This window comes from Rathayibacter sp. VKM Ac-2856 (assembly GCF_013205055.1).
In the GTDB taxonomy this organism is placed as follows: domain Bacteria; phylum Actinomycetota; class Actinomycetes; order Actinomycetales; family Microbacteriaceae; genus Rathayibacter.
In genome coordinates this window covers 392,341-448,773 of sequence record NZ_JABMLF010000001.1, presented here as the reverse complement: position 1 = coordinate 448,773, position 56,433 = coordinate 392,341, and the positions used below count along the sequence as shown (strand labels likewise).

Here is a 56,433-nt window from a genome sequence, read left to right as displayed (position 1 = left end):
CACCGGTGAGATCCTCCGCCGCATCGAGGCGAAGGGCTACTCGCTCGTCGACATCAAGCTCGTCGAGGCCGACCGCGAGCTGCTCGCCGCGCACTACGCCGAGCACGAGGGCAAGCCGTTCTACGAGCCCCTCGTCGAGTTCATGGAGAGCGGCCCGATCGTCGCCCTCCGCATCGCCGGCGACCGCGTCATCGAGGGCTTCCGCTCCCTCGCCGGCACGACCGACCCCACCACCGCCGCTCCCGGCACCATCCGCGGCGACCTCGGCCGCGACTGGGGCCTCAAGGTCCAGCAGAACCTCGTGCACGGGAGCGACGGTGTTGACTCCGCGGAGCGCGAGCTCGCGCTCTGGTTCGCGTAGCGAACCGCCGCGCGAGCTCGCGCTCCGCGGTGTTTCGCGGTGATCCGCGAAACCGCGGTCGGCTCTCGTAGGCGGTCGCGGTTCGTGGAGCGTCCTGCGCTCGGCGACGGGAAAGCGCTGACACGCGCTTTCCCGGATGCGCCTCCGAGGCGGTCGCCCGGCGGCTCCAGCCCTGACCTCCTCGACGAGGCCAGCCGCGCTGATCGAGGGCGCGTGCCGCGGCCCCTGTTGATCGAACAGCGCGTGCGGCGGCCCGTGCTGATCGAGCAGCGCGTGGCGCGGCCCCTGCTGATCGGGCGGCGCGTGCCGCGGCCCGTGCTGATCGAGCAGCGCCTGCCGGCACCCATGTCGATCGAGTAGCCCGCGCAGCGGGCGTATCGAGATCCGACGCTGACGGACGCGGGGCGTCGGCTCCGCGCCGGTGGGTCGGCGGGTCTCGATACGCCGCTGCGCGGCTACTCGACCACCATGCGGTGGTGCACCGCCTCTCCTTGCGCCACTTCACCCTTGCCGCAAGCAGCGGGCTTGCGCCGCCCTTGATTCAGCGCGCGCAGTGCGGTGCGCTCCCTGCATGCTGATCGAGTAGCCCGCGCAGCGGGCGTATCGAGATCCACCCCTCCGGGGGCGCCGTCGGCCATCGGCCCGAGAGCTAGAGGTACGACAGCACGTCCAGGCGCACCTGCGCCATGACGGCGATCGCCAGGTAGCAGACGAGCGTGATGAAGGGGACCCAGCCGTAGGCGGCGCCGGCGAAACGGCGGACGGCGCCGGGGACGGGGAGCACGCCCTCCCGCAGGTTCCGCAGCGTCACGAGCCAGAAGCCGGGGATGACGACGGCCCAGGTGAGCATGCACCAGGGGCAGAGCGTCCCGAGGGCGAAGACGCTCGTCGCAACGAGCCAGCCGACGAAGACCAGCGCGAAGACGAAGCCGAGGTTGAACAGCACCCAGAACCAGCGGTCGAAGCGCGCCCCCGCGAGCAGCCCCGCACCCACGACGATCGGCGCGATCCAGGCGGCGATGCCGATCAGCGGGTTGGGGAAGCCGAAGATCGCGCCCTGCGCCGAGTTCAGGTTGGCGCTGCACTGCACGAGGAGGCTGAAGTCGCAGCCGAGGCCCTCCGTGGGGTCCGTGAGCGCCGCGAACTTATCCAGCGTGAGGGCGAACGCCGCGGTCCAGCCGATCACACCGAGCACGATCAGCAGCACCGCGAAGAGCACCGGACGCTGCTGGACGGGGGAGCTCGGCACCTCGGGATCGCTGGACACCGGGGGATTATGGCACGCGCCGAATCGGCGCCTCTGAGAATGCGTGCGATAATCGGAGCCGTCGGCCCGGAAGATCCCGCGCCGACGCGAAGAAGGTTTACCGGGCGAGCACCGGGCCACAGGAGATCGACAGCGTTCCGCGAATGAGCGCGATGCATCCCCACGTGTCGGATAGTCAGTTCCGAGGAGAAGCTGCAACCGGAGTCCTGCGCCACGTGAGCGACGGGACCGGGGGAGCGGAAGGATTCGCGACGGGCCGAGGCCCGTCGCTCGAGAACAGCATCCGGGTCGACGGCGCGGCGCACGACCCGGCCGAGGAGTGCACCAGGAATGGTGGAAGACAACAGCACGAGCGGTTCCGAACCGGACCGCGACGAGCCCCGCAGCGGGGCCAGGAAGATCAGTCGCCTCTTCGGTGGCCGTCGTGCGACCCGACGGACCGGATCGAGCGCATCAGCGACAGGGGAAACGATCATCGACACGAACGAGACCGAGCAGAACGGGTCGGACACGACCGCCGCGGACACGACCGCGGAGGTCGCCGAGACGCAGGAGCCGGTCTCGACCGGCGCCGCGTTCGTCGACGCCGCCGCCGAGACGCCGGCCGACGGCGAGCAGGCCGCCGCGGTGGAGTCCGCGCCGCGCCGCCCGCCGCTGCCGAGCACGTCGCTCCTGTTCCAGGCGCCGATCCTGCCCGACTACGTCCAGCTCACCCCGCTGCCGCCCCGCGGTGCGCCGCTCGGCGTCCGCGAGGAGCGCGACGAGCCGGAGGAGGAGCAGGGCTCCGTCCGCCGCCGGTCGCGCCGCCGCAGCGGCGAGAGCGACCGCGGAGGCAACGACGACCCTGAGAACACCGTCGTCCGGGTCCGTCAGCCGCGCGAGCCCCGCGAGCCGCGGGAGCAGCGCGAGCCCGAGCTCATCACCGAGCCGCAGCGCATCAAGGGCTCGACGCGCCTCGAGGCCAAGAAGCAGCGCCGCCGCGACGGCCGCGACGCCGGCCGCCGGCGCACCGTCGTCACCGAGTCGGAGTTCCTCGCCCGCCGGGAGGCCGTCGACCGCGTCATGGTCGTCCGCTCGAAGGAGGACAGCATCCGCATCGGCGTGCTCGAGGACGGCGTCCTCGCGGAGCACTACGTCGCCCGCTCGCAGGAGGCGTCGCTGATCGGCAACGTCTACCTCGGCCGGGTGCAGAACGTCCTGCCCAGCATGGAGGCGGCGTTCGTCGACATCGGGCGCGGCCGCAACGCCGTGCTCTACTCCGGCGAGGTCGACTGGGACGCGGCGAACAACGCCGGCGGCCCCCGTCGGATCGAGCTCGCCCTCAAGCCCGGCGACCGGGTGCTCGTCCAGGTCACCAAGGACCCGGTCGGCCACAAGGGCGCCCGCCTGACCAGCCAGATCTCTCTTCCGGGCCGCTACCTCGTGTACGTGCCCAACGGCTCGATGAACGGCATCTCGCGCAAGCTCCCGGACACCGAGCGCGCGCGCCTGAAGAAGATCCTCAAGGAGGTCCTCCCGGAGAACGTGGGCGTCATCGTCCGCACCGCCGCGGAGGGCGCCACCGAGGAGCAGCTCACGGTCGACGTCGAGCGCCTCACCGCGCAGTGGACGGCGCTCAGCACGAAGGCCGCCACCGGCCAGGCGCCGGCGCTCCTGCACAGCGAGCCCGATCTGCTCATCAAGATCGTCCGCGACGTCTTCAACGAGGATTTCGAGAAGATGGTGATCGCCGGCGACGACGCCCGCGAGACCATCGAGCTCTACCTCAGCCAGGTCGCTCCCGACCTGCTGGAGCGCGTCGAGGTCCACACCGGCGAGCAGGACGCGTTCGACGAGTACCGCATCACGGAGCAGATCGAGAAGGCGCTCGAGCGCAAGGTCTGGCTGCCGAGCGGCGGCTCGCTCGTGATCGACCGCACCGAGGCCATGACGGTCGTCGACGTGAACACCGGCAAGTTCGTCGGCTCCGGCGGCAACCTCGAGGAAACGGTCACGAAGAACAACCTCGAGGCGGCCGAGGAGATCGTCCGCCAGCTGCGCCTGCGGGACATCGGCGGCATCATCGTCGTCGACTTCATCGACATGGTGCTCGAGTCCAACCGCGACCTCGTGCTGCGCCGCCTCGTCGAGTGCCTGAGCCGCGACCGGACGAAGCACCAGGTCGCCGAGGTCACCTCGCTCGGCCTCGTGCAGATGACGCGCAAGAAGCTCGGCCTCGGACTCCTCGAGACCTTCAGCGAGAACTGCGAGGTCTGCGCGGGCCGCGGCGTCATCGTCCAGCACGACCCCGTGGTCAAGCACCGCTCCACAGCCGCTCCCCAGCAGGAGCGTCGTCGCGGCGGCAAGCCTGCCAACGAGCAGCCCTCGAACGGCCGCGGCGGATCGAACGGCCAGAACGGCGGCGGCCAGAACGGCAACGGCACGAACGGCAACGGCACGAAGCCCGTCAGCACGCACGCCATCACGGACGACGCGAAGAACGCGCTCGCGCAGATCGCCGCGAGCACCATCCACCCCTCGGCCGTCCGCCACGCCGCGGAGGAGGCCGCCGCCCTCGTCGACGAGGCCACGACCGCAGTGGTCGAGCCGGAGTCGCCCGGGCAGCCGGCGGCATCGGTCGAGCAGCCCGCCGAGCAGTCGACGGAGCAGGTCGGCGAGCGCCAGGGCGAGTCGTCCGGTCGTCGCTCCGAGCGGGCTCCCCGGCGTCGCCGCGGTCGCGGAGACCGCGATGCGCGCCAGGAGACGTCCGAGTCCGGCGAGCAGCCGGAGTCCGCGTCGCCCGCGGCCGAGCCGGCTCGGGACAGCGCCGAGGAGCCCGCCGCGGCTCCCGCGGCGCAGACCCCCGTCGTCCCGATCATCGACATTCCGATCCCGCCCGCGCCGATCGTCGCCGAGCGCCGGGTCCGCAGCGAGGTCGCCGAGCACCTGCTCGACTCCGTGCTCGACGCCCTGCCCGCGCCGAAGCAGCCCGGTCAGGGACGCGCCAAGAGCCGTCGCGTCACGACGGCGGCGCTGACCGGTGTCGCGGTCGTGCCGGAGCAGACGCCCCGCCGCGCGCAGTAGGCGCGGCCGCGGAGCTCAGCGCTCCGAGGGATCAGTGGGGCCCGGTGCCCGGCGAGAGCCGGCGGCGGGCCCTCTCCGCGTCCCGGTCCCGGCCCTTGACCCGGAGGCCGCTGGCGCGGAGCCGCTCGACGAGCTCCCGGCTGCCCACCGGCAGCGCTCCCGCCGCGAGCAGCTCCTCGCGGCGCGCGGCGGGGACGTCGTAGTGGTCGAGGTCGAAGCCGCGCTCCGGCAGGCCCACGCGTCGCGCGAAGGCGTGCAGCTCCTCCAGCGACGTGTCGCTGACGAGGTGGGCCCAGAGGGTGTCGTGGGCGGGCCAGCGCGCCGCGTCGAGGAGGATCGCCATCCGTCGATCGTAGGCGGCGCGCCTGCCTGAACGGCCGCCCGTCCTCGACTATCGTGACGGGGTCGCCGGTCGGACGACGCCCCCTCCGGGGCGGCGCGCGTTTGACCGGGGAGCACGGATCCCGTACTCTTGACCGTTGGTGTGGCGCGATCCATGTGCTCACGCAGATTTCCGTTGCCGCTCGACCCCTCAGGGGGTGCGAGCCGCGGTGCCGGTCCCCTCGTCCCGTACGAGAGACGGGTACGACCGGGAAGACCGGGGTCCTCCCCGTCCTTACAAGCCCCGGACAGCGCTTCAGCGCCGTCCAGATGAGAAAACAGGTACGAGAAGTGGTTTACGCAGTTGTGCGCGCCGGTGGCCGGCAGGAGAAGGTCGAGGTCGGCACCATCGTGACGATGGACCGCATCAAGGCCGACGAGAACGGCACCGTGCAGCTGGCTGCCGTGCTCCTCGTCGACGGAGACTCGATCACCTCGGACGCCGCGGCGCTCGAGAAGGTGTCGGTCACGGCCGAGGTGCTCGAGGAGCTCCGCGGTCCGAAGATCATCATCCAGAAGTTCAAGAACAAGACCGGTTACAAGAAGCGCCAGGGGCACCGTCAGGACCTCACGCGCGTCAAGGTCACGGGCATCAAGTAACACCCACACTTCGCTGACCTGCGGCGGGAGCCATCGCTCCGCAGGACATCAGCACGGGGCTGCGGCCCCCCGGTCTCGAGGAGATGAGAAATGGCACACAAGAAGGGCGCAAGCTCCACCCGCAACGGTCGCGACTCGAACGCGCAGCGTCTCGGCGTGAAGCGCTTCGGCGGTCAGGTCGTCAGCGCGGGCGAGATCATCGTCCGCCAGCGCGGCACCCACTTCCACCCCGGCGTGAACGTCGGACGCGGCGGCGACGACACCCTGTTCGCCCTCTCGGCCGGTGCGGTCGAGTTCGGGCAGAAGGGCGGCCGCAAGGTCGTCAACATCGTGGTGGCCGCCGCTTAGGCAGCCTTCCTCGGCCGAGCAGGCACAGGACGCAAGGGGCGGGCTTCGGCTCGCCCCTTGTGCGTTGCGGCGGCACCTCGCCGCAGCGCTCGTCCCCCCGCCCGCCTCGGCACCCGGCGTCGGTCACTCCGACGCCTCCACCTCCCCATCGGACGGAACACACCATGGTCACCTTCGTCGACAACGTCACGCTGCACCTGCGCGCCGGACACGGCGGCAACGGCTGCGTCTCCGTCCGCCGCGAGAAGTTCAAGCCGCTGGCCGGCCCGGACGGCGGGAACGGCGGCCACGGCGGCGACATCGTCCTCGTCGCCGACGCGCAGACCACCACGCTGCTCGCCTACCACCGCCACCCGCACCGCTCCTCCGCCAACGGCGGGCCCGGGATGGGCGACCACCGCGCCGGCGGGAACGGCGACCTCCTCGAGCTGCCCGTGCCGGTCGGCACGGTCGTCAAGTCGCCCACGGGCGAGGAGCTGCTCGACATGGACGAGCCGGGGCTCCGCTTCGTCATCGCCCCCGGCGGTCAGGGCGGCCTCGGCAACGCGTCCCTCGCGACCACCAAGCGCAAGGCCCCCGGCTTCGCGCTGCTCGGCACGCCCGGCTGGGAGGGCGACGTCGTCCTCGAGCTGAAGACCGTCGCCGACGTCGCGCTCGTGGGCTTCCCCTCGGCCGGCAAGTCCAGCCTGGTCGCCGCGATCTCGGCGGCGAAGCCGAAGATCGCCGACTACCCCTTCACGACTCTCGCGCCGAACCTCGGCGTCGTGCAGGCGGGGGAGTCCCGCTACACCGTCGCCGACGTCCCCGGCCTGATCGAGGGCGCGAGTGAGGGCAAGGGCCTCGGGCTCGAGTTCCTCCGCCACGTCGAGCGCTGCACCGCGCTGGTCCACGTGCTCGACTGCGCCACGCTCGAGCCCGGCCGCGACCCGCTGACGGACCTCGACATCATCCTCGGCGAGCTCGCCGCCTACCCGGTCGGCGACGGCCAGCTGCCGCTGCTCGAGCGCCCGCAGCTGATCGCCCTCAACAAGGTCGACGTGCCCGAGGCGCAGGAGCTGGCCGACTTCGTCCGCGCCGACCTCGAGGCCCGCGGCTACCGCGTCTTCGAGATCTCGACCGTCAGCCACTCGGGCCTGCGCCAGCTGACCTTCGCCCTCGGCGAGATCGTCGAGCAGCACCGCCTGGCCCTCGCGGCCGAGCCCAAGCCCGAGCGCATCACCATCCGCCCGCGCGCCGTCGACGAGAAGGACTACGAGATCCGCGTCGAGGGCGGCTCGTACGGCAACGTCTACCGGGTGCTCGGCACGAAGCCGCAGCGCTGGGTCGCGCAGACCGACTTCACCAACGACGAGGCCGTCGGCTTCCTCGCCGACCGGCTCGCGAAGCTCGGCGTCGAGAACGGCCTGTTCTCGGCCGGAGCCGTCGCCGGCTCGACCGTCGTCATCGGCCCGGGCGACGGCGTCGTCTTCGACTGGGAGCCGACGCTCACCTCCACGGCGGAGCTCATCACCGCCCCGCGCGGCACCGACATCCGCCTCGAGGAGAACAACCGCAAGACGCGCAGCGAGCGGCGCGACAACTACCTCGAGCGGATGGACGCCAAGGCGGCCGCCCGCGCCGAGCTCGACCGCGAGCGGCAGGGCGGCGTCTGGCGCGTCTCGGACGAGGACGACCTGGTGGGCGATGCCGAGGAGAGCTGACTCCTCGGCTCGGCGGCGCGGGCGAATACACTGGCCGGATGCCGCAGACGACCCTCGACAGCTCCATCACCGCCAGTAGCGCCCCCGTCGAGGTCCCCGCCGACGACGCCGTGCTGACCGAGCGCTTCGCCGCGTCCCGCACCGCGTCGCGGTCGCTGCGGAGTGCGACGACCGATCTGAAGAACCGCGCCCTCCTCGCGATCGCCGACGCGGTGCGCGGCGGCACGGGGCGGATCGTCCCGGCGAACGAGCGCGATCTGGCGAACGGCCGCGAGAACGGCATGAGCACCGGTCTGCAGGACAGGCTGCGCCTCGACGAGGCGCGGCTGGGCTCGCTCGCCGACGCCGTCGTCGCGGTGGCCGGCCTGGTCGACCCGGTCGGGCAGACCGTGCGCGGCTCGAATCTGCCGAACGGCGCCTCGCTCACGCAGGTGCGCGTGCCGTTCGGTGTCGTCGGCGCGATCTACGAGGCGCGCCCCAACGTCACGATCGACATCGCCGCCCTCGCGCTGAAGAGCGGCAACGCCGTGATCCTCCGCGGCGGCAGCGCGGCCGAGAACACCAACCGCGTCCTGGTCGAGCTGCTCCAGGAGGCCGTCGCCTCCGTCGGCCTGCCCGCCGAGCTGATCCAGACCGTCGACGACTTCGGCCGGGCCGGTGCGAAGGCCCTGATGCGGGCCCGCGGCTACGTCGACGTGCTGGTGCCCCGCGGCAGCGCCGGGCTCATCGAGTCGGTCGTCACCGAGTCGACCGTGCCGGTGATCGAGACGGGCGCCGGAGTGGTGCACGTCTTCCTCGACGCCAGCGCCGACGAGCAGTGGGCCGTCGACATCGTGCACAACGCGAAGACCCAGCGGCCGAGCACCTGCAACGCCCTCGAGACGCTGCTCGTGCACTGCGACGCCGCCGAGCGCCTCCTCCCGCCGGTCGTCGGCCGCCTCGCCGCCGCCGGGGTGACCGTGCACGGCGACGAGCGCGTCCGCGCGATCGTCGCGGACGCCGTGCCCGCCACCGAGGAGGACTGGTCGGCCGAGTACTACTCCCTCGACATCGCCGTCGCGGTCGTCGATGACCTCGACGCGGCGATGGACCACATCGCCCGCTACTCGACCCACCACACCGAGTCGATCGTCACGAACGACCTGCGCAGCGCCGAGCGGTTCCTCGCCGAGGTCGACTCCGCCGTGGTGATGGTGAACGCCTCGACCCGCTTCACCGACGGCGGCGAGTTCGGCTTCGGCGCCGAGGTGGGCATCTCGACGCAGAAGCTGCACGCCCGCGGCCCGATGGGCCTGCCCGAGCTCACGAGCACGAAGTGGCTGCTGCGCGGGGCGGGCCAGATCCGCGCCTAGGCGCGCACGCCCCGCGCGGCGGCGTCCGGGTAGACTCGACGATGCCCTGAGCGGGCATCCCCTATTCCAAGGAGCACCGCATGTCCCTCGTGACGACCGTCCTCGCTGAAGCAGCGCACACCGAGCTGCCCATGCCGACCATCGTCTACGGGCTGATCGCCGTCGTCGCCTTCACCGCCCTCGGCTTCGTCACGTGGAGCTACCGCGACGTCGCCAACCGGCACTCGCACAAGACCGGCGCCGGCTCGCACGACTCCCACGGACACGGCCACTAGGGCGGCGGTCCCGCGATCGTGACCTCCGCGTCCAGCGGAGACCCGCGGCGTCCGCGCATCGGCGTGATGGGCGGCACCTTCGACCCGATCCACCACGGGCACCTCGTCGCCGCGTCCGAGGTGGCGCAGTCGTTCGACCTCGACGAGGTCGTGTTCGTCCCCACCGGTCGGCCCTGGCACAAGAAGACGGTCACGCCGCCGGAGCACCGCTATCTGATGACGGTCATCGCGACCGCGTCGAACCCGCGCTTCACCGTCAGCCGCGTCGACATCGACCGCGTCGGCACGACGTACACGATCGACACCCTGCGCGACATCCACGCCGCACACCCCGACGCCGAGCTGTTCTTCATCACCGGCGCCGACGCCGTCGAGCAGATCCTGAGCTGGAAGGACTACGACGAGCTGTGGGAGCTGGCGCACTTCGTCGCCGTCAGCCGACCCGGTCACGCGCTCTCCGTTTCGGGATTGCCCGCCCAGGACGTATCCTTGTTGGAAATTCCGGCGCTAGCGATTTCCTCGACGGACTGTCGGAGCCGCGTGAACCGGGGTGATCCGGTCTGGTATCTGGTTCCCGACGGTGTCGTCCAGTACATCTCGAAGCACCACCTGTATCGGAGCACGCCATGACAGTTCAGCACGAGGGCGCGCCGCTCACCCGGCGCGAGATCCGCGAGCGCGAGCGAGCCGCCGCCGGCGCCGCACCCGCCGCCGCGCCGACCACCTCCCGCCGCGCCGCGACCGCGTCCGTCACTGCCGCGGGCGACATGCCCGTCCTGACCGCGACGCAGGCTCTCCGCGTCCCGGTCGTCGAGCCGACGCCCGCCACCGAGCCCGAGCTCAGCACCTCCGCCATCGAGGTCGTCCTCCCCGAGGGCGTCGATCGCAGCTCGCTCACCCGCCGCGAGCTCCGAGCCCTGCTCGCGCAGCAGCAGGCGGAGCAGGTCGCCGCGACCCCCGAGGCCGCGCCGGCCGACGCCGAGCAGGCGGAGCCCGCCGAGGCCGACTCCGCTCCCGAGCAGGGGGAGGAGCCCGCGCCGTCCGGCACCGGTCCGATCGACGCCGTGGTCGAGGAGTCCGAGGAGCCCGAGGAGACCGAGGAGCGCGAGTCGTCCGAGGAGCCCGAGCAGCCCAAGCTCAACACCGCGCTCTTCGCCACGGTCGGTACGCTCGACATCGCGGACGAGAAGGCGACCGAGATCACCGGCAGCTTCCACCCGCCGATCGAGCACCTCGCCATCACCGAGGAGCTCGACAGCAAGTCCAAGGAGGAGGTCGACGCCTCCTTCGACTCCCTCATCGCGAGCGGAGTCGCCGCGACGGGCGCGGTCACCACGACGAACGCCCTGATCCTCCCGACCGCGGGCGACGTCCCGTCCGGCCGCACGGACACCGGCGAGGTGCTCGTCACGGGCTCCTTCGACCTCCCGCGCAGCCTCGGCTCCACCGGTCAGCACCCGAACCTCTACGACTCGCCCGACGTCGACCGCTACGTCGACCGCATCGACCGCGAGCAGCCCGCCTCCGACTCGGAGCCCGTCCGGGCGTCGAGCGCCGTCTCCACCCACGCCGCGGGCACCGCGATGATCGCCCCGCAGAAGCGCCGCGCCGTCAGCGTGCCCGTCGTGCTGGCCATCACCGCCGCCGTGCTGCTGGTCGCCTCGATCGCGCTGTTCATCGGCGGCTTCGTCCTCAACATCTTCTGATCCACCACCGACACTGAAGGCTTCATGACTGCGACCGATTCCGCCCGCGCCCTGCTCGACCTCGCGGCCACCGCCGCCGACTCCAAGGGCGGGGAGGACCTCGTCGCGCTCGACGTCTCCGGTCCGCTCCCGCTCGTCGACATCTTCTTCCTCGTGACCGGGCGCTCCGAGCGCAACGTCGTCGCGATCGCCAACGAGGTGGAGGACCGCCTCAACGAGTCTGGCGCCAAGCTGCTCCGCCGCGAGGGCCGCGCCGAGGGCCGCTGGATCCTGCTCGATTTCGGCGACCTCGTCGTGCACGTTTTCCACGAGGAGGACCGCATGTACTACTCGCTGGAGCGCCTCTGGAAGGACTGCCCCGTCGTCCCGATCACCCTGGCGACCGCCGTTCCAGCCGACTCCGCCGCCACCTCGAACTGAGGAACACGCCCGGCGGCGCCGCTCGATTTCGCTCCACGCGGTTCGTGTTGTAGTTTATTCGAGTTGCTTCCGCCGGGCGGAGGAGCGGGCCAGAGGCTCGCATCTTCAGTCCGAGAAGCGCACCAAGGGTCCGTGGCGCAGCTGGTAGCGCACCTGCATGGCATGCAGGGGGTCAGGGGTTCGAATCCCCTCGGATCCACCGAAAGACAGATGAGCCCCGTTCTTCTCCGGAAGAGCGGGGCTTCTCTCGTTCTCGGGCTGTTCGCGCCTGGTCGGCCGCCACCCGGCGGATCGCACCGTCGCAGTGATCGCGCGACAGACGCCGCCCGCGGCGCACGGCTCCGCCAGACTGACCGCATGTCGACTCCGACCGCGCCGCGCGGCCTCATCACCCAGTTCTCCCTCGTCGACGCGCTGCTGGCCGGACTGTACGACGGCGTCGTGACCCGAGCGGAGGCCGACCTCGCCGGCGACTTCGGGCTGGGCTGCGGCGATCGGATCGAGGGGGAGCTGGTCGTGCTCGACGGCGTGCACCGGCTCTTCCGCGGCGACGGCTCCGTCGTCGTCCTCGAGCCCGAGGACACGATCGCCTTCGCCGAGGTCGCGCACTTCGCACCGGACTCCTCCGAGTCGGTCGCGGCCGTCCCCTCGCTCGACGCCCTGCTGGCGGCCGTGCGCCGGACGGTGCCCAGCCCGAACGTGTTCGTCGGCGTCCGGCTCCGCGGCCGGATCGAGCATCTGACGCTGCGGCAGCCGATCGCGCAGGTGAAGCCCTACCTGCGCCTCGCCGACGCGATGCGCGGTCAGCGCGAGGTGCACCTGGACGACGTCGAGGGCACGCTGGTCGGCTTCTTCGGACCGAAGCCGTTCCAGGGCATCAGCGTCGCCGGTCTGCACACCCACTTCGTCGACACGAGCGGCACCGTCGGCGGACACGTCCTCGCAGCGTCCGGGCTGAGCGGAGAGCTGGCGGTCGAGCAGTACGGCGGCCTCACCGTGCGCCTGCCCGAGTCGGAGGACTTCCTCGCCGCGGACCTGGACGCCGAGGTCGGCTCCTCCGACGCCGCCATCCGGGCCGTCGAGACCGATCACGCGGGCTGACGCCTGCGTGTCGAGGGGGAGCGGCGGCCCCTACCCTGGACGCATGCCCACGCTGCGCGACGTCCACGCCGTCATCGACCGACTCTGGCCCGAGGAGGCCGCGGAGGACTGGGACGCTCCCGGTCTCGTCACCGGCGACCCCGGCGCGCAGGTGGAGCGGATCCTCCTCACGGTCGACGTCGTCGCCGACACGGTCTCCGAGGCCGTCAGCGGCGGCTACCAGCTCCTCTTGGCCCACCACCCCCTCCTGCTCCGCGGGGTCACCTCGATCGCGGAGGACGGCTACAAGGGCCGTCTGCTGGCCGAGCTGATCCGCAACGGCTGCGCGCTCGTCTCCGCGCACACGAACGCGGACATCGTCTCCGACGGTGTCTCCGACGTGATCGCGGCCAGGCTCGGCCTCACCGGCACGACGCCGCTCGTCCCCGGCGCGGATCCGTCGGTCGGCCTCGGCCGCGTCGGCGACCTCGCCGAGGAGGTCACGCTCGGCCGGCTGGCCCGCGCCGTCGCCGATCTGCTGCCCGCCACGGCCGGGGGAGTGCGCGCCGCCGGCGACTTCGAGGCGACCGTGCGCCGCGTCTCGCTCTGCGGTGGAGCCGGGGACTCCCTTCTCGACAGCCCCGCCGTCCGCACCAGCGACGTCTACATCACCGCCGATCTCCGCCACCACCCGGCGTCCGAGGCGCGCGAGAAGGCCCGCCACGGCACCGGACCGGCGCTGCTGGACGTCTCGCACTGGGCGAGCGAGTGGCTGTGGCTCGACGTCGCCGCCGCGGCCCTCCGCACCGCGCTGCCGGGCGTCGTCGTCGACGTCAGCGAGACCCGGACCGACCCCTGGGATTTCGCGGTCGTCCACTGACGGCTCCGGAGCGCGCGAGAATGGAGCCGGCACGCCCACCCTCCGTGCCGGGAACGAGGACCGCGACGTGATTGCCAGCCCCGCCGACCAGCGAGAGCTCCTGACTCTGCAGAGTCTCGACACGAGGGGCAATCAGCTCCGGCACGCCGTCGCGACCCTGCCGCAGATCGCGAAGATCCAGGCGATGCAGGCCCAGGACGCGCAGACCCGCCGCACGCTCGCCGAGCGCACCGGCCGCCTCGAGGACGCCCGCACCGAGCTCGGCCGCATCGAGTCGGACGTCGAGGTCGTCGACAAGCGCCTCGCCCGCGACCGCGACCGCCTGCAGACCGCGTCCTCCGCGAAGGACATCGCCGCGCTCGAGGGCGAGATCACCTCGCTGGTGAAGCGCCGCGGCGACCTCGAGGACATCGAGCTCACCCTGATGGAGCGCATCGAAGGGATCGAGGCCGAGGTCGCCGCCGCCCAGGCCGAGCGCGACGAGGTCCTCGCCGCTCTCGGCACCCTCGCCGAGGAGCGCGACGCCCAGGCGGAGAAGCTCGCCGGCAAGCAGGAGGCGCTCGCCCGCGACCGCGCGTCGCTCGTCGAGAAGATCCCGGCGGACCTGGTCGAGCTCTACGAGAAGCAGCGCGCCCGCTACGGCGTCGGCGCGGCCCTCCTGCGCGGCAAGGTGTCCGAGGGGAGCGGCGTCGCCCTCACCGAGTCCGACCTCGCCTGGATCCGCACGACCGCCCCCGACCAGGTCGTCCTCTGCCCCGACAGCGGCTGCATCCTCGTCCGCGGCGACGAGTCGACGCTCGCCTGACCCGGCCCGTACACTGGGTCCGCGAACGGGCCGGCAAGACGGTCGCGTCGCCGGGGTGAGAGCCCCGGCGCCGAGGAACGTCCGGGCTCCGCAGAGCAGGGCGGTGGGCAACACCCACCCGGGGCGACCCGCGAGACAGTGCCACAGAGAACAGACCGCCACGGGCTCCGGCCCGCGGTAAGGGTGAAACGGTGGTGTAAGAGACCACCAGGGGCCGGAGTGATCCGGTCCGCTCGGTAAACCTCGCCCGGAGCAAGGTCAGACAGAGGACGATGCGGCTGCTCGTCGGGTCCTCGGGTAGACCGCTGGAGGGTCACGGCGACGTGCCCCCGAGAGAGATGGCCGTCCAGCGCCCGCCGAGAGGCGCGGCGTGAACAGAACCCGGCGTATCAGCCGACCCCTTCGCCCCGAAAGGCCCCGCATTGCGGGGCCTTTCGTGTCTCGGGGTCGGCTGGTGCCTCTTTCCGCGGCGGTCCCCGCCCGCCGCGGCGCAGTCGGCTCGAGCGGGTGGTCGCGTACCGTGGAGCGTCCTGCGTCCGGCTCCGGAGAAACGCTGGCACGCGTTTCCCCGAATCGCCTCGCGCGCCTGCTGATCGAGCAGCCCTTGCAGCGGGTATCTCGCTTTTATGCTGATCGAGTAGCCCTCGGAGAGGGCGTATCGAGATCCGCGCCTGCCGGACGAGGGCGTGCAGCCGCCGTTGATCCGGCGTGGGTCTCGATACGCCGCTGCGCGGCTACTCGACCAGCATGGGTGGGCGCGCTCCTCGATGGTCACCAGCGGGCGCGGGACCGCGCTTCTCCGTGGTGATCGAGGGGCCTGTCGAGGCCGACCGCGCCGCGGCGGGCGGGGACCGCAGCGGAATCGCCTTAGCGGCGCACGCCACCGCCCGCGAGGGCCGCGGCGCCGAGGATGCCGGCGTTGTTGCGGAGGGCGGCGGGGACGATGGGGGTGCGGAGGTCCAGCAGGGGCAGGAACTCCTCGTGGTGCTTGGAGATGCCGCCGCCGACGATGATGAGGTCGGGCCAGAGGAGCGCCTCGAGGTGCGAGTAGTACCGCTGGAGCCGCTTGGCCCAGTGCTTGTAGTCGAGGTCGTCCCGCTCCTTCGCGGCGAAGGACGCCTTCTTCTCGTAGTCCCCGCCGTGGATCTCGAGGTGGCCGAGCTCGGCGTTGGGGATGAGGACGCCGTCGTAGATCTGCGCGGTGCCGATGCCGGTGCCGAGGGTGGTCATCAGGACCAGGCCCTTCTTGTCCTTCGCCGCGCCGAAGCGCGACTCGGCGTAGCCCGCGGCGTCCGCGTCGTTCACGAAGAAGATGTTCCGGCCGATCGCGTCCTCGAACAGCTTCTCCGCCTCGAGGCCGATCCACTCGTCCGAGACGTTCGCGGCGGACATCGTGCGGCCGTGCACGACGGCGGCGGGGAAGCAGATCCCGACGGGGGTGTCGGCCGGTGCGTCCGGGAGCATGCCCAGGATCTGCTGCACCGTGGCGACGATGTCCTTCGGGCGTCCGCCCTCGGGGGTGGCGACCTTCATCCGGTCGCTGAGGAGCGTGCCCTCGCCGAGGTCGACGTACGCCCCCTTGATGCCGGTCCCTCCGATGTCGATACCGATCGCGGTCGCAGCAGCAGTCATACCGGCCATGCTACCGAGACGCGGGGAGAGCGACCGGCGTCCCGGCCCGGCGTAGGATCGCGGCATGTCTGACGGTGATGCGAACAGCTGGTGGTACAACCTCAAGTCCGGTGCGGTGGAGCAGGGCTTCCAGTCCCCGTCCGTCGACCGCGCCGGACCCTACTCGTCCCGCGAGGAGGCGTCGCACGCGCTCGAGAAGATGCGCGAGAACACCCGTCGCTGGGACGAGGAGGACGCGGAGGACCGCTGACCGGCATTCGCCCGGCAGCAGCCCCGCCCGCTACTCGTAGCTGTGCTCGGGTCCCGGGTACGCGCCGGCCTCGACGTCCTCGCGGAACGCGGTGACCGCGCCGGTGAGCGTGCCGCGCAGGTCCGCGTACTGCTTCACGAAGCGCGGTACGCGGCCGGTGGTGAGCCCGGCGAAGTCCGTCCACACGAGCAGCTGACCGTCGACGTCCGGCCCGGCGCCGACGCCGATGGTCGGGATCCGGAGCTCTTCGGTGACGCGGCGGGCGGCCTCGCTCGGCACCATCTCGAGGACGACCGCGAACGCGCCGGCCTTCTGCACCGCGCGGGCGTCGGCGAGCAGCTGCTCGACCCCCTCCCCGCGGCCCTGGATCATGTGCCCGCCGAGTCCGTGCTCGCTCTGCGGCGTGAAGCCGATGTGGCCCATCACCGGGATTCCGGCCTCGACGATCCGACGGATCTGCTCGGCGGAGCGCACACCGCCCTCGAGCTTGACCGCGTGCGCGTGGGTCTCCTTCATGAAGCGGAAGGCCGTGTGCAGAGCGTCGTCCGCTCCCGACTCGTAGGAGCCGAAGGGCAGGTCGGCGACGACGAGAGCCCGCTCGACGGCTCCCGCCACGGCGCGGGCCAGCGGGATGAGCTCGTCGACGGTGACGGGCAGCGTCGTGTCGTACCCGAGGACGGTGTTCCCGGCCGAGTCGCCGACGAGCAGGAAGTCGATGCCGGCCTGATCGAAGATGCGCGCCGTGAGCACGTCGTAGCTGGTGAGCCCGGTGATCCGCACCCCCGACTCCTTCGCGGTCTGGAAGTGGCGGGTTCTCACGCGTTTCACGGGCTGCGCTGACATGCGCTCGAGTCTATCCGCGCCCTGTCCCGCCTCCGCGGGGGACGGCAGGGCGCCCAGCACGCACGGGGCGGAGCCACTAGCCTGGAGGCGAAACAGGAAGGGCCTTGATGGACAAGCAACGGGACTTCGTTCTTCGCACCATTGAAGAGCGAGGGATCAAATTCGTTCGCCTCTGGTTCACGGACGTCGTCGGCACGCTCAAGTCGGTCGCGATCGCGCCGGCCGAGGTCGAGGGCGCGTTCGCCGAGGGTCTCGGCTTCGACGGCTCCGCGATCGAGGGTCTGACCCGCTCGTTCGAGGCCGACGTGCTCGCGCACCCGGACCCGTCGACCTTCCAGATCCTGCCCTGGCGGGGCGAGATCGACCCGACGGCGCGGATGTTCTGCGACATCACCACGCCCGACGGCCAGCCCGCCGTCGCCGACCCGCGGAACGTGCTCAAGCGCACGCTCGCGAAGGCGGCGGAGCGCGGCTTCACGTTCTACACGCACCCCGAGATCGAGTTCTACCTGCTGAAGTCGTCGACGTTCGGCGCGGAGGGCCCCGAGCCCGTCGACTCCGCCGGCTACTTCGACAACGTCCCCGGCGGCACGGCGCACGACTTCCGCCGCCGCTCGGTCCGCATGCTCGAGGACCTCGGCATCTCGGTCGAGTTCAGCCACCACGAGGCGGGCCCCGGTCAGAACGAGATCGACCTCCGCTACGCGGACGCCCTCACCACGGCCGACAACATCATGACCTTCCGCACGGTCATCAAGGAGGTGGCGATCGAGCAGGGCGTCTATGCGACCTTCATGCCGAAGCCGCTCTCCGGTCACCCCGGCTCGGGCATGCACACGCACCTCTCGCTCTTCGAGGGCGACGTCAATGTCTTCTACGAGCAGGGCGCGCAGTACCAGCTGTCCAAGCTCGGCCGCCAGTTCATCGCGGGGCTGCTCAAGCACGCCCCGGAGATCACCGCGGTGACGAACCAGTTCGTCAACTCGTACAAGCGCCTCTGGGGCGGGGACGAGGCTCCGAGCTACGTGTCGTGGGGCCACAACAACCGCTCCGCGCTCGTGCGCGTGCCGCTCTACAAGCCCAACAAGGGCCAGTCCTCGCGCATCGAGTACCGCGCGCTCGACTCCGCCGCGAACCCGTACCTCGCCTACTCGCTGCTGCTGGCCGCGGGACTGAAGGGCATCGAGGAGGGCTACGAGCTCCCCGCGGAGGCCGAGGACAACGTCTGGACCCTGTCCGACGCGGAGCGCCGCGCTCTCGGCTACAGCCCGCTTCCCGCGAGCCTCGACCGGGCCATCTCGCTGATGGAGGAGTCGGAGCTCGTCGCCGAGACGCTCGGCGAGCAGGTGTTCAACTTCGTGCTGCTCAACAAGCGGAAGGACTGGGCCGAGTACCGCGCCCAGGTCACCCCGTACGAGCTGCGCAGCAACCTCGAGATGCTCTGACCGCTCCCGCCATGCCGCGCGAACGCACGCTGAGCGAGGTCGCCCGCCTCGGTTTCGCCGCTCTCGGCGAGACCGGGGCGCGCCTCGCCGAGGCGGAGGAGCTCGCCGGCCGCTCCCTGGCGTCGGTCGTGCCGGCCTTCGCGTCGGTCGCCGACCCGGACGCGGCGCTCGGCGCACTCCTGGACCTGCTGCGCGGACACCGCGATCGGATGGACGCCGTCCTCGCGGACGACGCCGCGATCACCCGTCTCCTGCTGGTGCTCGGCGCGTCCTCGGGTCTCGCGGACTTCCTGCAGCGCCGCCCGGACGAGCTCGCTGGGGTCCTCGATCCCGTCCGCGTCCTCCCCGGGCGGGCCGAGCTGAAGCAGGAGCTGCTCGACTCCGTCGGCGCCGTGGACGGCGTCGCGGCCCTGCACGAGGAGGAGGGCTGGACGGCCCTGCGCGTCCGGTACCGCCGGCTGCTCACCCGCGTCGTCGTGCACGATCTCGGCCAGTCCGATCCGGTCGCGGCCGTGGACCGGGTGGCGCGCACGCTGGCCGACGTCGCCGGCGCGGCTCTGGAGGCCTCGCTCGCCGTTGCGCGCGCCGATCTGATCGCGGGCTCCGGTCCCGGCCGGTTCAGCCGCGAGGAGGTCGAGGCGACGCGCTTCGCCGTGATCGGGATGGGCAAGGCGGGTGCGTCCGAGCTCAACTACGTCAGCGACGTCGACGTCATCTTCGTGGCGGAGGGCGACCCCGAGCGCGATCTCTCCAACGCCCGGGCGATCGACATCGCGACGCGGCTCGCCGTCCTGCTCATGCGCGGCACCTCGGCGCTCGCCCTCGAGCCCGAGCTCTGGGAGGTCGACCCGAACCTGCGCCCCGAGGGCAAGCAGGGCGCGCTGGTGCGGACCCTCGAGTCGCACATCACCTACTACGACCGCTGGGCGAAGAGCTGGGAGTTCCAGGCCCTGCTGAAGGCCCGTCCGCTCGCGGGGGACCTGGAGCTGGGCCGCGCCTACGTCGAGGCCGTCGCCCCGAAGGTGTGGTCGAGCGCGTCCCGCGAGAACTTCGTCGAGTCGGTGCAGCGGATGCGCGAGCGCGTCACCGAGAACATCCCGCCGAACGACGTGCACTACCAGATCAAGCTCGGCCCGGGCGGGCTGCGCGACATCGAGTTCACCGTCCAGCTGCTCCAGCTCGTGCACGGCCAGACCGACGACGAGATCCACATGCCGGGCACCCTGCTCGCCCTCGGTGCGCTCGCCGACCGCGGCTACATCGGCCGGGCCGCGGCGGAGGAGTTCGCGCAGGACTACCGCGCGCTGCGCCTGCTCGAGCACCGGCTCCAGCTGCGGCGGCTGCGGCGCACCCACCTGATGCCGCGCGACGAGCACGAGCTGCGGACCCTGGCCCGGGCGAGCGGTCTCGCCCGCAGCGCCGAGGAGCTCCTCACCGTCTGGAACTCGATCAAGCACCGCGTCCGCGGGCTGCACGAGCGGCTGTTCTACCGTCCGCTGCTCTCGGCCGTCGCCGCGCTGCCCGACGGCGGCATCGAGCTGTCGACGGGTCAGGCGGAGGCGCGCCTCGCCGCCATCGGCTTCGTCGATGCGAAGGGCGCCCTCGGCCACATCGCCGCCATGACCTCCGGTGTCTCGCGGCGCGCGAGCATTCAGCGCCACCTCGTCCCCGTGATGCTGCAGTGGTTCGCCGACGGCGCCGACCCCGACTACGGACTCCTCGCCTTCCGCCGGCTGAGCGACACGCTCGGCGGCACCCCCTGGTTCCTCCGGATGCTGCGCGACTCCTCCGGGGCCGCGAAGCGCCTGACGACCGTCCTGTCCGGCTCGCGTTTCGTCGGCGAGCTGCTCGACCGCATCCCCGAGTCGGCGGCCTGGTTGGAGGACGACGAGGCCCTGCGTCCCCGGAGCGCCGACCGACTGGCGGAGGAGGTGCGCGCAGTCCTCGCGCGCCACGACACCCCCGAGGCCGTCGCCACGGCGCTGCGGGGGATGCGCCGACGCGAGGTGCTCCGCACCGCGATCGGCGGAGTCCTCGGGCTGAGCACGATCGAGGAGATCGCGACGAGCCTCTCCGACATCATCACCGCGCTCCTCGGCGGCGTGCTGGCCGCCGTGCGGCGCTCGAGCACCGGCCGCCGCGGGTCGGGTGCCGAGTTCGCCGTCATCGGCATGGGGCGCTACGGGGGAGCGGAGCTCGGCTTCGGCTCCGATGCCGACGTGATGTACGTCCAGCGGCCCGGCGACGCCGACCCGCATGAGGCGCAGCTCTACGCGCAGTTCCTCGTGGCCGAGCTCGTCCGGCTGACCGAGGACTCGCGGCTCCCGCTCGATCTCGACGCCGACCTCCGTCCCGAGGGCAAGAACGGCCCGCTGGTGCGCTCGCTCGACTCCTACCGGGCCTACTACGCCCGCTGGTCGCTCACGTGGGAGGCGCAGGCGCTGCTGCGCGCCCGCGGAGTCGCCGGTGACGCCGCGCTGATCGCGGACTTCGAGGAGCTGGCCGACGGCGTCCGCTACCCCGCCGGGATCTCCGACCGCGACATCCGCGAGGTGAAGCGGATCAAGGCGCGGGTGGAGAGCGAGCGCCTGCCGCAGGGCGCGGACCCGAAGCGCCATCTGAAGCTCGGCCGCGGCTCGCTGAGCGACGTCGAGTGGCTGGTGCAGCTGCTGCAGCTGCAGCACGCGCGCACGATCCCGGCGCTGCGGACGACCTCGACGCTGACCGCGCTGAGCGTGGCGGAGGAGGCGGAGCTGATCTCGCCGCCCGACGCCGAGCGTCTGCGCGCGGCCTGGCTCCTCGCGTCGCGGGTGCGCTCGGCGATGACCCTGTTCACCGACCGCACGGCCGACGTGCTGCCGGCCGACCGCCGCCAGCTGGACGGCGTCGCACGCCTCCTGGAGTACCCCGCCGATTCCGCGACGCAGCTCGAGGACGACTACCTCGGCGTCACCCGCCGGGCCCGCGCCGTCTTCGAGCGCCGCTTCTACGGCCCGGTCGAGGTCGACGCGCCCTCCTACCGCTGAGCCGCCGCTCCGTCACCGGATCACGGGCGGGAACGCGGAAGGGCCGCTCCTCCGGAGAGGAACGGCCCTTCGTGCGGTGCGTGAGCGCCGCGGTGCGTCGGATCAGACGCCGTAGTACAGCTCGAACTCGAAGGGGTGCGGGCGCTGCGCGAGGGGCTTGATCTCCTTCTCGCGCTTGTAGTCGATCCAGGTCTCGATGAGCTCCTGGGTGAACACGCCGCCCTGGAGGAGGAAGTCGTGGTCGGCCTCGAGGGCGGCCAGGGCCTCCTCGAGCGAGGCGGGGACCTGCGGGATGAGCTTGGCCTCCTCGGGGGGCAGCTCGTAGAGGTCCTTGTCGACCGGCTCGTGCGGCTCGATGCGGTTCTTGATGCCGTCGAGGCCCGCCATCAGCTGGGCGGCGAACGCGAGGTACGGGTTGCCCGAGGCGTCGGGCGCACGGAACTCGATGCGCTTCGCCTTGGGGTTCGTGCCCGTGATCGGGATGCGGATCGACGCGGAGCGGTTGCCGGCCGAGTAGACCAGGTTGACCGGCGCCTCGAAGCCCGGGATCAGGCGGTGGTACGAGTTGACCGTCGGGTTCGTGAACGCGAGGACCGCGGGGGCGTGCTTGAGCAGGCCGCCGATGTACCAGCGCGCGACGTCCGAGAGGCCGCCGTAGCCGTTCTCGTCGTAGAACAGGGGCTTGCCGTCGTTCCACAGAGACTGGTGGGTGTGCATGCCCGAGCCGTTGTCGCCGAAGAGCGGCTTCGGCATGAACGTGGCGGTCTTGCCCCACTGCTCGGCCGTGTTCTTGACGATGTACTTGAACTTCAGGATGTCGTCCGCGGAGTGGACCATCGTGTCGAAGCGGTAGTTGATCTCGGCCTGGCCGCCGGTGCCCACCTCGTGGTGCGAGCGCTCGAGGATGAGGCCGGCGTCGATCAGCTTGAGGCAGATGTCGTCGCGGAGGTCGGCCTGCTTGTCGACCGGGCTGACGGGGAAGTAGCCGCCCTTGTAGGGGGTCTTGTTGCCGAGGTTGCCGCCCTCTTCGACGCGGCCCGAGTTCCAGGCGCCCTCGACGGAGTCGACGGAGTGGAACGCGGAGTTCTGGGTGACCTCGTAGCGCACGTCGTCGAAGATGTAGAACTCGGCCTCGGGAGCGAAGAACGCGGTGTCGGCGATGCCGGTCGACGCGAGGTACTTCTCGGCCTTCTTGGCGACCTGGCGCGGGTCCTTCGAGTAGATCTCCCCGTTGCGCGGGTTGTAGATGTCGAAGACGATGATCAGCGTGCGCTCGACGCGGAACGGGTCCACGTAGGCGGTGGTCACGTCAGGGATCAGCTGCATGTCCGATTCGTGGATGTTCGCGAATCCGCGGATCGAGGACCCGTCGAAGAGCTGGCCGACGGAGAAGAACTCCTCGTCGACCGTCGAGGCGGGGATGTTGAAGTGCTGCTGGACACCGGGGAGATCGGTGAACCGGATGTCGAGGAACTTGACGTCCGTGTCCTTGATGAACTTGAGCACCTCGGAAGAATCTTTAAACATGCAAAGGTCTCCAATGGCGTAACGGGTTGCTGCAGAGCGCAGCCGTTCCAGGGTAGTGACGGGGGGTTTCCCCGCCGTGTCCCGATTGTTTCGACCATGTTAACGGGAGGGCGCGGTGCGTCCCTGGCAGGGGGCTCGGTGCCCGCCTCCGCCGAGGCCGCCGCGGGTAGCATCGGAGGATGCCAGCACCCGAGCGCAGGACCTTCGCGGACGTCGCCCCGAGCACCCGACCGGGGCAGCGCCTCGGGCTCCCCGAGCAGGGCCGGATGTCGATCGCCCGCCCCGGACGCCGCTTCGCCGCCCTCGCCGTCGACTTCGCGATCGTCGCGCTGCTGTCCTTCGTCTTCTTCGGCTACGACCGCTGGGCGAGCATCATCCTCTTCGTCGTGCTGCAGGCGGTCTTCATCCCCACCATCGGCGGCAGCATCGGGCACCGGCTGCTCGGCATGCGCGTGGTCCGGCTCGGCGGCGGCTGGGTCGGCGTCTGGCGGCCGCTGGTGCGCTCGGTCCTGCTCGCGGTGCTGGTGCCGGCCCTGGTCTGGGACTCGGACCAGCGCGGCTTCCACGACAAGGTCGCGGGCACGATCCTCGTCCGGTACTGACCGGCTGCGGCTCCAGCGGGACCGAGCCGCGGAACGACGAACGGCCGGCGGGAGGGATCCCGGCCGGCCGTTCGTCGTTCCGCGCAGTGCGCGTCAGCGCGAGCGCTGCGGTCGCACCTTGAAGGGGTCGACGCCCTTGGGGATCGGCAGCGAGGTGTTGAGCGAGGCGAGGCGGTTCTTGACGGCCAGGACCTCGGCCTTCGTCAGCACCTTCTTGGTCTTCGCGAGCGTGCGGGGCACCTTGTGCAGCGGCACCGAGTCCTCGTCGGGACCGACGTTTACGAAGGTGACGGGGACGTTGGGGAGGATGCGGGTCACCTTGCGGCGCTCGTCCTCGAGCATGCGCTTCGTGCGCCCGGCGGGACCCTCGGCGATCAGCACGACACCGCCGCGGCCGACGGCGCGGTAGACGGCGTCCTGGGTCTTGCCGTTGACGGCCACCGGCATCTCGCCGCCGGTCCAGGTCCCGCGGAGCCCGCTGCGCAGGACGGCGCCGACGGCACCCGGCTGCCCGGCGATCTGCCCGTAGGCGGCGCGCTCGGCGCGGCGGGAGAGCACGGCGAGTCCGGCGACCAGGCCGGCCATCACGCCGACGACGATCCAGAGGGCGATGACGAAGCCGTTGCCGTCGCCCAGGAGGACTCCGAGCAGGACGCCGAGCAGGATCGGGACGATCAGCGCCAGCAGGATGATCCAGACCGCGCTGCTGTCGTAGCGGCGGGTCATCTGGAACACCTGCCACATCTGCTTGAGACGTCCTGGTTCCTTGACCGCCTTCGTCGACGGTTCCGTGCTGCGTGCCATTCCTCCAGGATACCGAGCGGACCCGGCGGGGGAGACCGATCCGGGCGGATCCGCCGGGTCGGCTCTCCTCCCCAGCGCCGGAGCCGCTCCTGCGTCCACCGATGTCCGCCTCCGTGCCCCGGCGGGCGCGACCGGACGGCACCCTCGGAGCATGGCGGTGAACGGGGAGCAGGACCACGGGGGCGAGGACCCTCGGGCGGAGCGCTGCGCCGGGTTCGTCGTCGCCGGTCGGAGCGAGCTCGGTCCTGTCGTCGTCGGCGGCGACGGCCGGCTGCTGAACGCTCTGCTGCTCCCGCCGGAGCGGGCGGAGACGGCGCTGCGGTCGGGGCTCGGCCTGCTCGGGCCGCACGAGCACCGGCAGCAGCTGGTCGACGTGGGCGCGCACCGCGACGGGGTCGTCCTGATCACCGGCCCCGCGGTGGTCGGGACGCTGGAGAGCGTGCTCGAGTCCGGCGCCGAGCTGCCCCCGGGGGTCGTCGTCACGGTCCTCGCCCCGATCGTCGCGGCGCTCCGCGACTGCGTGGGGGCCGGAGTGCACCCGGTCCCCGCGGCGGACGCGGTCGGCCTCACGGCGGAGGGCCGGCCGGTGCTGCTCCTGAGCGCGGCGGGGCGGGGCGCGGCCGAGGCGGAGGTGTGCACGGCGGTCCGCGATCTGCTCGGCCGCTGCCGTCGGAGCTGTCCGGAGTGGCGGGGGAGTCCGAGTGAGGCCGACGACCTCGAGGCGCTCGAGGCGCTGCTCTACCGCTCCGCGGTGCCGCTGCCGCTCGCGCTCGCGTCGTCGGCGGCCGGAGGAGGTGAGCGGACCGGGGTGGGGGAGTCGTCGACACGAGCGCACGCACCGGGGCCGCGACGCCATCGCAGGACGCATCCCCTGGATGGCTGGCGCGACCGCCTGCTCGCCGTCCTCCGGCAGCGGCGCGGTCCGCTCGCGGCCGCGGTCGTCGTCGTGGCGGGGGCGCTGGCGATGACGACGTTCGGAGCGGACCGGGGGACGCAAGCGGAGCCGGCGGCGGTAGCCCCCCGCACCGCCGCACCTGCGGTCACGACGACTGCCGCCCCCGTCGCGACGGCGAGCGCGACACCTCCGCGGACACCCCGAGCCTTCCCGTCAACGGCGACGCGGTCGGTGGCGCCCTCGACGGCGGCACCCGCTCGACCGGCGACGTCGGCGGCCCCGCCACCGCCCCGTCCGCCGGCAGCGGGCCTCCCTCCGGAGGAGGCGGCGACGGCCCTCCTCGCCTCCGCACGCGACTGCGGAGTCGCGGCGGCGTGCGCGGCGGCACTCACGACGGCCGACTCGCCGATGCGCGCCGACTGGGCGGAGGCCGTCGGGGTGCTCGGGGCCGGCGGCACCGCCGTCACGGCCGTGCTCGCCGACGTCAACGGCGCCTCGGCCGTGGTCTCGGTCGGGCCCGACGCGGGAACGACGACGGCCTCCGTCCTGATGATCAGGACGGAGGCCGTCTGGCTTCTCCGCGACGTCTTCACCGACGCGAGCCGCTAGTGCGGCGCGTCAGCGAGAGGGCGTCAGATGCCGAGGTCGTTCTCGAACGAGCCCTCCTCGAGGCGCTCCTTGATGGCGACCAGGAAGCGGGCCGCGTCCGCGCCGTCGACCGTGCGGTGGTCGTACGACAGGGCGAGGAACACGGTCGAGCGGATCGCGATCGCGTCCGTGCCGTCGACCTGCACGACGGCCGGCTTCTTCGTGACGATGCCGGTGCCGAGGATCGCGGTCTGCGGCAGGAACACGACGGGCGTGTCGAACAGCGCACCGCGCGAGCCGGTGTTGGTCAGCGTGAAGGTGCCGCCGGCCAGCTCGTCGGGCTTGAGCTTGTTGTTGCGGGTTCGCTCCGCGAGGTCGCCGATGGTGCTGGCGATCTGCGCGAGGGTCAGCTCCGACGCGTTCTTCAGGACCGGGGTCAGCAGTCCGCGCTCGGTGTCGACCGCGATGCTGATGTTCTCGTGGTCCGGGTAGACGATCGAGTCGCCGTCGAGCGTCGAGTTGATCACCGGGTAGGCCTTGAGGGCCTCGGCGGCAGCGAGGGCGAAGAACGGCAGGAAGGACAGCTTGGCGCCGGTCTTCTCGTTGAAGGTCTTCTTGACCGAGTCGCGGAAGCGGGCGACGGCGGTGACGTCGACCTCGACGACCGAGGTGAGCTGGGCGGTCGACTGCATCGACTCGACGGCGCGCTGCGCGAGGACCTTGCGCAGGCGGGTCATCGGCTGCGTCGTGCCGCGCAGCGGCGAGGTCTCGAGCGGCGTGCGCGCGGCCTTGGCGGCAGCGGCGGCGGGCGCCGCGACCGGGGCCGGGGCGGACTTCGCGGCCTCGACGGCGTCGAGCACGTCCTGCTTGCGGATGCGGCCGCCGACACCGGTGCCGGTGAGGGTCGACAGGTCGATCCCGTTCTCGCCCGCGAGCTTGCGGACCAGCGGGGTGACGTAGCCGGGGTTCGAGTCGGTGGGCTCGGGGGTCGCGGCCGGCGCGGCGGCGGCGGGCGCCGGAGCGGCGGGGGCCGGAGCGGCGGGGGCCGGAGCCGACGGGGCGGGCGCGGACGCCTCGGGAGCGGCCGGCTTCTCGGCGGCGGGGGCCGGCTCGGGCTCGGCCGGAGCAGGAGCCTCCTCCTCGGTCTCCGCGTCGACGGAGGGGGTGGCCTCGTCGGTCGGCTCGGTCTCGGCGGCCTCGGCCTCGGGGGACTCCTCCGCGGCGGGCTCCTCGGCCGGGGCCTCGGGCTCGGACGACGCCGCGCCGGAGCCGTCGCCGATGCGGACCAGCTCGGCACCGACCTCGACGGTCTCGTCCTCCTGGACGAGGATCTCCTCGATGACACCGGCGACGGGCGACGGGATCTCGGTGTCGACCTTGTCGGTCGAGACCTCGAGCAGCGGCTCGTCGACCTCGACGCGGTCGCCGACGTTCTTCAGCCAGCGGGTGACCGTTCCTTCCGTGACACTCTCTCCGAGTGCCGGGAGGCTGACGGATTCGCTCATGAGCCTGTCTCCTTAAGACGCTTGTGTTCGTGGGTTCAGTTTAGTGAGGCGGGAGCGGCCGGTCGCCGCCCCGCGATGGTTCTAGAGGGCGTGCAGCGGCTTCCCGGCCAGGGCGAGGTGCGCCTCGCCGAGCGCCTCGTTCTGCGTCGGGTGCGCGTGCACGAAGGGGGCGACGTCCTCGGGGTGCGCCTCCCAGTTCACGATGAGCTGAGCCTCGCCGATCAGCTCGCCGACCCGGGCCCCGATCATGTGGACGCCCACGACGGGTCCGTCGACGACGCGCACGACCTTGACGGACCCGGCGGTGCCGATGATCGTGCTCTTCGCGTTGCCGCCGAGACCGTAGTCGTAGCTCTTCACGCGCTCGGCGCCGTGCTCGGCGATGGCGCGCGCCTCGGTCAGGCCGATCGACGCCACCTCCGGGTCGCTGTAGGTGACCTTCGGGATGTTGAGGTCCGAGACCGTCTGCGGCGCGAGGCCGGCGATCTCCTCGGCGACGAAGATCCCCTGCTGGAAGCTGCGGTGCGCGAGCTGGAGGCCGGGCACGATGTCGCCGACGGCGTAGACGCCGGGGACCGAGGTCTGCAGCCGCTCGTCGGTGAGGACGTAGCCGCGGTCGAGCGTCACGCCGTTCTCCTCGAGGCCGAGCCCGGCGGTGACCGGGCCGCGGCCCACGGCGACCAGAAGGAGGTCTCCCTCGACGCTCGCGCCACTCTCGAGCGAGACGGACACGCCGTCCTCGCTCTGCACGACGCCGGTGACCCGGGAGCCGAGGGTGAACGAGATGCCGCGGCGGCGGTAGGCGCGCTCGAACTGCTTGCTCACGCTCTCGTCCTCGTTGGGGACGAGGTGCGGGAGCGCCTCGATGATCGACACCTCGGCGCCGAACGAGCGCCAGACGCTCGCGAACTCGACGCCGATGACGCCGCCGCCGAGGACGACGACCCGCTCGGGGACGTGATCGAGCTCGAGGGCCTGGTCGCTCGTGATGACGCGACCGCCGATCTCGATGCCGGGCAGGGTGCGGGAGGCGGAGCCGGTGGCGACGACGATCGAGTCGCCGTGCAGCACGTGCTCGCCGACCGTGACCGTCTTCGGACCGGTGAGCCGGCCCTCGCCGGAGACCACGGTGATGCCGCGCGAGGAGACGAGGCTCTGCAGCCCCTTGTACTTCCCGGCGACGACGCCCTCGCGGTAGCGGGTGACACCCGGGACGTCGATGCCCTGGAAGGCGGCGAGCACGCCGTACTTCTGCGCATCGCGCGCGCCGTCGGCGAGCTCGGCCGCGTGCAGGAGGGCCTTCGTCGGGACGCAGCCGCGGTGCAGGCAGGTGCCGCCGAGCTTGTCGCGCTCGACGATCGCCACGCTCAGGCCGAGCTGGGTCGCACGGAGAGCCGCCGCGTACCCGCCGCTGCCACCTCCGAGCACGACCAGGTCGTAGCGCTCTTCCGACACCCAGTGACTCCCTTGCGACGTGCGGTTCCCCTCGCCTCCGCGGACGCCGGCGCGGTGCGCGCGGACCGTTCGGAGGGGGGACGAGGCGGGAGATCCCGCCCCGTCGACCCTACTACGCGCTCGCCAGGCCCTCGGCCAGGGCGAGGAGGGCGCGGACCGAGACTCCGGTGGGGCCCGTGCCGGTGAAGCCGTAGCCGCCGCCGCCGTTGTTCGCGGGGCCCGCGATGTCCAGGTGCACCCACGGGATCCGCGTTGCGTCGGCGCCCTCGCCGCGGGTGCCGACGAACTCCTGGAGGAAGTGCGCGGCGATCAGCATGCCGCCGGCGGTGTTGCCCGGCTTGATGTTCGCGATGTCGGCGATCTCGGAGTTGAGCAGTGGGCGCAGCTCGGCCGGGAGCGGCATGTGCCAGAAGAGCTCACCCGTGCTGCGGGCGGACTCGAGCACTGAGGCGACGAGCTCGTCGTCGCCGAAGACGCCGGTGTAGCGGTTGCCGAGCGCGACCACGGCGGCGCCGGTCAGCGTCGCGACGTCGACGATCGCATCGGGCTGCTCCTCGCTCGCCGCGACGAGACCGTCGGCGAGGACGAGTCGGCCCTCCGCGTCGGTGTTGAGGACCTCGACGGTCTTCCCGCCGCGGATCGTGAGCACGTCGTTCGGGCGGATGGCCGTGCCGGAGGGCATGTTCTCCGCGATGCAGAGCCACGCGGTGACCCGCACGGGCAGGCGCAGCTCGGCGACCGCGCGGACGACCGCATAGACGGTCGCGGCGCCGGTCATGTCGTCCTTCATGCCGATCATCGAGGCCGGCGGCTTGAGCGAGAGTCCGCCGCTGTCGAAGGTGATGCCCTTGCCCACCAGGGCGAGGTGCTTCGGCGCCGCCCGCCCGGAGTCGGCGTCGGGGGAGTAGGCGATCTTGACGAGGCGGGGCGGCCGGGACGAGCCGCTGCCGACGCCGAGGATGCCGCCGAAGCCGTCCTCCTCGAGCGCCTTCTCGTCCCAGACGGTGACCTCGACGGGCAGTCCCTCGACGCCGGCCTGCGCGGCATCGGCCAGCGTCTGCGGGTAGAGGTGCGACGGCGGGGCGTTGACGAGGTCCTTCACCTCGGCGATCGCACGGCCGACGACCAAGGCGCGCTCCAGGACGGCCTCGTCGGCCGAGGCGTCGGTCGTCACGAGGACGACGCGCTCGACCGGGGTCTTCACGGAGTCGGCGGTGCTGCTGCGGAAGGCGGTGTAGGCGTAGGCGCCGAGCGCGGCCCCCTCCGCGACGGCGGCGAGCGCGCCCTCGCCGTCGGTGGGCAGCGCGAGGGCGACCGAGCCGGTGCCGGCGAGGGTGCGGACGGCGAGGCCGGCGGCGGTGCGGAGCGCGGTGGCGCTCGGCTCGGCGGAGCCCAGGCCGACCAGCACGACCACGCCGGCGCGGACAGGGGAGAGGACGCGCGTCGCCGTCTCCGCGGAGCCGGTCACGCCGAGTGCGGGGAGGGCGGCGACGAGCTCGTCGAAGCCGTCGATGCCGTCGACGCCGACGAGGCGAGGACCGTCCGGACCCGGGGCGACGCCGAGGACGAGGGCGTCGGTGTCGACATCGGAGGCGGGAGCGGTCGTGTACTCGAGAGAGGAGAGGGGCATGAGCGCAATGCTAGGCGCGGCGGGCGGAGCGCCCCGTCGAGCCGGCTCGGCTGTTCGCTCAGGGCTCAGCGCCGCCCGGGAGGCGTCCGGGAGGCGCCCGCCCGGGCCGTCTAGGGTGGATCGCATGCCGGATCCTGAAGACCTGTTCGCGATCGAGGGCGACCTCGCCGACGTCCCGCGGGGACTCCACCTCGTCGCCGGCCTCACCGGGTTCGCGGATGCGGGCGGTGCGGTCGGTCAGCTCGCCGAGCACCTGCACGGGACGCTCGAGCACCGCACGGTCGTCGAGTTCGACCAGGACCAGCTGCTCGACTACCGCGCCCGTCGGCCGATCATCACCTTCGATCAGGACCACCTGACCGACTACGCGCCGGCGACGCTCCGCCTCTCCCTCGCGCACGACGAGCTGCACCAGCCGTTCCTCCTGCTCACCGGCTTCGAGCCCGACTTCCAGTGGGAGCGCTTCACCCGCGCCGTGCTCGGCCTGATCGAGCGGCTCGAGGTCGCGAGCACCACCTGGGTGCACGCCATCCCGATGCCCGTGCCGCACACCCGCCCGGTCGGCGTCACCGTCAGCGGCAACCGCGAGGACCTGATCGAGGCGATGTCGGTCTGGAAGCCGGTCACCCAGGTCCCCTCGAACGTCCTGCACCTGCTCGAGCTCCGCCTCTACGACCGCGGGCTCCCGGCCGTCGGCTTCGCGCTGCTCGTCCCGCACTACCTCTCCGACACGGCGTACCCGCAGGCGGCCGTGGCGGCGCTGGAGAGCATCTCCGCGTCCACCGGTCTGATCTTCCCGACCGACAGCCTCCGCGAGAGCGGCCGCGAGTTCCTCTCGAAGGTCGACGAGCAGGTGGGCTCGAACGAGGAGCTGCAGAAGCTCGTGGCGGCCCTCGAGTCGCGGCACGACACCTACATGGAGGGGACGAGCCTGCGCTCGCCGCTCACCGACGAGGACGGCTTCGTGCCGAGTGCCGACGCGCTCGCGGCCGAGCTGGAGAAGTTCCTGGCGATCAAGCGCCCGGGGGACGAGCCGACCGCCTCCTAGCCGTGGCTCGGGCCGACGGGCTCGGTAGACTCTCCCGAGTGCGATCTCGTCGAGCCTGGTTCGTCTTCGGTGCCGGGGCCTTCGCGTACCTCGTCGCGGTCCTGGACCGCACGACGCTCGGCGTCGCCGGGGTGGACGCGGCGGAGCGGTTCGGCATCTCGGCCGCGCTGCTCTCCTCGCTCGCGGTCGTCCAGCTCGTCGTCTACGCCGGCATGCAGATCCCGGTCGGGATCCTCATCGACCGCTTCGGCCCGAAGACGCTGATCCTCAGCGGCACCGCCCTGATGATGGTCGGCCAGATCGTGCTGGCCTTCGCACCGTCCCTCGGCCTCGCGATCGTCGGCCGCATCCTGGTGGGGGCGGGCGACGCCGCGATCTTCACCTCGGTGATCCGGCTGACCGTGACCTGGTTCAGCGGCCCGATCGTGCCGCAGCTGTCCCAGTGGATCGGCAACATCGGCCAGGTCGGGCAGATCCTCTCCGCGCTGCCGTTCGCCGCGGTGCTGCACGCGGCGGGCTGGACGCCCGCCTTCCTCTCGGTCGCCGGCATCGGCGCCGTCGCCTTCCTCGGCGTGCTGCTGCTGATCACGGACGTGCCGCCGCGGACCGAGCCGATCGTGCTGGTGCCGCCGACGCTCCGCGCCACGATCGCGCAGCTCGGTGTGAGCCTGCGGCGGCCGGGCACGCAGCTGGGCTTCTGGTCGCACTTCGTGACGCAGTCCTCCGGGACCGTCTTCACCCTGCTCTGGGGCTACCCCTTCCTCGTCCACGCCATCGGGCTCGAGCCGGGCGTCGCCGCGCCGACGCTGACGATCGTCGTGGTCGCCGGCATCGTGGTGGGCCCGATCCTCGGCGTCCTCACCGCCCGGCACCCGATGCGGCGCAGCAACCTCGTGCTGGGGATCGTCTCGGCGATGGCGGTGGCGTGGACCGTCGTCCTGCTCTGGCCCGGCGTCCCGCCGTACTGGCTGATCGTCCTGCTGCTGATCGTGATCGGCGCCGGCGGTCCGGGATCGATGATCGGCTTCGACTTCGCCCGCACCTTCAACCCGTCGCGCAGCCTCGGTGCCGCCAACGGCGTCGTCAACGTCGGCGGCTTCCTCGCCAGCTTCACGATGATGTTCCTGATGGGGCTGCTGCTCGATGCGCTGGCGGGGCCGGCAGCCGACCCGACGGCGCTCTACTCGATGGATCACTTCCGACTCGCCTGGTGCATCCAGTACGTCGTCGTCGGCGCCGGCGTGATCGGCCTGATCACCGCGCGCCGCCGGACCCGGCGCCGTCTCGCCGAGGACGAGGGAATAACGGTGGCCCCCCTGTGGGTTGCATTGAACGACCGTCTCCGCCGTGGCCGCGCAGGGCGCTGACGGTCGTCTCCGCCCTTCCCCGTCCTCCCGCGAGGCCCACCGGGACCCGCGATCGGGCTCCTCTCGGAGCTCCGGAACCCTGAGCGCACGGCCGCACTACTCAGGCGTGCAATAATTGTCAATAGGACCCGTTCGGGTCGAGGAGCACGTCGCCCACGTCGGGCGCGCGTCCCACTCGACTTGACATGGGTCCTCGTAATGCCCACCGACGGACGACGCCTCCCGGCCTCGCCCGCAGCCGGGACGCAACGGATGGAGAGGTGCCGCCATGGCCACCAGAGCTACCAAGACCGCAACGCTCGACGCCGTCGACGACGACGTGACGACGACCAAGAAGCCCGCCGCGCGCAAGCCGGCGGCCAAGACCACCCGCGCTCGCGCGACCACCAAGGCCGCGGCTCCCGCGACCGAGGAGGAGCCCACCGACGCCGCCGAGCCCGAGGACGTCGACGCCGACGCCGCGGACGACGAGGAGACCCCGGTCGTCGCGGAGGAGACCGAGGCCGAGGCCGAGGTCAAGGACGACACCGAGACGCCCGCCGTCGCGGCGGCCGCTCCGGCCGAGCCGCTCCCGAGCGGCGCGCTCGTCCTCTCCTTCGGCGGCGACGACGACGAGGTCCCCGTCTACTCGACGGCGATCACTGGCGCCACGGCCGACCCGGTCAAGGACTACCTCAAGCAGATCGGCAAGGTCGCGCTCCTGAACGCGGCCGAGGAAGTCGAGCTCGCGATGCGCATCGAGGCCGGTCTCTTCGCCGAGGACAAGCTCGCCAACTCGAGCGACCTCAGCCCGGAGCTCGTCCGCGAGCTGCGCTGGGTCGCGAAGGACGGCCAGCGGGCCAAGAGCCACCTGCTCGGCGCGAACCTGCGCCTCGTGGTCAGCCTCGCCAAGCGCTACACCGGCCGCGGCATGCAGTTCCTGGACCTGATCCAGGAGGGCAACCTCGGTCTCATCCGTGCGGTCGAGAAGTTCGACTACACCAAGGGCTTCAAGTTCTCGACCTACGCGACGTGGTGGATCCGCCAGGCGATCACCCGCGCGATGGCCGACCAGGCCCGCACCATCCGCATCCCGGTGCACATGGTCGAGGTCATCAACAAGCTCGCCCGGGTGCAGCGCCAGATGCTCCAGGACCTGGGCCGCGAGCCCACGCCCGAGGAGCTGTCGCGCGAGCTCGACATGACCCCCGAGAAGGTCATCGAGGTGCAGAAGTACGGCCGCGAGCCGATCTCGCTGCACACCCCCCTGGGTGAGGACGGCGACAGCGAGTTCGGCGACCTCATCGAGGACACCGAGGCGGTCGTGCCCGCCGACGCCGTGGGCTTCACGATGCTGCAGAAGCAGCTCGAGTCGCTCCTCGACTCCCTGTCCGAGCGCGAGGCGGGCGTGATCCGCATGCGCTTCGGCCTCGGCGACGGCATGCCGAAGACCCTGGACCAGATCGGCGACACCTTCGGCGTGACGCGCGAGCGCATCCGCCAGATCGAGTCCAAGACGATGGCCAAGCTCCGCCACCCGTCCCGCTCGCAGTCGCTCCGCGACTACCTCGAGTAAGCCGGTGATCCGCTACGCGCCGGCGGTCCTCCTCGGGAGGGCCGCCCGGTTCGCAGCGCGCGTCCGCAAGCCCGGCGGTGGCTCCGCCGTGCCCGGGCTCGTCGTGAACCGCCTCGCGCCGGGCTTCCTCCCGGCCGTGCTCGACGGCTTCCCCGACGGCCTCGTCGTCGTGACCGGCTCGGCCGGCAAGTCCACGACGACGAAGATGCTCGTCGCCGTCCTGCGCGCCCACGGGCTGCGCGTGTTCACCAACCCGTCGACCGCGAACATCGCGCAGGGTCTCACCTCGGCCTTGCTCGAGCGGGCCGACCTCCGCGGGCGGATCGACGCCGACATCGCCGTGCTGGAGATGGACGAGGGCCACGGCGCGCGCCTGGCGCCGCGGATGAGTCCGCGCGTCGTGCTGCTGACCAACGTGGTCGTCGACCAGATCGACCGGTTCTTCGACCCCGCCATGGTCGCCCGGATGCTCGCGACCATCGCGACGCGGGCCACCGGCCCGGTCGTGCTGAACGCGGACGACCGGCACGTCGCCGACATCGCGACGAGTCTGCCGAGCGATCGGGTCCGCTGGTACGGCGTCTCGCCCGCCGTGCGCGAGGCCGCCATCGGCGGACTCGGCTACGCGGCCGACGCGGAGGGTGCCGACGGCCGCGCCACGACCGTCGTCGAGACGACGAGCGGTGCGGCTGCGACCATCGTCGCGGACGGCGACTCCCTCGACGTCCGCCTCCCGGCCCGCGGCGTGCACTACGCCGTCGACGCGGCCTCCGCGGTCTCCGCGGCCCGCGCGGTGCTCGGCGCCCGCTTCGACGCGGCGACCACCGCCTCCGCCCTCTCGTCGATCGACCCGGTCTTCGGGCGCGGCGAGATCGTCGTGGTGCGCGGTCAGGAGGTCGAGTTCGTCCTCGTGCAGAACCCGGCGAGCTACCGCCTGAACATCGCGGAGATCCCCGAGGGGACCGAGCAGATCATGCTCGCCATCGGCTCCGACGTCCGGGACCCGTCCTACTTCTGGCCCGTCAACACCTCGCGCTTGGGCCGCGTCCGCGTCGTCTCCGGCTCGAAGGCGCACGAGGCGGCGCTGCAGCTGCGCTACGACGGCGTCGAGATCGACTCGGTCGACGACGATCTCGGCCGGGCACTCGACGCGTTCCTCGCGCTGCCCGCTCCGGCTCGCGGGAGGAAGACCATCGTCTTCTCCGCCGACTCGATGCGGCGCACCCGCGCCCACCTCCAGCTCGCCTCCAACCGCGAGGAGACCGCGTGACCACCCTGCTGATCGGCGTCCTCGCGCCCGACGTCCTGGACAGCAACGGGGACGCGGCCAACGCGCGCGTCCTCGCTGCGCGCGCCGCGTGGGCGGGTCTGGAGGCCCGCGTCCTCCCGCTTCGCGGGCAGGCGGACTTCGCGGAGCGCCCCGATGTGCTGGTCGCCGGCACGGGCGCCGACGAGGACCTGCCCGGGGTGCTCGAGCTGCTGCGGTCCGTCCACGGGACGCTGCAGGACTGGGTCGACGCGGGGACGGAGATAGTCGCCGTGGGAGCGGGATGGGAGCTGCTCGCCGAGTCCTTCGAGACGCCCGCCGGCGTCGTCGCCGGCCTGGGGCTCTTCCCGGGACGCGCCGTGGTCGCCGAGCGGACGACGGACGACCTCGTCGTCGAGTCGAGCGCCGGGGTGCTCGTCGGCTTCGAGAACCACGCGCGGCGCTTCGAGGGCATCGACCCGGCGCACGTGCTCGGTCGTGTGCTGCACGGCACAGGCGACGGCGGGGGAGTGGAGGGGTACGCGCACGGCGCGCTCCTCGGCACGCACCTGCACGGACCGGTGCTGGCGAAGAACCCTGTTCTCGCGGACGCGATCCTGCAGCGGGTCGCCGGCCGCCACGGGCTCGTGCACTCGGCCGAGGACGCCCGAACCCGTGCCGCCGATGAGACAGCTCGAGCCGCCCGCGAGGTCATCGCGAAGCGGCTCGGAGTCGGCCGGTAGGGAGCGACGCTCCCCACCGGCGGGTGCCGGCGGACTAGGGGCGCTGCTCCTCGAAGAGGCGCGCCGACTCGTCGTGCCAGCTCTGGGCGATGCTGGAGAGCTTCTCCTGGTACTTCTTGCCGTGGTGCGCGCAGAACAGCAGTTCTCCGCTGTTCACGACGACACGGATGTAAGCCTGGGCACCGCAGCTGTCGCAGCGGTCGGCCGCGGAGAGCTGCTGGGATCCAGCGAGCTCGTCCACGCCGTTCGGGGTTGCTGTGGTCGCCATGACGTGGCCTCCTGCGCTCGGGTCTTCGATCTCGGTGGACTCGGCCGTCGCCGGCGTCGTCCTTCCCTTGGTCCAACCATCAAAGCACGCGGATGTTTCCCGGCAGAGACGATCCCGTGGCATTTCGCTCTGCGCGTAGGGACCCCGGCGCCTTCCCAGCCGGAGACCGGTACGGGGCCGCTCGGCCGCGCCGCCACCGGGGTGTCGGCCCCCGAACCTAGACTGGTCGGATGGCCTCCACCGACTACTCCGCACGGCACCTCTCCGTCCTCGAGGGTCTCGAGGCGGTCCGCAAGCGCCCGGGCATGTACATCGGGTCGACGGACTCCCGCGGCCTCATGCACTGCCTCTGGGAGGTCATCGACAACTCGGTCGACGAGGCCCTCGCGGGTCACGGCACGGAGATCAGCGTCGTCCTGCACGCGGACGGCAGCGTCGAGGTCCGCGACCGCGCCCGCGGCATCCCGGTCGACATCGAGCCCAAGACCGGATTGACCGGCGTCGAGGTCGTCTTCACGAAGCTGCACGCCGGCGGCAAGTTCGGCTCCGGCTCCTACGCCGCCTCGGGCGGACTGCACGGAGTGGGCGCCTCGGTCGTGAACGCGCTGTCGGAGCGCCTCGACGTCGAGGTCGACCGCGACGGGCGGACCTACCGGATGTCCTTCCACCGCGGCGAGCCCGGCCGCTTCGCCGACACGGGCGAGCCGACCCCGGACGCGCCCTTCTCGCCGTTCGAGAACGGCTCGGAGCTGGAGATCGTCGGCAAGGTGAAGAAGGGCGTCACCGGCACGCGGGTGCGCTACTGGGCCGACCGGCAGATCTTCACGAAGGGCGCCGCCTTCCAGACGGACGACCTCGTCACCCGCGCGCGGCAGACCGCCTTCCTGGTGCCCGGCCTCACGATCGACATCGTCGACGACCGCGAGGAGGAGCGCCGGGCCGAGATGTTCCGCTACGACGGCGGCATCTCGGAGTTCGTCGAGTTCCTCGCTCCGGACGCGGCCGTCACCGACGTGCTGCGGCTGACGGGCAGCGGCACCTTCACCGAGACGGTGCCGGTGCTCACGCCCGGCGGGGCGATGGTGCCGACCGAGGTCGAGCGCACCTGCGAGGTCGACATCGCGCTGCGCTGGGGCACCGGCTACGAGACCGTGCTGCGCAGCTTCGTCAACATCATCTCGACGCCCAAGGGCGGCACCCACCAGACCGGCTTCGAGCAGGGGCTGCTGAAGCTGCTCCGCGCGCAGGTCGAGGCGAACGCCCGCAAGCTCAAGGCCGGTTCGGACAAGCTGGAGAAGGACGACGCCCTCGCGGGGCTCACCGCGGTGCTGACCGTGCGTCTCCCCGAGCCGCAGTTCGAGGGGCAGACGAAGGAGATCCTCGGCACGCCCGCGGTGCGCGCGATCGTCGCGCAGACGATCACCTCGACCCTCGGCGCGGTCTTCTCCTCGACGAAGCGCGAGGACAAGGCGCAGATGTCGCAGCTGCTCGAGAAGCTCGTCGCGGAGATGAAGTCGCGGATCTCGGCGCGCGCGCACAAGGAGACCCAGCGCCGCAAGAACGCGCTGGAGTCCTCCTCCCTGCCGGCCAAGCTCGTCGACTGCCGCAGCAACGACGTCGAGAACAGCGAGCTGTTCATCGTCGAGGGCGATTCGGCCCTGGGCACGGCGAAGCTGGCGCGCAACAGCGAGTACCAGGCGCTGCTGCCCATCCGCGGCAAGATCCTCAACGTGCAGAAGGCGAGCATCGCCGACATGCTCTCGAACACCGAGTGCGCGTCGATGATCCAGGTGATCGGGGCGGGGTCGGGCCGCTCGTTCGAGCTGCCGGCGGCGCGCTACGGGAAGATCATCCTGATGAGCGACGCAGACGTCGACGGCGCCCACATCCGCACGCTGCTGCTCACGCTGTTCTTCCGCTACATGCGCCCGCTGGTCGAAGCCGGCCGGGTCTTCGCCGCGGTGCCGCCGCTGCACCGCGTCGTGGTGATGAACTCGGGCCGGAAGCCGAACGAGACGATCTACACCTACTCCGAGAAGGAGCTGCAGGGGGTCCTCGCCGCGCTGTCGAAGGCGAACCGGCGCTACCAGGACCCGATCCAGCGCTACAAGGGCCTCGGCGAGATGGACGCCGACCAGCTCGCGCTGACGACGATGGACCGCTCGCGGCGGACCCTGCGCCGGGTGAAGGTCTCGGACGCGGAGAACGCGGGGCGGGTCTTCGAGCTGCTGATGGGCAACGAGGTCGCGCCGCGCAAGGAGTTCATCGTCCGCGGCTCCGAGACGCTCTCGCGCGACCGCATCGACGTCTGACGCAGTGCCGCGCGGAGCGCGGGCCCCGCTCGCTCTCCGCAGCACGCTGGTCGAGCAGCCGCGCATCATGCTCGTCGAGCAGCCGCGCCGCGGCGTGTCGAGACCGACGTCTGCGTGACGGTGGATCTCGATACGCCCGCAGAGCGGGCTACTCGATCAGCATGAGCGGGGTCAGAACTGCTCGGGGGCGGCGCCGATGCTCGCGATGGGCGCGGCGAGCGCGACTCCGGAGCCGTCGCGCTTCATGCCGGACTCGGGGAGCGCCGCGACGCTGCCGTCGGCCTCGAGGGCGTGGGCCGGCCCGGGGCCGACCCAGGCGACGCCGAGCGCGGTCTCGCCCTTGAGGAAGCGCTGGGCGCGGACTCCGCCGGTCGCGCGACCCTTGGCCGGGAACTCGGAGAACGCGGACACCTTGGCACTGCCGGTGTCGGTGCCGGTGAGGGCCCAGCTGTCCACGGCGACGGTCGCGACGACGGTCTCGTCGCGCTCGGCCTCGGGGACGACCGCGAACGAGACGACCTCGTCGGTCTCGCTGATCTTCACCCCGGCCATGCCCGCGGCGGTCCGGCCCTGCGGGCGGACGGCGGAGGCGGAGAAGCGCAGCAGCTGCGCCTCGCCGGTGACGAAGACGAGCTCGTCCTCGTCGGCCGACGGTGCGGCTCCGATGACCGCGTCCTTCGGCCGCAGCGCGATCAGCTCGATGTCCGGGCGGTTCGGCAGGTCGCCGGGGGCGACGCGCTTGACCGTGCCCTGCAGGGTGCCGAGGGCGATCGGGCGCGGATCGTCGAGGGCGACCAGGGCGAGCACGCGCTCGTCCTTCGCGAGGTGGCCGAGGTAGTCGCTCATCCGGACGCCGGCGCCGAGCTGCACGGAGGAGGACGGGACGGAGGGGACGTCGACGGGGGAGAAGCGCAGGAGGCGGCCGGCGGTCGTCACCGCGCCGATCTCGGCGCGGGTGGTGGTGTCGATCGTGCTGAGGACCGCGTCGTGCTTGCTGCGCCGGGTGGCGCGCTCGGGGTGCGGCGCCGCGTCGGGATCGCGGTCGATGCGGACCATCCGCCCGGTGGTGCTGAGCAGCACGCGGCAGGGCAGGTCGGCGATCTCGAGCACCGCGGCGGCCTTCCGGCCGGTGGTGGCGACGGAGGGGCGAGCCTCGGTGAGCAGCGTGCGCCGCGGCGTGCCGAGACGCTGCGCGACGTCGTCGAGCTCGTCGGAGACCAGGGCCTCGAGTCGGCTGCGGCTGGCGAGCAGCGCCTCGAGCTCGGCGATCTCGGCGAGGAGGGTGTCGCGCTCGGTCTCCAGCTCGATCCGGGAGAAGCGGGTGAGGCGGCGCAGCTGCAGCTCGAGGATGTACTCGGCCTGGAGGGTGCTGAGATCGAAGACCTCGATCAGGCGGGCGCGCGCGGCGGCGGTGTCGTCGCTCGCGCGGATCAGCTGGATGACCTCGTCGATGTCGAGGATCGCGATGAGCAGTCCCTCGACCAGGTGCAGCCGCTCCTGGCGCTTGCGCAGCCGGTAGCGGGAGCGGCGGGTCACCACGGTCAGGCGGTGGCCGATGTAGACCTGCAGCAGCTCCTTCAGACCCAGGGTGCGCGGCTGCCCGTCGACGAGGGCGACGTTGTTGATCGAGAAGGCGTCCTCGAGCGGCGTGTAGCGGTAGAGCTGCTCGAGCACCGCCTCCGGGCTGAAGCCGGTCTTGATCCCGATCACGAGGCGCAGGCCGTTGTCGCGGTCGGTCAGGTCCGTGACGTCGGCGATCCCGCTGAGCTTCTTGCTCTGGACGCCGTCCTTGATCTTGTCGATGACCTTCTCGGCGCCGACCAGGTAGGGCAGCTCGGTGACGACCAGGCCGGACTTGCGGGCGGTGATGCTCTCGACCGAGACCCGCGCCCGGGTCTTGAAGCTGCCGCGGCCCGTGGCGTAGGCGTCGCGGACACCGGCGAGGCCGACGATGGTGCCGCCGCTCGGGAAGTCGGGGCCGGGGACGAACGACATCAGGTCGTCCAGCGACGCGTCGGGGTTCGCGATCAGGTGCCGGGCCGCTCCGATCACCTCGACCAGGTTGTGCGGAGCCATGTTGGTGGCCATGCCGACCGCGATGCCGCTCGCGCCGTTGACGAGCAGGTTCGGGAAGGCCGCGGGGAGCACCTCGGGCTGGTCGTGCGAGTTGTCGTAGTTGGGCACGAAGTCGACGACGTCCTCGTCGAGGTGCTCGGTCATCGCCGTCGCGGCGGCGGCGAGGCGCGCCTCGGTGTAGCGGGCCGCGGCGGGGCCGTCGTCGAGCGAACCGAAGTTGCCGTGGCCGTCCACCAGCGGCACCCGGAGGGTGAACGGCTGGGCGAGGCGCACGAGCGAGTCGTAGATGGAGGCGTCGCCGTGCGGGTGCAGCTTGCCCATCACCTCGCCGACCACGCGGGCCGACTTCACGTGTCCGCGATCGGGGCGCAGGCCCATCTCGCTCATCATGTAGAGGATCCGGCGCTGCACGGGCTTCAGGCCGTCGCGGGCGTCGGGGAGCGCGCGGGAGTAGATGACCGAGTAGGCGTACTCGAGGAACGACCCCTCCATCTCGGCGGAGACGTCGACGTCCTCGATGCGCTCGGTCAGAGAGGATCCGGAGGGAGGGGGTGCAGCGTTCATGTCTCACTTCAGTAGCGGCGCGGGACTGGCGGGCGCAGCCTTCGACGACGGGCGCAGGCACGGCGAGGCTCGCTCCGCCCGAGGGCGCACCGTGCGAAACTGGGCGCGATGACCCCCATGCTACCGGCCGTCCCCGCCGGACGGCGGAGCCTCGCCGACGTCCTCCCCGGCGCCCTCGACGCCCTCCTCGGCCGCCCCGGGACCTTCGGCTCGTCCCGCATGGAGCGGATCGTCGTCGTCCTCGTGGACGGCCTCGGCGCCGCGAACCTCCGCCAGCGGGCCGGCCACTCCCGCACGCTCGCCCCCGCGCTCACCAGGGCCACCACGCTCGTCTCGGGCTTCCCCACGACGACCGCGGCCGCCCTCGCGAGCCTCACCACGGGCCTGCGCCCCGGCGGTCACGGCATGGTCGGCTACCGCGTCCTCGACCGGGCCGCCGACCGGCTGGTGAACCAGCTGTCCGGCTGGGACGAGGGCATGGTCCCCGAGCAGTGGCAGCCGCACCCGACCGTCTTCGAGCGGGCCGTCGAGGCGGGGGTCGCGGCGAGCGTGATCGGACCGTCCCGCTACGCGCGCTCGGGCCTCACCCGGGCGATCCTCCGCGGCGCGGAGTACCGGGCGGCCGGATCGGTCGCCGAGCGCTTCGCCGCGGCGCGCGACCTGCTCGACTCCGGCGGCCGTCAGCTGGTCTACCTCTACGTCCCCGAGCTCGACATGACCGCGCACGCCCGCGGCTGGGAGTCGCCCGAGTGGACGACGGCCCTCGAGTCGCTCGACGGCGAGGTCTCGGCCTTCGTCCGCGGGCTCTCGGCGCGCGAGGGCGTGCTGGTGACCGCCGACCACGGCGTCCTCGACGTGCCCGCGTCCTCGCACGTCCTCGTGCGCGACCCCGCGCTCCTCGAGGGCGTGCGCCATCTGGCGGGGGAGCCGCGCTGCCTGCAGCTGCACCTCGAGGACGGCGTCGACGCCGCGGCGGTCGCGGCGCGCTGGGCGGAGGCCGAGGGCGCCCGCGCCTGGGTCGCGACCCGCGAGGACGTCGCGGCGAGCGGCTGGTTCGGCGAGATCGGCGCTCCCGCGGCGGAGCGGATGGGCGACGTGTTCGTCGCCGCGCGGAAGGCGATCGCGTACTACGCGGCGGAGGACTCCTCGGGCCGGTCGATGATCGGCCAGCACGGGTCGCTCACGCCGGAGGAGACCCAGGTGCCGCTGCTCGGCTTCGGCGCGCTCTCCGGGATCTGATCCCGGCCGGGGGACGCACCTCCTCCCGGCCGAGCACGCACAGCGCGTCGAGCGTCGCGAGTCGTCGCCGAGCGGCGCTAGTCGTCGCTGCGCGCCCCGAAGACGATCTCGTCCCAGCTCGGCATGGCGGCGCGGCCCCGGCGGATCGAGTTCCGCCCGCTTGCGGCGGGGTGGTCGGTCTGCGGCGCGGCGGGGCGCTCCGGCTCCGCAGCCCTCGGGGGTGCGACGGGTGCCTCCGGCTGCGGCTCCTCGCGCACTCGCGCGGACGAGGCGTGGTCGCGCTCGCCGCGCCGGCGTCGGAGCGCGTCGAGGAGGTCGGCGGTGTCGTTGAGGTTGCGCTCGCGCTGCTCGGTCGTGCTGGTGACCGGGCGGGGGAGGGTCGAGACCGGGCGCGGCGTGTCGGAGAGGGCCGGCTGCGGCTCGGTGTCGGAGGGGCGTGAGGCCGCCGGGCGCGAGTGCGGCAGGCGCGAGGGGCCGGGGCGATCGGAGCGCTCGGACCGGTCCGACCGGTCGCTGCGCGACGTCTCCTCCGCGGGCTTCGCGAACGCGTCGGTGTCGAAGCGGGTCGCCAGCTCGTCGACGGCGGCGGGGATGACGGCGCGCAGGCGCGGGATGAGCGTCGGCCGGATCTCGCCCTGCTGGGAGAGCGTCGTCGCCTCGGCGGTGAGGGGGGACAGGAGCGCCTTCTTGGGATCGAAGCGCCAGCGGGCGTCGTGGTCGATCTCGTCGGAGCGGAAGAGCAGCTTGACGACCCAGCCCTCCTCCTCCTTCCAGCTCGACCACTGCTCGCCGTCGGCGCCCAGGGAGCCCAGGCGCTCGCGGATGACGTCGCCGAAGGGCGTGCCCTCCTCGAGCGGGTCGGGGTCGGCGCTCGTGTAGACGCGGACCGCCAGCGCGGAGGCGACGATGTGCTCGCGCTCGGCGGTCACCGGGCCCTCGAAGCGCGCGACGTAGTCGAGGTCGGCGCCGGTGAGCTCGGCGACCTCCTCGGCGGAGAGGCCCGAGCGGATGTGCGCCTGGATCTCTCGGGGCGACACGCGCTTCTCGCGAGGGGGCAGGGAGTGCACGCGCGGCCGGAGCTGGCTCTGCAGCGTCTCGTCGATGCGGACGGAGTACCGCTCGCCGCCGTCCGAGACGAGGACGAGCGATCCGCTCTCGACGCCGATCACCTTCAGTTCCATCATCGTTCTGGACCTCCTTCTGGACGCGCGCGTGCCGGTGCTGACCGCGAACCGGCTCAGGATCGCACGCCGTCGTCCCGTTCCTCGGGAATACCGCGGGCGGGTCGAAAGTTGGTGCGGAAGTAGGGCGCGGCAGCGGCTGTCAAGACGCGTTCGAAGCGGTTTGCGCATCGATACTTCTTGATGCACACTGTCCCCGCCGATTTGTTGAACTGCTGAATTTAAGAAGTGGATGGGAATGGCTACGGACTACGACGCCCCCCGCAAGACCGATGACGACTCCGAGTCGATCGAGGCCCTGAAGGAGCGAGTCCCCGACAAGATGTCCGGAGTCGTCGACGTCGATGACGCCGACAACCCGGGCGGATTCGAACTGCCCGGTGCCGATCTGTCCGACCTCGATCTGGACGTCGTGGTCCTTCCGCCGCAGGCGGACGAGTTCACGTGCGTGAGCTGCTTCCTGGTGAAGCACCGCTCGCAGATCGACCACGAGGAGAAGCTCGGCCCGATCTGCCTGGAGTGCGCCGCTTAGGCCTCTCCCGGCTCCGAAAGACGACCGCTCCGTCGCCGTGATCCCTCCTGGATCGCGGCGACGACGTCGTTGGGGCGCCTGCTCGACAGCAGCCAGTACGGCGTCGGGTCGGCGGGGTCCTCGATCGGGACCCGCACGACGTCGCGCACCCAGCCGCGGATGACGAGGAACGCCCTGGCGTCCAATCGCGGTCCGCGCTGAGCGAACGCCCGCTCGCCGGTGTACGCGGCAGGCTCGCCCACCAGCTCGAGCGGGATGTGCGCGCGGCCCGCCCGCAGCTCGCCGTCCACGACCTCGATGGTGGGCGACGTCGCCAGCAGCGTCGCCACCGTGCCGCCGTAGAGCACCAGCGCGACGAGGACGCCGACGAGGAAGTCGATCGGCGCGAAGACGAGGATGCTGGCGGGGATCACGAGGGCGGTGGAGACGAAGAGCCAGGGCGCGGGCCACAGCCTCTCTCGGTAGGTCGGCATGTCCCTATTGCATCAGACGATTGGTCTACCCTCGTCACGTGAACGAAACCGTCGACGTCCCCATCTGCGCGGACGAGGTCCCGTTCTACGCCCACCCCGGCGACGCCGGAGCGGATCTGCGCTCCACGGAGGAGCTGGTGCTCGCTCCCGGTGAGCGGGCGAGCGTGGGCACCGGGGTCTCGATCGCCCTGCCCGACGGCCACGTCGGCTTCGTCGTCCCGCGCAGCGGCCTGGCCTTCAAGCACGGCATCACCATCGTCAACGCCCCCGGCACCATCGACGCCGGCTACCGCGGTGAGATCCGCGTCGCGCTGCTGAACACGGACGCCCGCGAGCCGTACCGCATCGCCGCGGGCGACCGCATCGCGCAGCTCGTGATCGTGCCCGTCGTCCGGGCCCGCTTCACCGCGGTCGAGGAGCTCCCCTCCTCGGTCCGCGGCGCCGGCGGCTTCGGCTCGACCGGCTACGCCGCCGCCGCCACCGCCGCCGCCACCACCACGACCGCCGCATCGGACGTCCGCACCAACGAGGAGAACGCATGAGCGACATCCAGCCCGCCGGCACCGAGGACGCGGCCGCCGAGACCGCGTCGCAGGACTTCGAGAAGTCCGCGCCCGAGGACCGCGCCGAGGCCGGCCCCCTCGACGAGCGCGAGGCCAACCCGGTCCGCCCCTACATCGACCTCGGCGGGGTCAAGGTGCTGCCCCGCGAGGGCATGCACATCCGCCTCGAGGTCGAGGAGGCGACGAAGCGCGTCATCGCCGTCGGCCTCGAGCTCGCCGGGTCCACCCTCCAGGTGCAGCCCTTCGCCGCGCCGCGCTCGTCCGGGCTCTGGCACGAGATCCGCGGGCAGATCGCGGAGCAGATCGGCCGCCAGGGCGGCAGCACCGAGGAGCGCGAGGGCGTCTTCGGCCCCGAGATCGTGGCGCAGCTCCCGATCGCCGGCGGCGGCGTGCGGGTCGCCCGCTTCGTGGGCGTCGACGGACCGCGCTGGTTCCTGCGCGGCGTCATCGCCGGTGCGGGCGCCGTCGAGGAGGAGGCCGCGGCCGCGGTCGAGGACCTCTTCCGCAGCGTCGTCGTGGTCCGCGGCTCCGGCCCGATGCCCCCGCGCGACCTGATCCCCCTCAAGATGCCGGACAGCGGCCAGACCCAGCAGAGCGCGAGCTGACCGGCATGCGGCCCGAGGGCGACCCGCGGCCCGAGCGCGACGAGCAGGCGGAGCGTCCCGAGGTCGGCGACGCGATCGCGAAGGCCGCGCGCCGCTCCGGACTCGGCGTGGTCGCGGACGGCGAGCCGTTCGACGGCCGCGCCCTGCTCGGCTCGATGGGCGGTGTGCGCGGGATCCTCGAGGCCGTCGTGCCCGGGGTCGCCTTCGTCCTCCTCTTCACCGTCACCGGGGAGCTCGTGCTCTCGCTGGTCGCGTCGGTGGCGCTGGCCGTGCTCTTCACGGTCGCGCGCATCCTCGGGCGCACCCCGGTCATCCAGGCCGTCGGCGGTCTGCTCGGCGTCGTCGTCTCGGCGGTCCTCGCCCTGCTCACGGGCCGCGCGGTCGACAACTTCGTGCCGGGCCTGATCACCAACCTGGTCTACGGCCTCGTCTTCCTCGTGTCGGTCCTCGTCCGCTGGCCTCTGATCGGCGTCGCCGCCGGCTACCTCATGGGCGACGGCACGGCCTGGCGCGACGACCGGCGGAAGCGCCGGCTCTTCTCGCTGCTCACGCTCGCCTGGGCGGCCCTGTTCTTCGTGCGCCTGGCGGTGCAGTACCCGCTCTTCCTCGCGGAGGACGCGACGGCGCTCGGCACCTGGAAGCTGGTGCTCGGCCTCCCGCTGTACGCGCCGCTGCTCGTGCTCACCGTCCTCGCGGTGCGGGCCGAGTACCGCGGCGCGGCGGAGCGGGACGACGCCGCTCCCACCGCCGATCGCGCGTAGAGTTGTCTCGACGTCAAGATAAATAGTTAGGTCCTCCTTGGTGGCGGGGCGCTGTGCGCGGTCGCCAAGATGGAGTCGGATATGTGGGCGCGCCCGTCGGCGGCGCCCACGTCAGCGAAGGAGAGGGCGACGTGTCCGCGGTAGACAGCTTTGGATCGAAAGACAGCCTGAAGGTCGGCTCGACCGACTACGAGGTGTTCCGCATCGACCGGGTCCCCGGTCACGAGAAGCTCCCGTTCAGCCTCAAGGTGCTGCTCGAGAACCTGCTCCGCACGGAGGACGGCGCCAACATCACGGCCGACCACATCCGTGCCCTGGGCGAGTGGGTCCCGGAGTCGGAGCCCGACACCGAGATCCAGTTCACGCCCGCGCGCGTCGTGATGCAGGACTTCACCGGCGTGCCCTGCATCGTCGACCTCGCCACCATGCGCGAGGCCGTCGCGGCCCTGGGCGGCGACGCGAACCGGATCAACCCGCTCGCGCCCGCCGAGATGGTCATCGACCACTCGGTCATCGCGGACCTCTTCGGCACCCCCGACGCGCTCGAGCGCAACGTCGAGCTCGAGTACGAGCGGAACGGGGAGCGCTACCAGTTCCTCCGCTGGGGCCAGACCGCGTTCGACGACTTCAAGGTCGTCCCGCCCGGAACGGGCATCGTCCACCAGGTCAACATCGAGTACCTGGCGCGCGTCACCATGACCCGCGAGGTCGGCGGCGTGCTCCGCGCCTACCCCGACACCTGCGTCGGCACCGACTCGCACACCACGATGGTGAACGGTCTCGGCGTCCTCGGCTGGGGCGTCGGCGGCATCGAGGCGGAGGCGGCCATGCTCGGCCAGCCCGTGTCGATGCTCATCCCGAAGGTCGTCGGCTTCAAGCTCACCGGCGCGATCCCGGCCGGCGTGACCGCGACCGACGTCGTCCTCACGATCACCGAGATGCTGCGCAAGCACGGCGTCGTCGGCAAGTTCGTCGAGTTCTACGGCGCCGGCGTCGCGCAGGTGCCGCTGGCCAACCGCGCCACCATCGGCAACATGAGCCCCGAGTTCGGCTCCACCGCCGCGATGTTCCCGATCGACGACGTGACCCTCGACTACCTGCGCCTCACCGGCCGCAGCGACGAGCAGATCGCCCTGGTCGAGCAGTACTCGAAGCTGCAGAAGCTCTGGCACGACCCCGCGGTCGAGCCCGTCTTCAGCGAGTACCTCGAGCTGGACCTCGGCACGGTCGTCCCCTCGATCGCCGGACCGAAGCGCCCGCAGGACCGCATCGAGCTCACCTCGGCGAAGACGCAGTTCGAGTCGGACCTCAACAACTACGCCGACATCACGCACGACATCGTCGACCTGACGCTGACCGAGTCGTTCCCCGCGTCCGACCCCGGAGAGCTCCAGCCGCAGGACGAGTACAGCGAGCACGAGCACACGCACCGCTCGCACGCTCCGTCGACCGCCTCCAAGCCGACCAGGGTCGACCTGGGCGAGGGCGGGACCTTCACCATCGACCACGGCGCCGTCGCGATCGCGGCGATCACCTCCTGCACCAACACGTCGAACCCCTCGGTGATGCTGGCGGCCGGTCTGCTGGCCCGCAACGCCGCGCAGAAGGGCCTCAAGGCCAAGCCGTGGGTCAAGACCACGCTGGCGCCGGGCTCGAAGGTCGTCACCGACTACTACGAGAAGGCCGGGCTCACCGAGTCGCTCGAGGCCCTCGGCTTCTTCACCGTCGGCTACGGCTGCACCACCTGCATCGGCAACTCCGGCCCGCTGCTCGAGGAGATCTCGGCCGCGGTCCAGGACAACGACCTCGCCGTCACGGCCGTCCTCTCGGGCAACCGCAACTTCGAGGGCCGGATCAACCCGGACGTGAAGATGAACTACCTGGCGAGCCCCCCGCTCGTCATCGCCTACGCCCTCGCCGGATCGATGAACTTCGACTTCGAGGTCGACGCGCTCGGCACCGACACCGAGGGCAACGATGTCTTCCTCAAGGACATCTGGCCCGACGCGGCGGAGGTCCAGGCGACGATCGACTCCTCGATCGACAAGTCGATGTTCGACACGCAGTACGCCGGCGTGTTCGACGGCGACGAGCGCTGGCGCTCCCTGCAGACCCCCGAGGGCTCGATCTTCGAGTGGGACGAGGACTCCACCTACGTGCGGAAGCCCCCGTACTTCGAGGGCATGACGATGGAGACGACCCCGGTCACCGACATCGCCGACGCGCGGGTGCTCGCCAAGCTGGGCGACTCCGTCACCACCGACCACATCAGCCCCGCCGGCTCGATCAAGGCAGACAGCCCCGCCGGGCAGTACCTCGCCGAGCACAACGTGGACCGCAAGGACTACAACTCCTACGGCTCGCGTCGCGGCAACCACGAGGTGATGATCCGCGGCACCTTCGCGAACATCCGCCTGCGCAACCAGCTCCTCGACAACGTCGAGGGCGGCTACACCCGCGACTTCACGCAGGAGGGCGGTCCGCAGTCGTTCATCTACGACGCGTCGCAGAACTACCAGGCGCAGGGCACCCCGCTCGTCATCCTCGGCGGCAAGGAGTACGGCTCCGGCTCGTCGCGCGACTGGGCGGCCAAGGGCACGAGCCTCCTGGGCGTCAAGGCGGTCATCGTCGAGAGCTTCGAGCGCATCCACCGCTCGAACCTGATCGGCATGGGCGTCGTCCCGCTGCAGTTCCCGCAGGGCGAGACCTGGGCCTCGCTCGGGCTCGACGGCACCGAGTCGATCAGCATCTCGGGCATCGAGGCGCTGAACGAGGGAGTGACGCCGAAGACGGTCCACGTCGTCGCGTCGCCGACCTCCGACTCGCCCGAGGGCAAGCAGCCGATCGAGTTCGACGCGGTCGTCCGCATCGACACCCCCGGTGAGGCGGACTACTACCGCAACGGCGGGATCCTGCAGTACGTGCTGCGCTCGCTGGTCTGATTCCGAGTGCATGTGCGCGCCTCCCCGCGAGCAGGGGAGGCGCGCACCTGTTCCACCGGACCCCGTGCGTAGACTCGGGAGACGTCCACATCCCTCTGACATCCCCCGGAAGGCGGCGCGAATGGCTGTTCTCGAGACCATCTCCGGACCGCGCGACCTCGACCGCCTGACCCGGACCGAGCTCGAGACGCTGGCGCTGGAGATCCGCGACTTCCTCGTGCGCGAGGTGTCCAAGACCGGCGGCCACCTCGGTCCGAACCTCGGCGTCGTCGAGACGACCATCGCGATCCACCGCGTCTTCGACTCGCCGCACGACGCGATCATCTTCGACACCGGTCACCAGTCCTACGTGCACAAGCTGCTCACGGGGCGCCAGGACTTCTCCGGCCTCCGCCAGCGCGGCGGACTGGCCGGCTACCCGCAGCGCTCCGAGTCGCCGCACGACATCGTCGAGAGCTCGCACGCCTCGAGCTCGCTGTCCTGGGCGGACGGCATCTCGCGGGCCTTCACCATGACCGGGCAGAAGGACCGCCACGTGGTCGCCGTCGTCGGCGACGGCGCGCTCACCGGCGGGATGACCTGGGAGGCGCTGAACAACATCAGCGACGACAACTCCCGCGGCCTCGTCATCGTCGTCAACGACAACGGCCGCTCCTACGCCCCGACCATCGGCGGCATGGCGCGCTTCCTCAACGGCGTCCGCACCCGGCGGAGCTACCGCACGCTGCACCACGGCTCCCGCGCCGTCTCCGAGCGCCTGGGCGGCCCCGCCGCGGCCGTCTACCGCGGTGTGCGCGGCGGCATGCACGGCTTCCTCAGCCGCTTCATCAACAACGAGGCGCTGTACTCGAACCTCGACATCAAGTACCTCGGCCCGATCGACGGACACGACCTCGTCGCGATGGAGGAGGCGCTCCAGCAGGCCAAGGACTACGGCACGCCCGTGATCGTGCACGCGATCACGCAGAAGGGCAAGGGCTTCGAGCCCGCCGTGCAGGACCTCGCGGACCAGTTCCACGCCGTCGGCCAGATCGACCCCGAGACGGGCGAGCCGCTCAGCGCGAGCGGCGCCCGCTCCTGGACCTCCGTCTTCGCCGAGGAGATCGTCACCCTCGCCGACGAGGACCCGACCATCGTCGGCATCACCGCCGCGATGCTGCGCCCGGTCGGACTCGACCGCCTCGCGGAGAAGTACCCCGAGCGCGTGTACGACGTCGGCATCGCCGAGCAGCACGCCGTGACCTCCGCCGCGGGGCTCGCCTTCGGCGGTCTGCACCCGGTCGTCGCGCTCTACGCGACCTTCGTCAACCGCGCGTTCGACCAGATCCTGATGGACGTGGCGCTGCACCGCGCCGGCGTCACCTTCGTGCTCGACCGCGCCGGCGTCACCGGCCCCGACGGCCCGAGCCACCACGGCATGTGGGACCTCGCGATCCTCCAGGTCGTCCCGAACATCCGCCTCGCCGCGCCGCGCGACTCCGTGCGTCTGCGCGAGGAGCTGCGCGAGGCCGTCGGCGTCGGGGACGCACCGACCGTCGTGCGGTTCTCCAAGGGCAACGTCGGCGACGAGATCGACGCCGTCGAGCGCCTCGAGGACGGCGTGGACGTCCTGTTGCGCTCGGAGCGCCAGGACGTGCTGCTCGTCACCGTCGGCCCGATGGCCGCGATGGGCCTCGACGTCGCCCGGCGCCTCGCGGCACAGGGCATCGGCGCCACCGTCGTCGACCCGCGCTGGGTCGTGCCCGTGCCGGGGAGCGTCATCGACCTCGCCCGCGAGCACCGCCTCGTCGTCTCGATCGAGGACGGCGTCCGCGTCGGCGGCATCGGCACCCGGATCCGCCAGGACCTCCGCGAGGCCGGCGTCGACACCGCCGTCACCGAGCTCGGTCTGCCGGACCAGTTCCTCGACCACGCCAAGCGCGAGGAGATCCTGGAGGACGTCGGCCTGACGCCGCAGCACATCGCCCGGGACGTGGTCGCGCAGGTTCTCGGCAGCAAGATCCCGGTCGCGCGCCCGCTGCCCGACGAGGTCGCGGTGCAGGACGACGCCCGCACGGACTGACCCGGAAGGACCGAGAGGTCCGCCTCCGCACGCAGAATGGCGCCCACCGGTTCGGTGGGCGCCATTCTGCGGTGTGCGGCTACTCGACCCCGCGGAGCACCGGGTCGTGGAAGGTGCCGCCGAACGCGCGCTCGCTCGCGCCGACGCGGTCGAGGTAGGGCGTCAGCCCGCCCATCTGGAACGGGTAGCCGGCGCCGAGGATCAGGCAGAGGTCGATGTCCTCCGCGGCGTGCACGACGTCGTCGTCCAGCATCCGCTTCACCTCGTCGGCGAGCCCGGTCTCGACGCGCAGCCGCAGCTGCTCGGCGGTCATCGGGTCCGACCCGCCCTTGACGATCGCGACGGCGCGCTTGTCGACGCCCTTCACGCGGCCCTTGGCGTCGCGCTCGAAGACGTGCCCGAGCTCGGCCAGCCGGTGCAGGTTGGGGCTGTCGTAGAAGCGGTCCGGGAACGCGGCGTGGTGGGTGTCGAGGACGTGCGCGCCGACCTTGAGACCGACGAGCTCGAGCAGCTCGAACGGCGTCATCGGCAGGCCGAACGGCTCGAGCGAGCGCTCGACGACCTCGAACGGCGTGCCCGTGTCGACCGCGTGCATCGCCTCGCCGAGGACCTTCGCCAGCACGCGGTTGACCACGAAGCCCGGGGTGTCGCGGGTGATGACCGCGTTCTTCTTCAGCTTCGCCGCGGTGACCATCGCCGTGGAGAGCGTCTCGTCGTCGGTCCGCGGGGTGTTCACCACCTCGATCAGCGGCATCACCGCGACCGGGTTGAAGAAGTGGAAGCCGACCAGGCGCTCCGGGTGCTGCAGCCGCTCGCCGATCCGCTCGACGGAGAGCGACGAGGTGTTCGTCGCCAGGACGGCGGTGGGGGAGACGTAGCGCTCGATGTCCGCGAAGACCTCCTGCTTGACCGAGAGCTCCTCGAAGACGGCCTCGATGACCCAGTCGGCGTCGGCGAAGTCGGCGCGGTCGGTCGTGCCGGTGACGAGACCGCGGAGGCGGTTGGCGTCGTCCTGCGAGAGCCGGCCCTTGGCGAGCAGGGTGTCGATCTCGCCGACGATGCTCGCGACGCCCCGGTCGACCCGCTCCTGGTCGAGGTCGGTGATGACGACCGGGACCTGGAGTCGGCGGACGAAGAGCAGCGCGAACTGGGTGGCCATCAGGCCGGCGCCGATGACGCCGACCTTGGTGACCGGCTTGGCGAGGCTCTTGTCCGGGGCGCCGGCGGGGCGCTTCGCGCGCTTCTGCACGAGGTCGAAGGCGTAGATGCTCGCTCGGAACTGATCGCCCGAGACGAGATCGGCCAGCGCCTCGTCCTCGGCGGCGAAGCCCTCCTCGCGGGTGCTGCTCTTGGCGGCCTTCAGCAGGTCGAGCGCGCGGTACGGCGAGGCGGCCACGGTGCCGATCTTCGACTCCAGCTGCTTGCGGGCGATCGCGATCGCGGCGTCCCACTTGACCAGGCGCTCGATCTTGCCGGGCACGTTCGGCCGCTTCACCTCGACGGTTCCGCCGAGCACGCCGTCGGCCCAGGTCAGCGAGTTCTCGAGGAAGCTCGCGGACGGGAAGATCGCGTCGGCGATGCCGAGGTCGACGACGTCCTGGCCCTTGAGGGTGCGGTTGTTCTTCAGCGGGTTCTCGACGACGACCTTGAGGGCGTTCTCGATGCCGATCAGGTTCGGCAGCAGCCACGCGCCGCCCCAGCCGGGGATGATGCCGAGGAAGACCTCGGGTAGCCCGAGGGCCGGGATCGACGCGTCGACGGTGCGGTAGTCGGCGTTGAGCGCGATCTCGGTGCCGCCGCCGAGCGCCAGCCCGTTGATGAACACGAACGAGGGGACGCCGAGCTCGGAGAGCAGGCCGAGGGTGCGGTGGCCCAGGCGCGCCAGCTGGCGGGCGGCCTCGCGGCTCGGGATCGTGCCGACCTTGCTGAGGTCGGCGCCGGCGGCCAGGATGAACGGCTTGCCCGTCACTCCCACCGCCTGGATCTCGCCGGCCGCCGCGCGAGCCTGCTGCGCGAGCAGCACGTCGGCCAGCTCGAACAGCCCGGCCGGGCCGAACGTGCTCGGCCGCGTGTGATCGCGGTCGTTGTCGAGCGTGATCAGGGCCAGGACGCGGCCGCTCGGGAGCGGGACGTCGCGGACGTAGGAGTGGGTGACGACCTCGCCCTCGGCGAGCTCCACCAGGTCCTCGAATCCTTCGAGCATGGGTCAGCGTCCCTTCCGTCGTGCGCGCTTGCCGTCGAAGTGCGGGTTCTCCCAGATGACCGAGCCGCCCTGGCCGAGACCGACGCACATCGCGGTCAGGCCGTAGCGGACCTCGGGGTGCGCCTCGAACTGCCGGGCGAGCTGGATCATCAGGCGGACGCCGGAGGAGGCGAGCGGGTGGCCGATCGCGATCGCCCCGCCGTACTCGTTGACCCGCGGGTCGTCGTCGTCGATGCCGAAGTGGTCGAGGAAGGAGAGCACCTGCACGGCGAACGCCTCGTTGAGCTCGAAGAGCCCGATGTCCTCGATGCCCAGGCCCGCCTTCTTCAGCGCCTTCTCGGTCGAGGGGACCGGGCCGATGCCCATGATCTCCGGCTCGACGCCGGCGAAGGCGAAGCTGACGAGGCGCATCTTCTCGGTGAGGCCGAGCTCCTTCGCCGCGTCCGCGCTGGCGAGCAGCGAGACGGCGGCGCCGTCGTTGAGCCCGGAGGAGTTGCCGGCGGTGACCCGGCCGTGCGGGCGGAACGGGGTGCGCAGGTTCGCGAGGCCCTCGAGCGTCGTCTCGGGGCGCGGCGCCTCGTCGGCGGTGGCGAGGCCCCAGCCGGCGGCGCTGCGGGTGGCGACCGGGATGAGATCCGGCTGGACGTTCCCGTTCCGGTACGCCTCGGCGAGCTTCTGCTGGCTGCGCAGGGCGTAGTGGTCGGAGCGGCTCTTGGTGAGCTGGGGGAAGCGGTCGTGGATCTTCTCCGCGGTCTTGCCCATGTTGAGGGCCTCCTCGCCGACCAGTCGCTCGGAGAGGAAGCGCGGGTTGGGGTCGGCGTTGAAGCCCATCGGATGCCGGCCCATGTGCTCGACGCCGCCGGCGATGACGACGTCGTAGGCGCCGAAGGCGATGCCGCCCGCGGTCGTGGTGACCGAGGTCATCGCCCCCGCGCACATGCGGTCGATCGCGTAGCCGGGGACCGAGCGCGGCAGGCCCGCGAGCAGCGCCGCCGTGCGGCCGAGGGTCAGGCCCTGGTCGCCCTGCTGGGTGGTCGCGGCGATGGCGACCTCGTCCACTCGCTCCTTGGGCAGGGCGGTGTTGCGCTCCAGCAGCCCGATCATGGCCTTGACGACGAGGTCGTCGGCCCGGGTCTGCCAGTACATGCCCTTCTCACCGGCCCGCCCGAACGGAGTACGGACTCCGTCGACGAACACGACTTCGGATCTCTCGGCCACAGTGCCTCCTGAAAACGGGACGTCCTCTCGGAACCGGACGTCGTTCCGATCGTAGGAAGGCGGCGTCGGGCGCCGGAATCCTTTGCTTGTTCCTACGAAGCGGTTTCGGTGCTCGGCGCCGGTGCTTGCCCGGCTTCCACAAAGGCGGTGGCGAGCGAGCCGGCGGTCGCGTCGATCTGCCAGGAGCGCGCACCGGCGCGCTCGAGCTCGGCGGCGACGGTGTCGCGGTCGATCGGCTCCGGCGGGTTCCAGGCGAGGCGGCGGACGAGCTCGGGAGTGAGCAGGTTCTCGACGGGCAACGAGAGCAGCTCGGCGATCTCGCCGACGACGGCCCGCGCGGCCTTCAGCCGGGCGTCGGCGGCCGGGTTGCGGTCGCCCCAGGCGCGCGGCGGCGGCAGGGTGTCGGCGGCGGGGCGGACCGGGCTCGGCAGGTCCTCGGTGCTCTGACCGCGCTCGATGGCGGCCCACCAGCGCTCGACCTCGCCGCGGCTGGCGCGCCCGGTGAAGTCGCGCCGGCCGGAGAGCTGGCCGAGGCTGGTGGGGACGTTGCGCGAGACGGCGATGATGGAGGAGTCGGGGATCAGGCGGCCGGGAGCGATGTCGCGCTCGCGGGCGAAGGCGTCGCGGGCGAGCCAGAGCTCGCGGGCGATGGCCAGGGCGCGCGGGCCGCGCAGGGCGTGCATGCCGGAGAGGCGGCGCCACGGCTCGGCCGGGACCGGCTTGGGCTGCCGCTCCAGGGTGGCCTGGAACTCCTCGCGCGCGATCCGGGTCTTCCGGGCCTCGATGAGCATCTCCTCCATCCGGTCGCGGAGGTCGACGAGCAGCTCGACGTCCTTCGCGGCGTAGACGAGCCAGCTCTGCGGGAGGGGGCGGGTCGACCAGTCGGCGGCCGAGTGCTCCTTGGCGAGGTGGATGCCGAGGAGGTCCTCGACGACGGCGCCGAGGCCGACCTTGGGCAGGCCGAGGAGGCGGGCCGCGAGCTCGGTGTCGAAGATGCGCTCGGGGTCGAGGCCGACCTCGCGGAGGCAGGCGAGG

At 71.9% G+C, this 56,433-nt stretch carries 48 protein-coding genes, 1 tRNA gene and 1 other RNA gene (2 of these 50 cut by a window edge); 34 read left to right on the top strand and 16 right to left on the bottom strand.

The genetic code is table 11. The features are described 5' to 3' along the window. Window positions 1–361, top strand: the 3' portion of a protein-coding gene (gene ndk / locus HQQ82_RS02075; protein ID WP_173231434.1) for a nucleoside-diphosphate kinase. The gene continues 56 nt to the left of window position 1, outside the view; the window shows 361 of its 417 coding nt (coding positions 57–417); its start codon lies off the left edge, out of view; it ends in the stop codon at window positions 359–361. Between the two features lie 84 nt (window positions 362–445). Continuing rightward, entirely contained in the window at window positions 446–721 is a 276-nt protein-coding gene (locus tag HQQ82_RS02070; protein WP_173231433.1) for a hypothetical protein, read from the top strand. A 289-nt stretch (window positions 722–1,010) separates the two neighbouring features. Here HQQ82_RS02070 and HQQ82_RS02065 read toward each other — a convergent pair whose 3' ends face one another. Further along, window positions 1,011–1,628 carry a vitamin K epoxide reductase family protein gene (locus HQQ82_RS02065; RefSeq protein ID WP_367947771.1) on the bottom strand — a complete coding sequence of 206 codons (618 nt, stop codon included), beginning with the start codon at window positions 1,626–1,628 and terminating at the stop codon, window positions 1,011–1,013. A gap of 330 nt (window positions 1,629–1,958) precedes the next feature. On the opposite strand from HQQ82_RS02065, the gene HQQ82_RS02060 reads away from it, so the two are divergent. Continuing rightward, entirely contained in the window at window positions 1,959–4,691 is a 2,733-nt protein-coding gene (locus tag HQQ82_RS02060; protein ID WP_173231432.1) for an Rne/Rng family ribonuclease, read from the top strand. A gap of 31 nt (window positions 4,692–4,722) precedes the next feature. Here the strand turns inward: HQQ82_RS02060 and HQQ82_RS02055 are convergent, their stop codons facing one another. Then, window positions 4,723–5,034 (bottom strand): DUF4031 domain-containing protein, encoded by a 312-nt coding sequence (locus HQQ82_RS02055; RefSeq protein WP_173231431.1) that lies wholly within the window; start codon window positions 5,032–5,034, stop codon window positions 4,723–4,725. A gap of 329 nt (window positions 5,035–5,363) precedes the next feature. On the opposite strand from HQQ82_RS02055, the gene rplU reads away from it, so the two are divergent. From rplU to rnpB, 13 genes are all read left to right on the top strand, one after another. Then, entirely contained in the window at window positions 5,364–5,672 is a 309-nt protein-coding gene (gene rplU, locus HQQ82_RS02050; RefSeq protein WP_123445822.1) for a 50S ribosomal protein L21, read from the top strand. Window positions 5,673–5,762: 90 nt separating this feature from the next. Further along, window positions 5,763–6,020 carry a 50S ribosomal protein L27 gene (gene rpmA, locus HQQ82_RS02045; RefSeq protein ID WP_123445823.1) on the top strand — a complete coding sequence of 86 codons (258 nt, stop codon included), beginning with the start codon at window positions 5,763–5,765 and terminating at the stop codon, window positions 6,018–6,020. Window positions 6,021–6,184: 164 nt separating this feature from the next. After that, on the top strand, window positions 6,185–7,720 hold the full coding sequence (gene obgE / locus HQQ82_RS02040) for a GTPase ObgE (RefSeq protein WP_173231430.1): 1,536 nt from the start codon (window positions 6,185–6,187) through the stop codon (window positions 7,718–7,720). Window positions 7,721–7,758: 38 nt separating this feature from the next. Beyond that, window positions 7,759–9,072 (top strand): glutamate-5-semialdehyde dehydrogenase, encoded by a 1,314-nt coding sequence (locus tag HQQ82_RS02035; RefSeq protein WP_173231429.1) that lies wholly within the window; start codon window positions 7,759–7,761, stop codon window positions 9,070–9,072. Between the two features lie 80 nt (window positions 9,073–9,152). Beyond that, window positions 9,153–9,347 (top strand): hypothetical protein, encoded by a 195-nt coding sequence (locus HQQ82_RS02030; protein ID WP_123445826.1) that lies wholly within the window; start codon window positions 9,153–9,155, stop codon window positions 9,345–9,347. Window positions 9,348–9,365: 18 nt separating this feature from the next. Further along, window positions 9,366–9,977 (top strand): nicotinate-nucleotide adenylyltransferase, encoded by a 612-nt coding sequence (nadD, locus tag HQQ82_RS02025; protein WP_173231428.1) that lies wholly within the window; start codon window positions 9,366–9,368, stop codon window positions 9,975–9,977. Next, window positions 9,974–11,053, top strand: a complete 1,080-nt coding sequence (locus HQQ82_RS02020) for a hypothetical protein (RefSeq protein WP_173231427.1) — start codon at window positions 9,974–9,976, stop codon at window positions 11,051–11,053. Before nadD ends, HQQ82_RS02020 begins: the two co-directional genes overlap by 4 nt. Window positions 11,054–11,077: 24 nt before the next feature. Further along, complete coding sequence (rsfS, locus tag HQQ82_RS02015) at window positions 11,078–11,473, top strand: ribosome silencing factor (protein WP_173231426.1); 396 nt, start codon at window positions 11,078–11,080, stop codon at window positions 11,471–11,473. Between the two features lie 126 nt (window positions 11,474–11,599). Then, window positions 11,600–11,672 (top strand) — tRNA-Ala (locus HQQ82_RS02010). A gap of 158 nt (window positions 11,673–11,830) precedes the next feature. Continuing rightward, on the top strand, window positions 11,831–12,574 hold the full coding sequence (locus HQQ82_RS02005) for an acetolactate decarboxylase (RefSeq protein WP_173231425.1): 744 nt from the start codon (window positions 11,831–11,833) through the stop codon (window positions 12,572–12,574). A 43-nt stretch (window positions 12,575–12,617) separates the two neighbouring features. After that, complete coding sequence (locus HQQ82_RS02000; RefSeq protein ID WP_173231424.1) at window positions 12,618–13,433, top strand: Nif3-like dinuclear metal center hexameric protein; 816 nt, start codon at window positions 12,618–12,620, stop codon at window positions 13,431–13,433. Between the two features lie 67 nt (window positions 13,434–13,500). Further along, window positions 13,501–14,238, top strand: a complete 738-nt coding sequence (locus tag HQQ82_RS01995; RefSeq protein WP_173231423.1) for a hypothetical protein — start codon at window positions 13,501–13,503, stop codon at window positions 14,236–14,238. A 26-nt stretch (window positions 14,239–14,264) separates the two neighbouring features. Further along, window positions 14,265–14,643: RNase P RNA component class A (gene rnpB / locus HQQ82_RS01990), an RNA gene on the top strand. A 462-nt stretch (window positions 14,644–15,105) separates the two neighbouring features. Here rnpB and ppgK read toward each other — a convergent pair. Continuing rightward, window positions 15,106–15,870, bottom strand: coding sequence for a polyphosphate--glucose phosphotransferase (gene ppgK / locus HQQ82_RS01985; RefSeq protein WP_173231422.1), 765 nt, complete (start codon window positions 15,868–15,870; stop codon window positions 15,106–15,108). A 64-nt stretch (window positions 15,871–15,934) separates the two neighbouring features. On the opposite strand from ppgK, the gene HQQ82_RS01980 reads away from it, so the two are divergent. Continuing rightward, on the top strand, window positions 15,935–16,120 hold the full coding sequence (locus HQQ82_RS01980; protein ID WP_123445835.1) for an SPOR domain-containing protein: 186 nt from the start codon (window positions 15,935–15,937) through the stop codon (window positions 16,118–16,120). A gap of 30 nt (window positions 16,121–16,150) precedes the next feature. On the opposite strand, the gene panB is transcribed toward HQQ82_RS01980, so the two are convergent. Next, complete coding sequence (gene panB, locus HQQ82_RS01975; RefSeq protein ID WP_173231421.1) at window positions 16,151–16,963, bottom strand: 3-methyl-2-oxobutanoate hydroxymethyltransferase; 813 nt, start codon at window positions 16,961–16,963, stop codon at window positions 16,151–16,153. Between the two features lie 107 nt (window positions 16,964–17,070). Between panB and HQQ82_RS01970 the strand changes: the two genes are divergently transcribed. Together HQQ82_RS01970 and HQQ82_RS01965 are read left to right on the top strand one after the other, a co-directional pair. Next, entirely contained in the window at window positions 17,071–18,408 is a 1,338-nt protein-coding gene (locus HQQ82_RS01970) for a glutamine synthetase family protein (protein WP_173231420.1), read from the top strand. Between the two features lie 11 nt (window positions 18,409–18,419). Further along, window positions 18,420–21,434 (top strand): bifunctional [glutamine synthetase] adenylyltransferase/[glutamine synthetase]-adenylyl-L-tyrosine phosphorylase, encoded by a 3,015-nt coding sequence (locus tag HQQ82_RS01965; protein ID WP_173231419.1) that lies wholly within the window; start codon window positions 18,420–18,422, stop codon window positions 21,432–21,434. A gap of 102 nt (window positions 21,435–21,536) precedes the next feature. Here HQQ82_RS01965 and glnA read toward each other — a convergent pair whose 3' ends face one another. Continuing rightward, the gene (gene glnA / locus HQQ82_RS01960) at window positions 21,537–22,961 is read right to left on the bottom strand and encodes a type I glutamate--ammonia ligase (protein WP_123445839.1); all 1,425 of its coding nucleotides are present in this window, start codon (window positions 22,959–22,961) and stop codon (window positions 21,537–21,539) included. Between the two features lie 179 nt (window positions 22,962–23,140). Between glnA and HQQ82_RS01955 the strand changes: the two genes are divergently transcribed. Beyond that, window positions 23,141–23,563: an RDD family protein gene (locus HQQ82_RS01955; protein WP_173231418.1), complete on the top strand. Its 423-nt coding sequence runs from the start codon at window positions 23,141–23,143 to the stop codon at window positions 23,561–23,563. Window positions 23,564–23,656: 93 nt separating this feature from the next. Here the strand turns inward: HQQ82_RS01955 and HQQ82_RS01950 are convergent, their stop codons facing one another. Next, the gene (locus HQQ82_RS01950) at window positions 23,657–24,367 is read right to left on the bottom strand and encodes a DUF4191 domain-containing protein (protein ID WP_173231417.1); all 711 of its coding nucleotides are present in this window, start codon (window positions 24,365–24,367) and stop codon (window positions 23,657–23,659) included. A 151-nt stretch (window positions 24,368–24,518) separates the two neighbouring features. Between HQQ82_RS01950 and HQQ82_RS01945 the strand changes: the two genes are divergently transcribed. Then, entirely contained in the window at window positions 24,519–25,871 is a 1,353-nt protein-coding gene (locus tag HQQ82_RS01945) for a hypothetical protein (protein ID WP_173231416.1), read from the top strand. A 23-nt stretch (window positions 25,872–25,894) separates the two neighbouring features. Here HQQ82_RS01945 and sucB read toward each other — a convergent pair whose 3' ends face one another. The 3 genes from sucB to HQQ82_RS01930 form a co-directional block, all read right to left on the bottom strand. Continuing rightward, a complete protein-coding gene (gene sucB / locus HQQ82_RS01940) occupies window positions 25,895–27,355 on the bottom strand; it encodes a 2-oxoglutarate dehydrogenase, E2 component, dihydrolipoamide succinyltransferase (protein WP_173231415.1) in 1,461 nt (486 codons plus the stop codon). Window positions 27,356–27,436: 81 nt separating this feature from the next. Then, complete coding sequence (lpdA, locus tag HQQ82_RS01935) at window positions 27,437–28,810, bottom strand: dihydrolipoyl dehydrogenase (protein ID WP_173231414.1); 1,374 nt, start codon at window positions 28,808–28,810, stop codon at window positions 27,437–27,439. 112 nt (window positions 28,811–28,922) lie between these two features. Then, window positions 28,923–30,440, bottom strand: a complete 1,518-nt coding sequence (locus HQQ82_RS01930; protein WP_173231413.1) for a leucyl aminopeptidase — start codon at window positions 30,438–30,440, stop codon at window positions 28,923–28,925. A 124-nt stretch (window positions 30,441–30,564) separates the two neighbouring features. Between HQQ82_RS01930 and HQQ82_RS01925 the strand changes: the two genes are divergently transcribed. The 5 genes from HQQ82_RS01925 to HQQ82_RS01905 all read left to right on the top strand — a co-directional run bounded on the left by HQQ82_RS01925 (window position 30,565) and on the right by HQQ82_RS01905 (window position 36,399). After that, window positions 30,565–31,488: a proteasome assembly chaperone family protein gene (locus HQQ82_RS01925; protein ID WP_173231412.1), complete on the top strand. Its 924-nt coding sequence runs from the start codon at window positions 30,565–30,567 to the stop codon at window positions 31,486–31,488. Window positions 31,489–31,526: 38 nt separating this feature from the next. After that, entirely contained in the window at window positions 31,527–32,855 is a 1,329-nt protein-coding gene (locus HQQ82_RS01920) for an MFS transporter (protein ID WP_173231411.1), read from the top strand. A 268-nt stretch (window positions 32,856–33,123) separates the two neighbouring features. Further along, window positions 33,124–34,410, top strand: a complete 1,287-nt coding sequence (locus HQQ82_RS01915; RefSeq protein WP_173231410.1) for an RNA polymerase sigma factor — start codon at window positions 33,124–33,126, stop codon at window positions 34,408–34,410. A gap of 4 nt (window positions 34,411–34,414) precedes the next feature. Next, on the top strand, window positions 34,415–35,680 hold the full coding sequence (locus tag HQQ82_RS01910; protein ID WP_173231409.1) for a Mur ligase family protein: 1,266 nt from the start codon (window positions 34,415–34,417) through the stop codon (window positions 35,678–35,680). Further along, window positions 35,677–36,399 carry a cobyric acid synthase gene (locus tag HQQ82_RS01905; RefSeq protein ID WP_173231408.1) on the top strand — a complete coding sequence of 241 codons (723 nt, stop codon included), beginning with the start codon at window positions 35,677–35,679 and terminating at the stop codon, window positions 36,397–36,399. The genes HQQ82_RS01910 and HQQ82_RS01905 overlap by 4 nt, the downstream gene beginning before the upstream one ends. A 34-nt stretch (window positions 36,400–36,433) precedes the next feature. Here the strand turns inward: HQQ82_RS01905 and HQQ82_RS01900 are convergent, their stop codons facing one another. Further along, complete coding sequence (locus HQQ82_RS01900) at window positions 36,434–36,667, bottom strand: hypothetical protein (protein WP_173231407.1); 234 nt, start codon at window positions 36,665–36,667, stop codon at window positions 36,434–36,436. A 230-nt stretch (window positions 36,668–36,897) separates the two neighbouring features. Between HQQ82_RS01900 and HQQ82_RS01895 the strand changes: the two genes are divergently transcribed. Continuing rightward, a complete protein-coding gene (locus HQQ82_RS01895; RefSeq protein WP_173231406.1) occupies window positions 36,898–38,979 on the top strand; it encodes a type IIA DNA topoisomerase subunit B in 2,082 nt (693 codons plus the stop codon). Window positions 38,980–39,150: 171 nt separating this feature from the next. Here HQQ82_RS01895 and HQQ82_RS01890 read toward each other — a convergent pair whose 3' ends face one another. Beyond that, window positions 39,151–41,619 (bottom strand): DNA topoisomerase (ATP-hydrolyzing) subunit A, encoded by a 2,469-nt coding sequence (locus HQQ82_RS01890; RefSeq protein ID WP_173231405.1) that lies wholly within the window; start codon window positions 41,617–41,619, stop codon window positions 39,151–39,153. A 108-nt stretch (window positions 41,620–41,727) separates the two neighbouring features. On the opposite strand from HQQ82_RS01890, the gene HQQ82_RS01885 reads away from it, so the two are divergent. Next, entirely contained in the window at window positions 41,728–42,858 is a 1,131-nt protein-coding gene (locus HQQ82_RS01885) for an alkaline phosphatase family protein (RefSeq protein WP_173231404.1), read from the top strand. Between the two features lie 77 nt (window positions 42,859–42,935). Here the strand turns inward: HQQ82_RS01885 and sepH are convergent, their stop codons facing one another. Next, a complete protein-coding gene (gene sepH, locus HQQ82_RS01880; RefSeq protein WP_173231403.1) occupies window positions 42,936–44,042 on the bottom strand; it encodes a septation protein SepH in 1,107 nt (368 codons plus the stop codon). A 235-nt stretch (window positions 44,043–44,277) separates the two neighbouring features. Here sepH and HQQ82_RS01875 point away from each other — a divergent pair, with 235 nt between their 5' ends. Then, complete coding sequence (locus HQQ82_RS01875; protein ID WP_055792269.1) at window positions 44,278–44,571, top strand: DUF4193 domain-containing protein; 294 nt, start codon at window positions 44,278–44,280, stop codon at window positions 44,569–44,571. Here HQQ82_RS01875 and HQQ82_RS01870 read toward each other — a convergent pair. Then, window positions 44,568–45,044 (bottom strand): DUF3093 domain-containing protein, encoded by a 477-nt coding sequence (locus tag HQQ82_RS01870; RefSeq protein WP_173231402.1) that lies wholly within the window; start codon window positions 45,042–45,044, stop codon window positions 44,568–44,570. The two genes, HQQ82_RS01875 and HQQ82_RS01870, sit on opposite strands and share 4 nt — an antisense overlap. A 38-nt stretch (window positions 45,045–45,082) precedes the next feature. Here HQQ82_RS01870 and dut point away from each other — a divergent pair, with 38 nt between their 5' ends. The 5 genes from dut (at window position 45,083) to dxs (ending at window position 51,977) form a co-directional block, all read left to right on the top strand. After that, entirely contained in the window at window positions 45,083–45,586 is a 504-nt protein-coding gene (dut, locus tag HQQ82_RS01865; RefSeq protein WP_173231401.1) for a dUTP diphosphatase, read from the top strand. After that, window positions 45,583–46,212 carry a DUF3710 domain-containing protein gene (locus tag HQQ82_RS01860; protein WP_173231400.1) on the top strand — a complete coding sequence of 210 codons (630 nt, stop codon included), beginning with the start codon at window positions 45,583–45,585 and terminating at the stop codon, window positions 46,210–46,212. The genes dut and HQQ82_RS01860 overlap by 4 nt, the downstream gene beginning before the upstream one ends. A 5-nt stretch (window positions 46,213–46,217) precedes the next feature. Continuing rightward, window positions 46,218–46,973, top strand: a complete 756-nt coding sequence (locus HQQ82_RS01855) for a DUF3159 domain-containing protein (protein WP_173231399.1) — start codon at window positions 46,218–46,220, stop codon at window positions 46,971–46,973. A gap of 131 nt (window positions 46,974–47,104) precedes the next feature. Next, entirely contained in the window at window positions 47,105–49,915 is a 2,811-nt protein-coding gene (gene acnA / locus HQQ82_RS01850; protein ID WP_173231398.1) for an aconitate hydratase AcnA, read from the top strand. A 121-nt stretch (window positions 49,916–50,036) separates the two neighbouring features. Then, window positions 50,037–51,977: a 1-deoxy-D-xylulose-5-phosphate synthase gene (gene dxs / locus HQQ82_RS01845; protein ID WP_173231397.1), complete on the top strand. Its 1,941-nt coding sequence runs from the start codon at window positions 50,037–50,039 to the stop codon at window positions 51,975–51,977. Between the two features lie 79 nt (window positions 51,978–52,056). Here the strand turns inward: dxs and HQQ82_RS01840 are convergent, their stop codons facing one another. From HQQ82_RS01840 to HQQ82_RS01830, 3 genes are all read right to left on the bottom strand, one after another. Beyond that, the gene (locus HQQ82_RS01840) at window positions 52,057–54,180 is read right to left on the bottom strand and encodes a 3-hydroxyacyl-CoA dehydrogenase NAD-binding domain-containing protein (RefSeq protein ID WP_173231396.1); all 2,124 of its coding nucleotides are present in this window, start codon (window positions 54,178–54,180) and stop codon (window positions 52,057–52,059) included. 3 nt (window positions 54,181–54,183) lie between these two features. After that, window positions 54,184–55,398, bottom strand: a complete 1,215-nt coding sequence (locus tag HQQ82_RS01835) for a thiolase family protein (protein ID WP_173231395.1) — start codon at window positions 55,396–55,398, stop codon at window positions 54,184–54,186. Window positions 55,399–55,490: 92 nt separating this feature from the next. Next, a protein-coding gene (locus tag HQQ82_RS01830; protein ID WP_173231394.1) for a ribonuclease D crosses the window boundary here: on the bottom strand, window positions 55,491–56,433 show its 3' portion. 257 nt of this gene lie beyond the right edge of the window; the window shows 943 of its 1,200 coding nt (coding positions 258–1,200); its start codon lies beyond the right edge, outside the window; its stop codon occupies window positions 55,491–55,493.

What these genes read in the sequence shown, in the direction of transcription:
- HQQ82_RS01980 (WP_123445835.1), top strand. Translation starts at nt 15,935, where the DNA reads ATGTCTGACGGTGATGCGAACAGCTGGTGGTACAACCTCAAGTCCGGT.
- HQQ82_RS01870 (WP_173231402.1), bottom strand. Translation starts at nt 45,044, where the DNA reads ATGCCGACCTACCGAGAGAGGCTGTGGCCCGCGCCCTGGCTCTTCGTC.
- HQQ82_RS02035 (WP_173231429.1), top strand. Translation starts at nt 7,759, where the DNA reads ATGCCGCAGACGACCCTCGACAGCTCCATCACCGCCAGTAGCGCCCCC.
- HQQ82_RS02055 (WP_173231431.1), bottom strand. Translation starts at nt 5,034, where the DNA reads ATGGCGATCCTCCTCGACGCGGCGCGCTGGCCCGCCCACGACACCCTC.
- HQQ82_RS01895 (WP_173231406.1), top strand. Translation starts at nt 36,898, where the DNA reads ATGGCCTCCACCGACTACTCCGCACGGCACCTCTCCGTCCTCGAGGGT.
- HQQ82_RS01840 (WP_173231396.1), bottom strand. Translation starts at nt 54,180, where the DNA reads ATGCTCGAAGGATTCGAGGACCTGGTGGAGCTCGCCGAGGGCGAGGTC.
- HQQ82_RS01890 (WP_173231405.1), bottom strand. Translation starts at nt 41,619, where the DNA reads ATGAACGCTGCACCCCCTCCCTCCGGATCCTCTCTGACCGAGCGCATC.
- HQQ82_RS02030 (WP_123445826.1), top strand. Translation starts at nt 9,153, where the DNA reads ATGTCCCTCGTGACGACCGTCCTCGCTGAAGCAGCGCACACCGAGCTG.
- HQQ82_RS02000 (WP_173231424.1), top strand. Translation starts at nt 12,618, where the DNA reads ATGCCCACGCTGCGCGACGTCCACGCCGTCATCGACCGACTCTGGCCC.
- obgE (WP_173231430.1), top strand. Translation starts at nt 6,185, where the DNA reads ATGGTCACCTTCGTCGACAACGTCACGCTGCACCTGCGCGCCGGACAC.
- HQQ82_RS01945 (WP_173231416.1), top strand. Translation starts at nt 24,519, where the DNA reads ATGGCGGTGAACGGGGAGCAGGACCACGGGGGCGAGGACCCTCGGGCG.
- HQQ82_RS02020 (WP_173231427.1), top strand. Translation starts at nt 9,974, where the DNA reads ATGACAGTTCAGCACGAGGGCGCGCCGCTCACCCGGCGCGAGATCCGC.
- HQQ82_RS01855 (WP_173231399.1), top strand. Translation starts at nt 46,218, where the DNA reads ATGCGGCCCGAGGGCGACCCGCGGCCCGAGCGCGACGAGCAGGCGGAG.
- rpmA (WP_123445823.1), top strand. Translation starts at nt 5,763, where the DNA reads ATGGCACACAAGAAGGGCGCAAGCTCCACCCGCAACGGTCGCGACTCG.
- panB (WP_173231421.1), bottom strand. Translation starts at nt 16,963, where the DNA reads ATGTCAGCGCAGCCCGTGAAACGCGTGAGAACCCGCCACTTCCAGACC.
- HQQ82_RS01875 (WP_055792269.1), top strand. Translation starts at nt 44,278, where the DNA reads ATGGCTACGGACTACGACGCCCCCCGCAAGACCGATGACGACTCCGAG.
- HQQ82_RS01915 (WP_173231410.1), top strand. Translation starts at nt 33,124, where the DNA reads ATGGCCACCAGAGCTACCAAGACCGCAACGCTCGACGCCGTCGACGAC.
- HQQ82_RS01930 (WP_173231413.1), bottom strand. Translation starts at nt 30,440, where the DNA reads ATGCCCCTCTCCTCTCTCGAGTACACGACCGCTCCCGCCTCCGATGTC.
- HQQ82_RS01860 (WP_173231400.1), top strand. Translation starts at nt 45,583, where the DNA reads ATGAGCGACATCCAGCCCGCCGGCACCGAGGACGCGGCCGCCGAGACC.
- HQQ82_RS01925 (WP_173231412.1), top strand. Translation starts at nt 30,565, where the DNA reads ATGCCGGATCCTGAAGACCTGTTCGCGATCGAGGGCGACCTCGCCGAC.
- dxs (WP_173231397.1), top strand. Translation starts at nt 50,037, where the DNA reads ATGGCTGTTCTCGAGACCATCTCCGGACCGCGCGACCTCGACCGCCTG.
- HQQ82_RS01900 (WP_173231407.1), bottom strand. Translation starts at nt 36,667, where the DNA reads ATGGCGACCACAGCAACCCCGAACGGCGTGGACGAGCTCGCTGGATCC.
- HQQ82_RS02060 (WP_173231432.1), top strand. Translation starts at nt 1,959, where the DNA reads ATGGTGGAAGACAACAGCACGAGCGGTTCCGAACCGGACCGCGACGAG.
- HQQ82_RS01955 (WP_173231418.1), top strand. Translation starts at nt 23,141, where the DNA reads ATGCCAGCACCCGAGCGCAGGACCTTCGCGGACGTCGCCCCGAGCACC.
- ppgK (WP_173231422.1), bottom strand. Translation starts at nt 15,870, where the DNA reads ATGACTGCTGCTGCGACCGCGATCGGTATCGACATCGGAGGGACCGGC.
- glnA (WP_123445839.1), bottom strand. Translation starts at nt 22,961, where the DNA reads ATGTTTAAAGATTCTTCCGAGGTGCTCAAGTTCATCAAGGACACGGAC.
- HQQ82_RS01885 (WP_173231404.1), top strand. Translation starts at nt 41,728, where the DNA reads ATGACCCCCATGCTACCGGCCGTCCCCGCCGGACGGCGGAGCCTCGCC.
- HQQ82_RS01950 (WP_173231417.1), bottom strand. Translation starts at nt 24,367, where the DNA reads ATGGCACGCAGCACGGAACCGTCGACGAAGGCGGTCAAGGAACCAGGA.
- rsfS (WP_173231426.1), top strand. Translation starts at nt 11,078, where the DNA reads ATGACTGCGACCGATTCCGCCCGCGCCCTGCTCGACCTCGCGGCCACC.
- HQQ82_RS01970 (WP_173231420.1), top strand. Translation starts at nt 17,071, where the DNA reads ATGGACAAGCAACGGGACTTCGTTCTTCGCACCATTGAAGAGCGAGGG.
- sucB (WP_173231415.1), bottom strand. Translation starts at nt 27,355, where the DNA reads ATGAGCGAATCCGTCAGCCTCCCGGCACTCGGAGAGAGTGTCACGGAA.
- HQQ82_RS02005 (WP_173231425.1), top strand. Translation starts at nt 11,831, where the DNA reads ATGTCGACTCCGACCGCGCCGCGCGGCCTCATCACCCAGTTCTCCCTC.
- sepH (WP_173231403.1), bottom strand. Translation starts at nt 44,042, where the DNA reads ATGATGGAACTGAAGGTGATCGGCGTCGAGAGCGGATCGCTCGTCCTC.
- HQQ82_RS01965 (WP_173231419.1), top strand. Translation starts at nt 18,420, where the DNA reads ATGCCGCGCGAACGCACGCTGAGCGAGGTCGCCCGCCTCGGTTTCGCC.